Here is a 57,671-nt window from a genome sequence, read left to right as displayed (position 1 = left end):
GGGCTCTGCCGAGACCGGTGTGGTCTGGCTCGCCGGCGGCGAGGGCACAGCAGAAGAACGACCGGTCAAGCTGGGAATGAGCGATGGCACGAACGTGCAGATCGTCGAGGGTCTCGCCGAAGGCGACCTGATCAACCAGTTCGTGCCGGGAGCCGTTGCGCCAGACGCCAACGGGTGTATCCCACAGCCCGACGGCAGCATGATGTGCGGCGACGTCGTGAGTGCTCACTGATGCTTCTGCGACTCGAGGGCGTGACGCGAACGGTTCCGCTCATCGATGGTGCGCCGCTGACCATCCTCTCCGGGGTCGATCTTGAGGTGGCCGTCGGCGACCGCATCTCAATCGTTGGGCGATCCGGATCGGGCAAATCGACACTGCTTAACCTGCTCGGGCTGCTCGACAACCCCACCACCGGCGAGATGACTTTCGACGGGCGCGAGGTGCGGTCGTACTCCTCGGCAGTTCGCGACAGGGTGCGTGGCCGCGATGTCGGCTTCATTTTTCAGCAGTTCAACCTGCTGCAGGGCAGAACCGCGCTCGAGAATGTGATGACCCCCCTGCTCTACGCTGAAGGCCGCCAGTTTTGGCAGCGCGCCCGGATCGCGGCGGAGATGCTCGATCGTGTCGGCCTTGGACACCGTGCCTCGTCCATGCCCGACAAGCTGTCGGGAGGTGAACAGCAACGAGTCGCGATCGCGCGCTCGCTGGTTCGCGGTCCGCGGCTGATTCTCGCCGACGAGCCGACCGGTGCACTCGACCTGGAAACCGGGTCGAGCGTGATGGAACTGCTTGACGAGGTCGCCACGGCCTCGGGAGCAGCACTCGTCACGATCACTCACGACCCCGCGATCGCCGCGCTGTCGAAGACGCACTACCGACTCGATCTCGGTGTTCTCACCCCCGTCGCCGGCTACGGCGGCCCCGCGCTGACGCCGTCGGCGGCAGCACCAGACGCGACCGGTTCCACACGGCAGGATGAAGCAGCCGATAGCGTCGCTGACACCGAGCGAGTCTCCGCATGAAGCGCTTCACCACCGGCATCGTCGGTTCGTTCGCCGAGGCCTGGCAAGAAGTCCGCATCCACAAGACCCGCGTCATGCTCTCGCTCATCGGCGTGGCCGTCGCAGTCTGCGCTATCACCACGGTGGTCGGTCTCGGCGCCGTGGCGAAACAAGCGATGGTCGAACAGTACGAGCGAGGAAGCGGGCGACCGGCGCTGCTCTCGATCTATCCGTCTCTGGCCGACGGCTCCGCTCCGCCGACCGATCTCATGCAATCAACGTGGGAAACCACCCTCGATCGCTACGACATCAGCTTTGCCAGCCGCGTTGTGAACTCAAGCCAGACCGTTCAGTTCGTCGATGGGGCGACGGGCGTGCAGACGATGGGCGTTGACGTTCCCTATGGCGAGATGCATCGCATCCGTCTTTCTGAAGGCGCCTGGTTCACTGACGCGGATGTCGATCGGCTTGCGCCCGCGCTCATCGTGAACGAGGTCTTCTACAATCGGCTGGGGCGACCCGATCTGGCGACGCACCCCACCACGACGTTGGTCGGGCAGCAGAACACGACGGCCGTGATCGTCGGGGTCACACCGTCGTCGCAGTGGGATATGACGCCGACCATGTTCATGCTGACCGATGCGTTGCAGGGGCTCGTTCCCGTTGGAGCCGCATCTCAACAGCCGTCCGACCCGAACTCCTACATGATGGGCGGCCAGCCGCCCGGCTACGAGTTGTGGGTGCCCACCGAGATCTCGGATCAGCTCGTCACCGCCTTGCAGCGGGACATCGGCGCCTCACTTGGAAAGGGAGCCAATGCGAGCGTGAACCGGCAGGACTACCAGTCGTGGGGCGGTGGCGACCCGTTCCTCCCGATCCAGCTGATGATCGGGGGAGTGGCTGGTCTCGTGCTGCTGCTCGGGGCGCTCGGCCTGCTGAACATTGCGCTGGTCACGGTGAAACAGCGCATCAGGGAGATCGGAATCCGCCGCAGCTTCGGGGCAACCGCCGGGCGGGTGTTCTTCGCCGTGATGATGGAGAGTGTCGTCGCGACGGTCGTTGCCGGTGCCGTCGGCGTGGCATTCGCGGTGCTGATCGTGAAGAACCCGTGGATGGAGGGCCTGATCGGGCAGGGCCAGGTCACCGATTTCCCGCCGTTCCCGGTGGAGGCAGCGGTGCTCGGCCTGCTGGTCGCAACCTTTGTCGGCGCCCTCGCCGGCCTGCTTCCTGCCCTCGTGGCGGTGCGCGTGAAGGTGATCGACGCCATCCGCTACTAGATCGCTGCGTCGCTGAGGTGCCTGTCCGATTACTGAGTCGTGTTCTCCCATTCGACGGAGATTTGGGCGAAAAGGCCCGATTTTCGCGCGAAAGTCTGCATTCGCTGCCGAATCTCCGTCGAATGGCGGACTGCTCATGCGTGCGTTCAAAACGTCGCCCCACGCATCCGTCTGGCGACGATTTGAGCGCACGCACGAACAATTCGTGGCCGGCGGATGCCGACACTCGCGAAATCACGTGCGCCGAGATGGACTCCAGGCACGAGGCATACCCGACCTCACCCCGGCGCGCGCGCCACGCCGCCACGCCGGACGCCGCCACGCCGCCACGCCGCCACGCCGACACGCCGGACACCGCTCCAGCAGATGCGGCGCGTGGGCGTGGGAACCGGCCAATGTCGGCGGGCAGAGGTACCGTTGATTCCATGGCTACGAGCACTAAGTCGACCGGTCGTGCGCGCAGCACGCCTGCGTCAGGCGGCACCGCGCGCAAGCCGGCGAACAAAACAGCAACTGCGAAGACCGTCAAGTTTGCGGCGGCAGAGCCGAAACCGGCTCTGTTGGTGCGCATCTGGATGGCGCTGGCCCACCTCGCCGGTGGCGCTGCGCGCGCCCTCGGCCCCGAAAAGCTGCAGAAAGACGAGCGCCGCGACGGACTCCCGTTCTTTCTCGTGCTGCTGGCGATCTTCGGTGCGGTGATCGAATGGTTCCTGATCAACGACGAGGTCGCTCAGAACCTTGACGCCTACACCTTCGGCGGACTCTTCGGCCGGGTCGCGTTCGCGCTGCCCGTGATCATGCTGATCTTCGCGGTCTGGCTGTTTCGCAAACCCAGTTCCGTTCATGACAACGGCCGCATCGGCATCGGTCTCTCCCTGCTGCTCGTCTCGGTGTCTGGCCTCTGCCACATCTTCGGCGGTCAACCAGAACCCAGCGACGGCATGATCACGCTCGCCGGCGCCGGCGGTGTCATCGGGTGGATGATCGCCGCCCCGCTGATTTTGCTGACCACCTCGATCGGTGCCACGGCCATCGTCATCCTGCTGCTGGTGCTCAGCCTGTTCATCATCACCAAGACCCCGCCGAACAAGATCGGTGAGCGGGGCCGCGAGCTCTACGCCTGGCTGTTCGGCGCCCAACTGCCCGACGCCGACGAACGTCAGGCGGCCAAGGCGGCCAAGCTCGAGAAGACCGCGCAGATCGAACTCGACGGCATCGATGGCGACGGGAGCGACGGCGACGAAGACCCGAACGCCCTGCCGTGGTGGCGTCGCAACACCAGCAAGCGTGAGGAAGACCCCGATTTCGGGGGCGCCATGGTGACCGATCCGGATGCCGACAGTCACGACGACGACCCGATGAGCGTTTTGCTCGGCGGCGGCAACGGCGACGCCCGCGGCGGCTTCGACACCGCTCTGGAGCCAGAGACCCCGCGGGTTCCGCACACCCCGCACCCCATCGAACCCGACTACGCCGGCACAGAGGTGCTCAACGTTTTGGGCGACCTCACCAAGGCCGAAGCGGCCGTCAAGAGCCTCGTTCCTGACGCCGCGGTGCACAACCCGGCCATCGGCTTGCACGCCGACGACGAGTCAGAACTCACCGACGAGCTTCCCGGCTTCGAAAACCTCGACGACCCCGACGGCGAAGGGATGCGTCAGCTGGTGTCTGCGTCGCAGCCGACCGCGCCCTACCAACTGCCCAACGCCGCCACCCTCGTCGCCGGCCCGCCGGCCAAGGCCCGCTCCGAGGCCAACGACGACATCGTCAAGTCGATCACCGAGGTGCTGCGCCAGTTCAACGTCGACGCCAAGGTCACCGGCTTCTCCCGCGGCCCGACCGTCACCCAGTACGAGATCGAACTCGGCCCTGGCGTCAAGGTCGAGCGCGTCACCGCCCTGAGCAAGAACCTCTCCTACGCGGTGGCGTCGAACGAGGTGCGCATCCTCTCGCCGATCCCCGGCAAGAGCGCCATCGGCATTGAGATTCCGAACACCGACCGTGAGATCGTCACCCTCGGCGATGTGCTGCGCTCCGGTGCGGCCACCAACAGCACGCACCCGATGACCATCGGTGTCGGTAAAGACGTCGGTGGTGGCTACGTCGTGGCCAACCTCGCCAAAATGCCGCACCTTCTCGTCGCCGGTTCGACCGGTTCGGGCAAGTCGAGCTTCGTCAACTCGATGATCACCAGCCTGCTCATGCGCGCCCAGCCGAGCGAGGTGCGCATGGTGCTGATCGACCCCAAGCGGGTCGAGCTCGCACCCTACGCCGGCGTTCCGCACCTGATCACCCCCATCATCACCAACCCGAAGAAGGCAGCAGAAGCGCTCGCCTGGGTAGTCAAAGAGATGGACATGCGTTACGACGACCTGGCCAGCTTCGGCTTTCGCCACATCGACGACTTCAACAAGGCGGTCGTCGGCAATGAGATCGTGTTGCCGCAGGGGAGCGAGCGCACGCTCAAGCCCTACCCCTACCTTCTCGTCGTCGTCGACGAGCTTGCCGACCTGATGATGGTCGCCCCGCGTGACGTCGAAGACTCGATCGTGCGCATCACCCAGCTCGCCCGGGCATCCGGAATTCACCTCGTGCTCGCCACCCAGCGCCCGAGCGTCGACGTGGTGACCGGTCTGATCAAGGCCAATGTGCCGTCGCGCCTCGCCTTCGCCGTGACCAGCGTCACCGACTCCCGGGTCATTCTCGACCAGCCGGGCGCCGACAAGCTGATCGGGCAGGGCGACGCCCTCTTCCTGCCCATGGGGGCGTCGAAGGCCGTGCGTGTGCAGGGTGCTTGGGTCAACGAGGCCGAGATTGAGAAGGTCGTCGCCCACGTCACCCGCCAGGCTCGGCCAGAGTACCGGGCGGATGTCGCGGCGACCGCAGCGAAGAAAGAGATCGACTCCGACATCGGTGACGACCTCGACCTGCTGCTCGCCGCCGCCGAACTGGTGGTCTCGACCCAGTTCGGCTCGACCTCGATGCTGCAGCGCAAGCTGCGCGTCGGCTTCGCCAAGGCCGGCCGTCTGATGGACCTGATGGAGTCGCGCGAAATCGTCGGCCCGTCCGAGGGCTCAAAGGCCCGCGACGTGCTCGTCAACGCGGAGCAGTTGCCCGCTGTGCTCGCGCGTCTGCGTGGTTCCGATGCCGAGCAGGCCGCCCTCGCGACGCCGGCCGCTGCGCCGATGGAGGCACCGGATCCCCGGTACGCCGAAGACCCGGTCTCGCGAATGTCGGAGGGCTATCCTGAGGTAGAGGTCTCCGATGACGAGGATGCCTGGAACTTGACCGACAGGGACTGATTCGATGGCTTCACCCAACGTCCCGGTGGCGGTTCCCAGCAACTGGAACCTGCCCAACCTGATCACCGTTGTGCGCATTCTGCTCGCTCCACTCTTCATGTGGATGCTGCTGGCCGACAACGGCGAAGACGGCGCATTGCGCTGGTGGGCAGCGGGCCTGTTCATCGTCGCGATCGCCACCGACGGAATCGATGGCGCGATCGCCCGGCGTCAAGGACTCGTCACCGACCTCGGCAAACTGCTTGATCCGATCGCCGACAAGGTGCTCACCGGGGGAGCGCTCATCTGCCTGTCGATCCTCGGCGAGCTGTGGTGGTGGGTGACCATCGTCATTCTGGTGCGCGAGGTCGGCATCACCATCTTCCGCTTCGCCATGCTGCGTGACCGGGTCATTCCGGCCTCTCGTGGTGGAAAGCTCAAGACGATCCTGCAGTCGGTCGCCATCTCGCTCTACCTGGTTCCGCTCTGGCTCGTCTTCGGCGAGTGGGTGCACTATCTCAACGCGGTCGTGATGGCTGCGGCGTTGATCATGACGGTCGTCACCGGCATCGACTACTTGGTCGCCGCCCGTCGCGAGAATCGGTCACGGCGCGATGCCTAGGCACTCAGGGGGGAGCGCCGGCCCGTCCGCACGGGTCGCCGCTGCGACAGCGGTTGACCACACGGCGGAGTTGATCGCGACTCTCACCGCTCGTCGCCTCACCATCGGCGTCGCCGAGTCGCTGACCGGCGGACTCCTGATCGCCGAACTGATCCGCATCCCAGGGGCATCCGTTGTCGTCACCGGCGGAATCGTCGCCTACAACACCGAGCTCAAGCGCACGCTCTTGGGGGTCGATGGCGGCATGCTCGCCGTGCATGGCGCTGTGCACCCGGATGTCGCAATTCAGATGGCGGTCGGCGTGCGCACCGCGGTCGCAATCGGTGGGGTTCGCGCCGACATCGGAGTGTCAACCACCGGTGTTGCCGGGCCAGACGCGCAAGACGGACAGCCTCCGGGAACCGTCTTCATCGGGGTCTCGTCAGAAAATCGCACGGTGGCAATTCCGGTGCAGCTGACGGGTGATCGGGCTAGGATTCGAGCAGAAACCGTGACCGCGGCAATCGAAGCTGTGCGTCAGCTGATAGCTCCGGACGGCATGGAATAGTTCCCGCAACACCCCGGTTACAGACAGCACATTCACAAACAAAGCCCAGTCATCGTGAGTAGTGTCATAGTGTCGGATGTACGTAGTAATGTTGAACATCCGCCACATGAACCTCCGTGTTTGAGTGGCAAGAGAAGGAGGTTCCGATGATTCTTGTTCGTCAGGAAATCGGCGATGTGCTCAGGGACTTCCGCCTGCAAAAAGGTCGTACCCTGCGTCAGGTCGCGAGTAAAGCCAGCGTTGCGCTCGGCTACCTGAGCGAGGTCGAACGTGGTCAGAAAGAAGCCTCTTCGGAGATTCTGGCCTCAGTTGCAGATGCGCTCGACACCCCTATTTCGGTCATCATGCGTGAAGTTGGCGACCGTCTGGCCGTAATCGAGGGAATCGACAGATTTCCCGACACCGTGCCCGACGAGTTGGTTGCCCATTTCGATGCCGGCATGATGGTGCGCTAGGCCCTCGCACACGCAATGCGACTGTATTAATGCGTACGAGCGAGTTTCGCCGTGCCGTCAGCGATGAATTCGGTGACGGCTACGGTCGTGTAGTCACGAACGATCTGGTTTTGACCCCGCTCGGCGGGCGCACGGCCGAACAGGCCCTCGCCGGCGGGGTTCCCGCACGCGACGTGTGGCTGGCGCTCTGCGCCGAGACGGATGTCCCCGAGAGCCGTTGGTACGGCGTCGGGCGTCCGGTCGTCGCGAAGTAGCCGAGTCCGCCGCCGCCGCTGAGCGCGCCACCGACACCGCTGAGTCCGCCGCGCGGGTCGGGTGCCATTGCGCGGGTCGGCCCCGGTGCACGCACCGGCACCCGACCGGCGCAACGTCATTCCGCTCTGGGGTGGGAGTCTCTCGGACTCCGAGATGACTGGCGTGGTGCGGTTCGAACATGTCCAGCTTTTGTGTTCGACACGCCGGGTTCCTCTCGAATACGTGTTCGGGTTTTGATAGGCTCCTCCACAGCAGCTATCGGTGACGAACTGTCCACGGTGTGCGGTGCTTTCTGACCAGTGTCAGAGGCTCGGCGTACAGTCGATTTTGTCAACGACAGACTGCAATTGCCTTGTCGAGACAGCGAAGTGGGGCCTCCCCGCTCGCAGATCCGACAGCCTATAGGCGACCGACGCACGACAATAAGGAGCCCGACATGCCCTCAGCAGCAGACCGCGAAAAAGCACTCGAAACCGCACTCGCCCAGATCGACCGCCAGTTCGGCAAGGGCTCAGTCATGCGCCTCGGAAGCGACGAGCGTGCCCCCGTCGAGACGATCTCAACCGGCTCCATCGCATTGGATGTCGCGCTCGGCATTGGCGGGCTGCCGCGTGGCCGCATCGTCGAGATCTACGGCCCGGAATCCTCGGGTAAGACCACACTCACCCTGCACGCCATCGCCAACGCGCAAAAGAACGGCGGCATCGCCGCGTTCATCGACGCCGAGCACGCGCTCGACCCCGAATACGCCAAGAAGCTGGGCGTCGACATCGACGCGCTGCTCGTCTCTCAGCCCGACACCGGCGAGCAGGCGCTTGAAATCGCCGACATGCTCGTGCGAAGCGGCTCGATCGACCTGATCGTGATCGACTCCGTTGCAGCCCTCGTGCCGCGCGCTGAAATCGAGGGCGAGATGGGTGACACCCACGTCGGCCTCCAGGCCCGACTGATGTCACAGGCTCTGCGCAAGCTGACCGGTGGCCTCAGCCAGACCAACACCACCATGATCTTCATCAACCAGCTGCGCGAGAAGATCGGTGTCTTCTTCGGAAGCCCCGAGACCACCGCCGGTGGTAAGGCGCTCAAGTTCTACGCCTCTGTTCGCCTCGACATCCGTCGCATCGAGACCTTGAAAGACGGTACAGAAGCAGTCGGTAACCGCACGAGGGTCAAGGTCGTCAAGAACAAGATGGCGCCGCCGTTCAAGCAGGCAGAGTTCGACATCATCTATGGCATCGGAATCTCCCGCGAGGGCAGCTTGATCGACTTCGGTGTCGAGCACCTGATCGTCAAGAAGTCGGGCGCCTGGTACACCTACGAGGGCGACCAGCTGGGTCAGGGTAAAGAGAACTCCCGCAACTTCTTGCTGAAGAACCCTGACATCGCCAACGAGATCGAGACCAAGATCTTGACCAAGCTCGGCATCGGCCCGGAAGGCATCGCGGCGAAGGCTGCCGCGGCGAAGGAAGCGGCCGCCGCCGCAGCTGCGGCCAAGGCCGCCGGCGCTCCCGAGGCCGCACCGGCCAAGGCTCCGGCGCGCAAGAGCGCCTAGCGCCGGCGCTCTCACTCAGCCGAGAAGAAGTATCGAGAAGGAAGGTCACGGGCATGGTTCACTTCGAACCCGCAGATGACACGGCAAAGAAAACCACTCTGGCGCCCGTGACCTACCTCCCCGGGGTGTTTCCCGGTGATGGTCCGGTGCGCACCGCTACCCCGGTGCGCACCCCGCGCGCGACGCCGGGCTGGCATGTCGAGTCGGGCGAGGCCTCCGCGATCGAGGCCTCCGAGGTCGGTGCTGATTCATTCGATGCCGATTCCGTCGATGCCGATTTGGACGTTGCCGATTCGGTTCAGACCAACGCGGCCGGTACCGGTTCAGCTTTCGACGCGGCCGCTGGTGACGGTGATGCCGACGATTCTGCCGTCGAAGAGGAGATTGATCCCGCCGAAGAACGTGAGCGGGCCGAGCACCTCTTGATGCGGCGTCTACGCAGCCGATCGCTCTCGGTCAAAGAGGCGAGTGCAGTTCTGGCCGCCACCGACATTGACGCGGGGGAGGTCGAGGAGATCATCGAGCGGTTCCGTGAACTGCACTACATCGATGAAGACCGGTTGGCCGATCAGATCGTGCACAGCCACCACGAACGCAAGGGCCTCGGTCGTTCCGGCGTCGAAACCGAGATGCGCCGACGCGGGCTCGACCCGATCCTCATTCTCACGAAGCTGGAAGAGCTGCCCGACGACGAAGCGGAGCGGGCGGGTGAACTCGCGATCAAACGCATCCGCCAACTTGACCGGCTCGACGACCAGACCATCGATCGCCGACTCACCGGTTTTCTGCTGCGCAAGGGGTACAGTTCGGCGGCGGTTCGCGCGGCGGTGAAGGCCGCAATGGCCTCGCGCAGCGGCGGCGACAAGGCCTCGGGCGTTCGGTTCAGGTAGGGAACGTAAACTAGTTCACACTATGAGCAGTGAGACTTTGGCACGCCCCACCCTGATCGCCCCTTCGAGCGCGGCGGTCGACGCAGACGGCAAGGCCCGCACCTACGAGGTGCGCACCTTCGGCTGCCAGATGAACGTGCACGACTCCGAACGCCTGACCGGTTCGCTCGAAGCAGCCGGCTACGTCTCGGCCAACGGCGAAGAAGCCGACGTCGTCGTCATCAACACCTGTGCCGTGCGTGAGAATGCTGACAACAAGCTCTACGGCAACCTCGGCTACCTGGCCTCGGTGAAGCGCCGCCATCAGGGAATGCAGATCGCCGTCGGCGGCTGCCTCGCTCAAAAGGACAAGAACGTCATCCTCGAAAAGGCGCCCTGGGTCGACGTGGTGTTCGGAACCCACAACATGGGCTCGCTGCCGAGCCTGCTGGAGCGCGCCCGCCACAACGGCGAAGCCCAGCTAGAGATTCTCGACTCTCTCGAGACCTTCCCCTCGACGCTGCCCACCAAGCGCGACTCCAGCTACAGCGGTTGGGTGTCCATCTCGGTCGGCTGCAACAACACCTGCACCTTCTGCATCGTTCCCGCGCTCCGCGGCAAAGAGAAAGACCGCCGCCCGGGAGAGGTGCTGGCCGAGATTCAGGCGCTCGTCGACGACGGCGCCATCGAGGTCACTCTGCTCGGCCAGAACGTCAACTCCTACGGTGTCGAGTTCGGCGACCGTCTCGCCTTCGGCAAGCTGCTGCGAGCCGCCGGCAAGATACCCGGCCTCGAGCGCATCCGTTTCACCAGCCCGCACCCCGCCGCGTTCACCGACGACGTGATCGACGCGATGGCTGAAACTCCGGCCGTGATGCCGCAACTGCACATGCCGCTGCAGTCCGGTTCAGACGCCATCCTCAAGTCGATGCGTCGGTCCTACCGCTCGACCAAGTTCTTGGGCATCCTTGAGCGGGTGCGCGCCCAGATGCCGCACGCGGCGATCAGCACCGACATCATTGTCGGTTTTCCCGGCGAGACCGAAGAAGACTTTCAAGAGACCCTGCGGGTTGTCGAAGAAGCCCGCTTCGCCACGGCGTTCACGTTCCAGTACTCGATTCGCCCGGGCACCCCGGCCGCCACGATGCCTGATCAGATTCCCAAAGAGGTCGTGCAGGAGCGGTACGAACGCCTCGCCGAGCTGACGAACCGCATCTCTTGGGAAGAGAACCAGGCCGTCATCGGCCGTGAGGTCGAACTGCTCGTCGCCAACGGTGAGGGCCGCAAAGACGCCGACACGCACCGGATGAGCGGTCGCGCGCCAGACAGCCGCCTGGTGCACTTCGATGTTCCGGCCGGCTCAGAGGTTCCGCGCCCTGGCGACATGGTGACGGTCGTTGTGACCGGGGCTGCGCCGTTCCACCTCATCGCCGATTCCACCGATGGCGCACCGTTGCGGGTGCGTCGCACCATCTCCGGTGATGCCTGGGATCGCATGCAGGCCGAGTCCTGTGGGGTTCCGGCCCCGGCCGATGCGTCAGGTGCACCGCGCGCTGCCGGCCCGGTGTCGCTCGGATTCCCGTCGTTGCGACTGCAGGGCGGCGCCACCACCATCCCGATCTACACCGCCGACGATTCCGAACGCTGAGTTGATTGTCGCGATCGTCGGTCCCACCGGAACCGGCAAGTCCGAACTCTCCCTCGACCTGGCCGAACGGCTGATCCAACGCGGGCAGTCGGCCGAGATCGTCAACGCCGACGCCATGCAGCTCTATCGGGGCATGGACATCGGCACGGCGAAGCTGTCGGTCGACGAACGCCGCGGCATCCCGCACCACCTGCTTGATGTGCTCGACGTCACTGACGAGGCCACTGTCGCCAACTACCAAACGGATGCCCGCCGCGCGATCGACGAGATCCTCGCGCGCGGCGCCGTGCCGATTCTCGTCGGGGGCTCCGGCCTCTATGTCTCGTCGGTGGTCTTCGACTTCAAATTTCCGGGCACCGACCCCGAACTGCGCGCACAGCTCGAGGCGGAGTTGCTGGCCAATGGACCTGGCCTGCTCTCTGCGCGGCTCAAGGAAGTTGACCCGGTGGCCGCCTCTCGAATTGGGTCGAGCAACGGGCGCCGTATCGTGCGCGCACTCGAGGTGATTGCGATCACCGGCCAGCCTCACTCCGCGGCCCTGCCCGACGAACCCGTCTACTGGCGGCCGACCTGCACGCTCGGGCTGACCGTCGACCGCGCTGAATTGACACCGCGTCTCGACGAACGCGTGCTGCGGATGTGGGCGAGCGGACTTCTCGGTGAGGTAGAGCAGCTGATTCCGGCAGGCCTGGAACACGGCGTCACGGCCAGCAGGGCGATCGGCTACGCTCAGGCGCTCGGACAACTGCACGGCACGCTGACCGAGGCGGAGGCGATCGAACAAACGCAACAGCTCACCCGTCGCTATGCGCGCCGTCAGGTCAGCTGGTTCAAGCGCGGCGTCGACACCCGCTGGATCGAGTCGGCATCCGCCGACCGGGTCGAGCAGGCCCTGCACCTCGTCGACCAGAGTGCGGCCCTGGCCGCCACCTAAACTGAGTTCATGGGCATTGATCTACATTTCACCAAAGGCCAGGGAACCGGCAACGATTTCGTGCTGTTCGCCGATCCGGAGGGTGAGAACGAACTCAGCCCGACCCAGATTCGTGCCGTCTGCGACCGCAAGTTCGGGGTCGGCGGCGACGGCCTGATCCGTGCCGTGAAGTCGAACCGGCTCGACGCCGGGGCTGTTGCGCTGGCCGAGGACAGCGCCGCCGAGTGGTTCATGGACTACTGGAACGCCGACGGAACCATTTCTGAGATGTGCGGCAACGGCATCCGTGTGTACACCCGCTTTCTGATCGACCAGGGCCTCGTCACCTTGGAGCCCGGCGACACCCTCGCCATCGGCACCCGGGCCGGCGTGCGCGACGTGCAGCGCAACCGCACGGGCTTTCAGGTGGACCTGGGGCGCTGGATGCTTGATGGCGGCGAACCGCTCGTGCGTGCCCGCAATCTCTCGGTCGCACGCCCGGGTCTCGGCATCAATGTCGGAAACCCGCACGTGGTCGTCGCCCTCGCCGACGACGAGGAGCTCGACGCCGCAGACCTGAGCTACATTCCTCAGCTCGACCCAGAACCCGCGGCAGGCGCCAACGTGGAATTCGTGGTGCCCGGTGACCCGCTCGTCGTCGACGGGGTCGGTCACATTCGCATGCGCGTTCACGAGCGCGGCAGCGGCGAAACCCTGTCGTGTGGCACCGGCGCGGCCGCAGCGGCACTGGCCACCCGGCACTGGGCCGGAGCCGGTGCGCCGAACCAGTGGCGTGTCGAGGTGCCCGGTGGGGTGCTGGGCGTGCGGATGTTTCCGACAGAGGATGGCGAGCATGTCTCGCTCTCCGGCCCGGCTGAACTGGTCTTCGACGGGGTGCTCGGCCTGGGCTAGACCTCAGCGTCGACCCGTTCGTTGATCGAGGAGCAGCCGACGGAGGAGGCCGCGTCTCGAGATCTCGCGAGCCAATCCTTGAACTCGGGTTGCGTTTGAACGTCGGCTCGCGAGGTCTCGAGACGGCCGCGGGCGGCCTCCTCGACCAACGAAATGGTCAAATTCGTTCACCACAATGCCGCGCAGCGGCCCCATAGCTCGAGATCTCGCGAGCCAATCCTTGAACTCGGGTTGCGTTCGAACATCGACTCACGAGGTCTCGAGACGGCCGCGGGCGGCCTCCTCGACCAACGAAATGGTCAGGTCCGCCGACTTTGACCTGTGCGGTCGACTTTCCCCGGTCCGCCGGGGATGCTCGACCGCAAAGGTCAAGCTCGGCGCAGGAAGCTACTCGCCCCGATTCACCCTCAACACTCGAAAGCCCTTGCTCGTGGTCGTGCGCGACACCGTGTACTCGTCGCTGAGCTCGTCATCGAGCCAGCGGTGAAGCGAGTCGGAGCCGAGGTTCTTCTGCACGACGAGCCAGGCATCCGAGCCGGGCTGCAAGCGCGGCAGCCAAGTCGTCATCAAGTTGTGCAGTTCGTCTTTGCCGACCCGGATCGGCGGGTTCGACCAGATCGTGCGAAACAGGAGATCGGCCGGGACATCCGCCGGCAGAACAGCGGTCACATTGGTGAGCCCGAGCGCCGCGGCGTTGCGCCGAACCAGGTCGAGGGCCCGTTCGTTGACGTCGACGGCCCAGATGCGGGCGTCGGGGGAGGTCAACGCGAGGTGGAGACTGATCGGACCCCAGCCGCAGCCGATGTCGAGAAAATCGCCGTCATGCGGGGGCGGGGGAGCATTGTTCAACAGAACCTGAGTGCCAGTATCGATGTGATCGGGGCTGAAGACGGCGTTGGCCGTCGTCACCGTGTACTCCCGGCCGGCGAGTTGCACAGAGATCTGTCGCAATTTGAGTTCGCTATCGGATGCAGACGAGAAGTAGTGCTCTGGTGCCATAGTAGGAAACTATCGGAGTTCGAGGAACTAGGGTTAAAGCGATGACTGATTCCACTGCCCCACACGACGACGACGATGTAGTTGCGCGGGTGTTGGCCAGCGCTGACTCCCGGGCTTCCGGATACTCGCTTTTCACCAGCGGAACCGCACAGGCTCTGCAGGCTGACTCTGCCGACGGCGGATTCGACGGCGAACAGCTGGAACGAGCCGACCGCAACGCGCTGCGGCGTGTTCCCGGGCTCTCCACAGAGCTCGAAGACGTCACGGAGGTCGAGTACCGCCAGCTGCGGCTCGAGAACGTCATTCTGATCGGCGTGTACACGCAGGGCACGATCACCGACGCCGAGAATTCCATGCGCGAGCTCGCCGCCCTCGCCGAAACAGCAGGGGCCACCGTGCTCGACGGCCTGATGCAGCGACGCGCGAAGCCGGACCCCAGCACCTATTTCGGCAAGGGAAAGGTGCAGGAGCTCGCCGCCGTCGTTCAGGCGATGGGCGCCGACACCGTCATTGCCGACACCGAGCTGGCACCGAGCCAGCGGCGCGCGCTCGAAGACGCGGTCAAGGTCAAGGTCATCGACCGAACCGCCGTCATCCTCGACATCTTCAGCCAGCACGCCAAGAGCCGTGAGGGCAAGGCGCAGGTCGAACTTGCCCAGCTTCAGTACTTGATGCCGCGCCTGCGCGGCTGGGGCGATTCCATGTCGCGTCAGGCCGGTGGCCAGGTCGGCGGCACCGGAGCCGGCATGGGCTCTCGTGGTCCCGGTGAGACGAAGATCGAGCTCGACCGTCGTCGCATCCACACGCGCATGGCGAAGCTGCGCAAGCAGATGGTCGAGATGAAGCCGGCCCGCGAGGCCAAGCGGGCCAATCGCAAGCGCAACGCCGTGCCATCCGTCGCCATCGTCGGCTACACCAACGCCGGCAAATCGAGCCTGCTCAACCGCATCACCAATGCCGGCGTGCTCGTCGAGAACTCGCTGTTCGCAACGCTGGATGCGACGGTGCGCAAGTCGACGACGGCCGACGGGCGCCTGTACACGCTCACCGACACCGTCGGTTTCGTGCGCAACCTGCCGCACCAGTTGGTGGAGGCGTTCCGCTCGACCCTTGAAGAGGTCGCCGACTCGGATGTGATCGTGCACGTCGTCGACGGCTCACATCCTGACCCCGCGAGCCAGCTGGCCACCGTGCGCGACGTCATCGGCGAGGTGGGGGCCCGCGAGATTCCCGAGATCGTCGTGTTCAACAAGAGCGACCTGATCGGCGACGACGAGCGGCTGCTGTTGCGTGGCCTCGAACCCAGCGCCATCTTCGTCTCGGCCCGCAGCGGCGAGGGCATCGACGAGGTTCTCACCCGGATCGCCGAGTTGATTCCTAGCCCGCAGGTCGAGCTTGACCTGCTGATTCCCTACGAGCGGGGCGACCTCATCTCTGCGCTTCACCAGCACGGCCGGATTCTCTCGACCTCCTATGCCGAGACCGGCACAGAGGTGACCGCGATGGTCAACCCCGATATCGAGCCGCAGTTCGCTGAGTTCCGGGTGGTACGGGCCGTCACCGCCTAACGGCGCCGGGTCGTCACAGTCAGTCATAGTCGGTCGCCGCCCTGCCAATTGCCGAACTCGGTGATTAGAGTCGTCAGCACTCGCTCGCTCGGAGCGGGTGCATGGTGATCTCAGGGCGGTGGCGCGACGGTGACGACTGCTTTTCGCCCGCCTGTCTCATTTGAGCTCTATCCGCCGAGATCGGATGCCGCGGCATCCGCCCTCGCCGGCACGATCGATCGACTCGCAGAAGTCTCACCCGACTTCATCTCGGTCACCTACGGGGCAAGCGGATCGTCGCGCACCTCGTCGCTGGACGTGCTTCGGTACATCCTGCACCACACGAACGTCGACCCGATGGGCCATCTCACCTGTGTCGGCTCCTCGCATCGACAAGCGAGCAGCCTGATTCGGGAGTTTCTGGATGCCGGGGTGCTGAGCTTCTTGGCGCTCAGGGGTGACGCTCCCGCCGGTCTGGCCGAGGGCGAGGAGTTTCTCGGCGACCTCAAGAGCGCGGGAGAGCTCGTGCAGCTCATCCACCGGGTGCAGGCCGAGCGCGTGCCGTATCGCGAGACGCCGGTGCCCGGTGTGCCGGCGGCACGCCAGCTGAACACTCAACGCACCAAGGTGCGGATCGCCGTTGCGGCCTTTCCGAACGGACATCCCCGCTCACGGTCGACCAGCCAAGACATCGACACCTTGCTGGCGAAGCAGGCGGCCGGGGCGAACCTGGCGATCACCCAGTTGTTCTTTCACGCCGACCACTACCTCAGCTTCGTGCAGCAGGCACGCCAGGCCGGAGTGGAGTTTCCGATCCTCCCCGGCATCATGCCGGTGACCAGCCCGACCCGGTTGAGGCGCATCCTGGAGCTGACCGGTGAGGCTCTGCCCTCCGGGCTCGCCATTGAACTCGAAGTCGAGCCGACCGAGCAGGGGCAGCGTGAGATCGGAATCGACTATGCCGCCAACCTCGCAGCCGAACTGATCGCCGGCGGTGCCCACGGGCTTCATCTGTATGCGTTCAACGAGCACGACACCGTGTTGCAGGTGCTCGAGCGCTCCGGCCTGGCGACCACTGCACCCACCCGCAAGACCACCCGCGAGCCCGCCCCTGCCCGCGAGCCCGCCCGCGAGCCCGCCCCTGCCCGCACACCCGAGCCAAGGAACCGCACATGACCACTGAGCACGCATTCCCCACCGGCACCATCCTCGGGTACCCGCGGATCGGACGCCGCCGAGAACTGAAGAAGGCGGTCGAAGCGTTCTGGGCCGGAACGACGACGGCCGACGAGCTTGAAGCGACCGCGGCGAACCTGCGTGCAGACATCCGCTCTCGACTGGCCGGACTCGGCCTGGGGCGCACCGACTCGGCGATTCCCGAGAGCTTCTCCTTCTACGACCAGGTGCTCGACACCCTCTGTCTGGTGGGCGCCGTGCCGCCCCGCTTCCACCACCTGATCGGCGAGGACGGCAGCCTCGACCTGGCCGGCTACTTCACGCTTGCTCGCGGCGACGGCGAGAACTCGCCACTCGAGATGACCAAATGGTTCGACACCAACTACCACTACATGGTTCCGGAGATCGGCCCGGACACGGTCTTCTCCCTGGCCGGCGATCGCATCGTCAGAGAGTTTGAAGAGGCCGCGGCCGCCGGATTCCTCACTCGACCCGTGCTCGTCGGGCCGGTCACCTTTCTGCTGCTCTCCAAGCCCACCGACTCCGCCCCCGCCGGCTTCTCGCCGCTTGACCGTCTCAACGATCTGCTGCCGATCTACGCCGGTGTGCTCCGCCGGCTTGCCGACGCCGGTGCCGAGTGGGTGCAACTCGACGAGCCAGGAGCCGTCTCCGAGAGCCTCGGCGTGCCGCGCAGCCAGGTGCTCGGGGCACTCAGCCGCGCCACCGAGACCCTCGGGCGCCTCGCTGTGCGGCCGTCGCTCTTTGTGGCGGCGCCCTATGGCAGCCTCGACGACGCTCTGCCGGTGCTCGCCGCGGCTCCGATCGAGGCCATCGGTCTCGACCTCGTGCGCGGTTCGCGTCCCGAGGCCACCGCCGGGCTCGCCCAGAAGACCCTCGTCGCCGGAGTCATCGACGGGCACAACGTGTGGCGGGGCGATCTGGCCGCAGCATTCGCCACGGCCGCCGGGCTCTCCGGGCATGCCGCCCACGTCGCGGTCTCGACATCCACCTCGCTGCTGCACGTTCCGCACGACGTCACCGACGAACCAGAGCTTGCCGCCGAGCTCGCCGACTGGCTGGCCTTCGCCGACCAAAAGATCGGGCAGGTTGTGACTCTGGCCCGCGGGCTCACCGAGGGGAGCGACGCGATCCAGCACGAGCTCGCGGCGGCGCGCACGGCCCTCGCCGCACGCACCGCGGCGCCTGGCGTGGCTGACCCCGCGGTGCGGGCGCGCACGGCGGCCCTCGCCCCCGCGGATTTCAACCGTTCCGCCTATCCGGTTCGGGTCGCCGCTCAGGATGCCGCGCTCGGTCTTCCCGAGCTGCCGACGACGACCATCGGCTCGTTTCCCCAGACCGCAGACATCCGTCGCGCACGTGCGCAGCACCATCGTGGGGAGCTCTCCGCTGTGGACTACCAGGAGCGCATGCGCGCCGAGATCAAGCGGGTGATCGACCTGCAAGAACAGCTCGGGCTCGACGTGCTCGTGCACGGTGAACCCGAGCGCAACGACATGGTGCAGTACTTCGCCGAGAACCTCGACGGTTTCGCCACGACGGTGAACGGCTGGGTGCAGTCCTATGGCAGCCGATGTACGCGTCCGTCGATTCTGTGGGGCGATGTCTCACGGCCGGCCCCGATCACCGTCGGCTGGTCGACCTACGCGCAGAGCCTGACCAAGAAGCCGGTCAAGGGGATGCTGACCGGTCCGGTCACCATTCTCGCCTGGTCGTTCGTGCGCGACGATCAACCCCTTTCCGACACCGCCAGGCAGGTGGCGCTGGCCCTGCGCGACGAGATCGCCGACCTCGAGACGGCCGGCATCACGCTGGTTCAGGTTGACGAACCGGCGTTGCGCGAACTGCTTCCGCTCAAGAAGCGTGACCAGGAGGCCTACCTGGAGTGGTCGGTCGGAGCATTCAAACTGGCGACCGCCGGTGTCGCCGATGCGACCCAGATTCACACCCACCTCTGCTACTCGGAGTTCGGCGTGGTGATCGACGCGATCCGCAACCTCGACGCCGATGTCACGAGCATTGAGGCGGCGCGTTCCCGCATGGAGGTGGTGGCCGACCTCGGCGCGAGCGGATTCAGCCACGGCATTGGGCCAGGCGTCTACGACATCCACTCGCCACGCGTGCCGGACACCGACGAAGTGGTGGGGTTGCTCGAGCGGGCGCTGGCCACGATTCCGGCCCGTCAGCTCTGGGTGAACCCGGACTGCGGGCTCAAGACCCGTGGCTACGACGAGACGATCGCGTCACTGGCCAACATCGTCGAAGCGACGCAGCTGGTGCGGGCGCGCGTCGGGGCATCCGTCGGTTGGTAGACAATTCGGTGGTCGAGGAGCGCGCGACGAAGGAGCGCGCGTCGAGGGAGTGCGCGTTTATGAGGCACATGGCCATTGTCATCTCAGCTGGGCGCGGAGTATCCCCGCTGGCGCGCGGTAGAGCCCGCGCCGGCGGGGATACCCCGCGCCCAGACGGGGCGGGGGGCCGAATGGCCGATTACGTGTACCACTTTGCCGCGCAGTGGCCCCGTAGCCCATATGCCGAGATCAGGCGAGATGTCGAGATCAGGCGAGCCGATCTCCAGGCCTGGGCTGCGTCCGAGGAGTGGCGGGAGGCGGTTTCGACAGGCTCAACCAACGGAGCGGTGCGATGGAGAGGGCGGCCGCAGGTGGTCTTGACAGGCTCGGCCAACGGAACGCCGTTGCGCGGATCGAAAACCGTGACGCCCGTTGAGTTCAGTGGGCGTGGCAGCTTTCAACCCGCGTGGCGCAATCGGACCCGGCGTCCGACCCGCGTGGCGCAATCGGACCCGGCATCCGACCCGCATGGCGGATGTGCGGCAGGGACGTTGAGGGGCGAATTGTGCATTGCGCGCGTTGGGCGCCGCTGCGCGCGGTGGCGCCGACCCGCGTGACGGCACCGGACCCGCGCAGCGGATGCGGCCTGGCCGGCGGAGGTCCGCTACATCGCCCGGCACTCGTGAGAAGACTCGACGCCCACGCGGCTTGACCTTACCCAGAGAAGCGTCACCTTACCCAGAGAAGCGTCGACCCGGCCGCGGGCGGCCTCCCCGACCACCGAGACGTCGCTAGACCGAGCGGAGAACCGCCACGATCTTGCCGAGAATCTCGGCATGGTCGCCCATGATCGGCTCGAAGTTCGTGTTGCGCGGAAGCAACCAGGTGTGGCCGTCACGCTGACGGAACACCTTGACCGTCGCCTCGTTGTCGAGCATGGCGGCGACGATCTCACCGTTCTCCGCGGTCTTCTGCTGACGCACGACCACCCAGTCGCCGTCGCAGATCGCGGCGTCGATCATCGATTCGCCGACGACCTTGAGCATGAACAGGTCGCCCTTGCCCACGAGCTGGCGGGGGAGCGGAAAGATCTCATCGATCTGCTGGTCAGCGGTGATCGGGATGCCGGCGGCGATACGGCCGACAAGGGGAACCATTGCGGCGTCACCGATCTGCACGTTCGACGCCGAGGAGTCGGCGTCTCCGACCGAATTGTCGTCGGTGGACTGCGGCAGCTCGATCAGAATCTCGAGCGCGCGCGGACGGTTCGGGTCACGGCGCAGGTAGCCGCTCAGCTCCAACTGGTTGAGCTGGTGCGTCACGCTCGACAGCGAGGCGAGGCCCACGGCGTCGCCGATCTCGCGCATGCTCGGCGGATATCCGCGGCTGCTCACCGAACGTGAGATCACGTCGAGAATCGCCAGCTGCTTCTCGCTGAGGCTCTTTCGGCGACGTGTGCCGCCCCGTTCGCGGGGGCCGCTGGTCTCTTTCGTCATGTCACTCGCTCCTCGTGCCGATGTCGTTGGGTTCGAATGTCAGAGGTGTCTGGTTGTGTTCGATCCGTCAACAAAAACTGTATCCCCGCACTCCTGGAAAACAAACACTTCTTCGAGTGTGTTGCCCGATTGTTTTGAAGAACAACGTAAAGAGGCTTGATTCTTCGAACAATCGAATATATATTCGGAACATAGATTCGGATGCGGCTCCCTCGATGGGGATCCGGATACGTACTTACCAGGAGGTTCACCTTGAGCACAGCAGTCAGCACCGCAGCTCCGCACGGCTCCAATGGCACCACCCGCCTGCGTCTGACCCGACGCGGTCGCATCGTTTTCAGCACGATGGCGGCGCTCCCGCTCGTCGTCGGTGCGTTCGTCGTCACCCTCAACGGGGGAGCGGCCATCGCCTCCAACTCCGGCACCGCTGGTTCTGCGTCGTTCGACTACGTCACGGTGTCAGCCGGGCAGTCGCTCTGGCAGCTCGCCGAGACCCTCGCCCCCGAAGCCGACCCGCGCGATGTCATCGCTGAGATCGTCGCCCTCAATCAGTTGTCGACGGCCACCGTCGAGCCCGGCCAGCGCCTCGCCCTTCCGCTCACCGACTGAGCCTGGCGTCAACCGTCCGACCGGCAGTGTGCCAGGGAACAGGCAGCCGTCGTCGATCGAGTCGAGACCCGTGCCTATTCCTCACCGTGTTGCGAGTTGCTAGCGTTGACGCATGGCGACGCGCAGCGAGACGACGGCCGCGAGGTTTCAGCTTCCGTCGGGATCGTCCGGGTGGCTCACAGTGCGCGGCGCTCGAGAGCACAACCTGCAGAACGTTGACGTCGACATTCCGCGCGATGCCTTCGTGGTTTTCACCGGGGTATCAGGTTCAGGAAAGTCGTCGCTCGCTTTCGGCACAGTCTTCGCCGAGGCCCAGCGACGTTACTTCGAGTCCGTCGCCCCGTATGCCCGTCGACTGATCGACCAGGCTGGTGCGCCCGACATCGACTCGATCGGCGGCCTTCCTCCCGCAGTGGCCCTCAAGCAGGCCCGCGGAGGCGTAAGCTCGCGCTCCTCGCTCGGCACGATCAGCTCGCTCTCCGACGTGTTGCGCCTTCTGTTCAGCCGGGCCGGCACCTACCCAGATGGTGCGGAACATCTTCCGGCGGCTGCGTTTTCGCCCAATACTTCCGCCGGAGCCTGCCCGACCTGTCAGGGGTCCGGGGTGGCGAGGTCGACGACCGAAGACCTGCTCGTTCCCGACCCGTCATTGTCGATAGACGGGGGCGCCATCGCCGTGTGGCCGAACCGGGGCTGGCAGGGCCTCAACTTTCGTCGCATCGCCGACGAGCTCGGCTACGACATCCATTCGCCGTGGACGGACCTGGCGCCGAGCGACCGGAATCAGATCCTCTTCGGGGATGACGAACCCACCGTCGTCGTGCACGCCCGCGAAGGCGGGAACAAGAATCCGTACAACGGGTCCTGGCAGTCGGTCGAGAGATATCTCCTGCGCACCTACGCCAAAACCGAAGCGGAGTCCCAGCGCAATCGGCTCGAACCGTACCTCATCGTGGGCCCCTGTCCCACCTGTCGTGGCAAACGCCTGCGCGTCGAATCGCTCGCCGTCACCTTCGGCGGATACGATATCGCCGAGCTGGTCGCGCTTCCTCTGTCACGACTGGGCGATGTCCTCCAGGCGGGCCTTGAGGCGCAGGGTCGCGCACGGGGCCAGCACGGGGCACCGGCAGCATCCGCCGCCAGAGCACTGGTCAAGGATTTCGGCGGACGCGTGGACGCTATCATCCGGCTGGGACTCGGCTACCTCCCGATGGACCGCTCCAGCGTCAACCTTTCCCCGGGCGAGCTGCAACGGATTCGGCTCGCCAGCCAGCTCAGATCGGGTCTGTTCGGTGTGCTCTATGTCTTGGACGAGCCGTCCTCCGGATTGCATCCGGCGGACGCCAAGGCCCTGTACGAGGCCCTCCGGGAACTCATCAATGCAGGCAACTCCCTGCTCGTGGTCGAGCATGACCTCCGCATCGCCCGGCGTGCTGATTGGATCATCGACGTCGGACCGAGAGCCGGCAACCAGGGAGGGCGGGTGATCTTCAGCGGACCGCCAGACGGCCTGGAGCGTGCCACCGACTCCGTGACCGCGAAATTCATGTTTCCCGACGGGCCGCCGCCGACGCATCTGCTGCGCGTGCCCCCGGCATGGCGTGAATTCACTCACCTCAGCAGGAATAACCTTCAGAACATTTCCGTGAAAATTCCACTGGGGGTGATGACCACGATCACCGGCGTCTCTGGCTCGGGCAAATCGTCGCTGGTGACCGAAATCATCGACCGGGTGAACGCCGAGAATGAGGCAGGGGCGCCCCGGCAGCGAATCATCTCGATCGACCAGAAGCCGATCGGACGCTCGCCTCGATCCAACCTGGCGACGTACACCGGCCTCTTCGATACCGTGCGTCAGCTCTTTGCGGGCACTGCGGATGCGAAGGCCCGTCGTTTCACTGCCGGCCGCTTCTCGTTCAACGTTGAGGGCGGGCGCTGCCCGACCTGCCAGGGAGAGGGCTTCATCAGCATTGAGCTGATCTTCATGCCCGACGACTACTCGCCCTGCCCCACCTGCCACGGCGCCCGCTACAACCCCGAAACCCTGAAAGTTCTCTACCGCGGCGTCACCATTGCGGACGTGCTCGCCATGACCGTCACGGCAGCCCAGGATTTCTTTGCGGAGGTTCCCGCTGTCAATCGAGCGCTCGGTGTGCTGACCGACGTCGGGCTGGGCTACCTGACGCTCGGACAGCCGGCCACCGAGCTGTCCGGCGGCGAAGCGCAACGGATCAAGCTCGCCACTGAGCTTCAGCGGCCCGGCCGGGTCGGCACCATTTTCGTGCTGGACGAGCCAACGGGAGGACTGCACCCGGCCAACGTGCGTGCCCTCATCGAAGTGTTCGAAACGCTCACCGAGACAGGCAACACGGTGATCGCCGTTGAGCACAACATGGATGTCGTCGCCGCGTCAGACTGGATCATCGAACTCGGGCCCGCGGGCGGCGATCGAGGTGGCCACGTCATTGCCGCAGCAACGCCCCCCGATCTGCTGGCGGTGCCGGGCAGTGTGACCGCTCCATTCCTTGCGCAGGCGCTGCCGGTCTGACCAGGCAGCAGCACCAGGCTGGCCCGGTAACATTGCTCGGGTGACCAGCCTCAGCGACCTTCCCCTGCGCGACAATCTGCGCGGACTGATTCCCTACGGTGCCCCGCAACTTCACGTTCCGGTGGCCCTCAACGTGAACGAGAACACGCATCCCATTCCCGAGGCTGTTGCTCACGACATCGTGGCCTCCCTCGCCCGGGCGATCTTGACCGTCAACCGGTACCCCGATCGTGAGTTCACCGAACTGCGCACGAACCTGGCCGACTACCTCGGTCACGGTCTCACTGCCGAGAACATCTGGGCGGCCAACGGATCGAACGAAGTGCTCCAGCAGGTGCTGCAGGCATTCGGCGGCCCCGGTCGCAGCGTGCTCGGTTTCTCGCCGACCTATTCCATGTACGAGATTCTCGCCTCCGGCACCGGAACCGACTGGATCGCCGGCGAACGCGATGCCGACTACGAGCTGTCCCCGGAGACCGCTGTCGCCTGGGTGAAGAAGACCACCCCCTCGCTGGTGTTTCTCTGCTCGCCGAACAACCCCACCGGCACCCCGCTCTCCCTTGAGACGATCGCCGCGGTGTACGACGCGACCGACGGCATCGTTGTCGTCGACGAGGCCTACGCCGAGTTCGCCGCCGACGGCGAGGCATCCGCTCTGACCCTGCTGGCCGGGCGCCCGCGCCTGCTCGTCTCCCGCACTATGAGCAAGGCCTTCGCCTTCGCCGGTGCTCGGGTCGGCTACTTGGCCGCTGATCCGGCGGTGACGGATGCGATGCGTCTGGTTCGCCTGCCGTACCACCTGTCGGCGCTCACGCAGGCTGCGGCCAACGCGGCTCTTGCCCACACCCCCGAGATGCTGGCGATGGTCGACGACATTCGCGTGCAGCGCGATCGCCTCGTCGTCGAGCTGCGCGCTCTCGGCTACGCCCCGCACCGCAGCGGCAGCAACTTCGTGCTGTTCGGCGGGGTGGATGACCCGAAAGCCACGTTCCGCGCGCTTCTCGACCAGGGCGTGCTGATCCGTGACATCGGCATTCCGAACCACCTGCGCGTCAGCGCGGGAACCGCCGCGGAGACCACCGCTTTCCTCAGCGCGCTGGCCGGCCTGCGTGCCGCGCCCAGCTCAGCCGAATAGGCTAGCGGCATGACTTCTCTTGCCGTGTCCACCGCCCCCCGCGTCGCGCAGATCACCCGCGCCACGAGCGAGTCGAGCATCGAGCTCAGCATCAACCTCGACGGCACGGGCGTGAGCGACATTCAGACGTCCGTCCCGTTCTATGACCACCTGCTCACCGCGTTCGCCAAGCACTCGCTGACCGACCTCACGGTGCGCGCCACCGGCGACGTCGAGATCGACGTTCACCACACCGTCGAAGACATCGGCATCGCGCTCGGCCAGGCCATCAAGCAGGCGCTCGGCGACAAATCGGGCATCTCGCGCTACGGCGACGCCCTGGTGCCGCTCGATGAGGCGCTCGTTCAGGCCGTCGTCGACATTTCGGGTCGGCCCTACCTCGTGCACACCGGTGAGCCAGCCGGCTTCGAATTCCACTTGATCGGCGGGCACTTCACCGGCTCCATGGTGCGCCACGTCTTCGAAGCCATCAGCTACAACGCGGCGCTGACCGTGCACGTCACCGTGCTCGGTGGGCGCGATCCGCACCACATCGCCGAGGCCGAGTTCAAGGCGTTCGCTCGCGCGTTCCGCCAGGCCAAGGCCCTCGACCCGTTGGTCGTCGGAATCCCGTCGACGAAGGGCGCACTGTGACCTCGGTTGTTGTTCTCGACTACGGAACCGGCAACGTCCACTCCGCGGCGAAGGCCCTGGAGCAGGCCGGTGCCGATGTGACGTTGACGTCCGACCGCAAACAGGCTCTCGCTGCCGATGGTCTGGTGGTGCCCGGTGTCGGCGCGTTCAGCGCGGTGATGAGGGCGCTGAAGGATGTCTACGGAGACGAGATCATCGATCGGCGCCTTGCCGGCGGCCGGCCGGTACTCGGCATCTGCGTGGGCATGCAGGTGATGTTCGAGCACGGCGTCGAACGCGGCGTCGACACGGAAGGCCTCGGCGAGTGGCCGGGCACCGTGACGCAGTTGAAGGCGCCGGTGCTTCCGCACATGGGCTGGAACACCGTTGAAGCGCCCGAGGATTCGGTGCTGTTCCGCGGTCTTGCCGACGAGCGGTTCTACTTCGTGCACTCCTATGCCGCGCAGGAATGGACGCTGGAAGTGGAGCCGCCGTTCCCGGTACCGAAGCTGACCTGGGCCGACCACGGCGGAAAGTTCTTGGCAGCGATCGAGAACGGTCCGCTTACCGCCACACAATTTCACCCGGAGAAATCCGGAGAGGCCGGCATCCGACTGCTGGCGAACTGGCTCGAGTCACTGCGCCACTAGCCACGCAGCGACGAGCTGAGCGGCCGCCGGTTGTTCGGACACCGGTCGTTTGGCTGCCGGCTGTGGGGCTGTGCATCGCGTCTGATCGACACGATCACTCAGGTCGCGCGAGTAGAATCAAATGTTGATTTCGGCCGCCCAGCGGCCACCCCGATTGAGGACATCCCATGAGTGAGTTCAATACAACACCGCGTCTCGTGCTTCTGCCCGCTGTTGATGTGGCCGGTGGAAAGGCCGTGCGGCTCACGCAGGGCGAAGCGGGCACCGAGACCAACTACGGCGACCCGGTCGACGCCGCCGCCGATTGGGCCGACCAGGGCGCCGAGTGGATTCACCTCGTCGACCTCGACGCCGCCTTCGGCCGTGGCAACAACACGAGCGTGATCAAGAAGGTCATCAAGCAGGTTCGCGGCGTGAACGTCGAGCTGTCCGGCGGCATCCGTGACGACGAGTCGCTCGAGGCCGCTCTCGGTACCGGGGTCAAGCGCATCAACCTCGGCACGGCGGCGCTGGAGAACCCCGAGTGGGCGGCCAGCGTGATCGCCCGCTACGGCGAGGCCATCGCCGTCGGTCTCGACGTGCGCGGCACCACCCTTTCTGCCCGCGGCTGGACCAAAGACGGCGGAGACATCTGGCAGGTGCTCGACCGCCTCGAAGACGCCGGCTGCGCCCGCTACGTGGTCACCGACGTCACGAAGGACGGCACATTGCAGGGCCCGAACGTCGACCTGCTACGCCAGGTGATGGACCGCACCCACCGCCCGGTGATCGCATCCGGCGGCATTTCAAGCCTCGACGACCTGATCGAACTGCGCCAGCTCGTGCCCCAGGGGCTCGAGGGCGCCATCGTCGGCAAGGCACTCTACGCGGGTGCATTCACGCTGCCTGAGGCGCTGGATGTCTCCGGCTCATAACCTCGGATCCACCGGCCGCCCTGGCGGACCCTCCGACTCGGCGGGCCAGCCCTGGGCCGGGCGCGAGTTCGAACCCAACGAGCACGCCGAGGATGACGGCACAACGCCGCCGCTTCTCGCCGAAGCGCTGCGGGCCTTTCGCGCGCGCGAAGTCGGCGAAGAGAGCGTCATCGACGCCCTCAGGGGGTCGCGCCTGCTGATCCCGCTGATCGCCGAGCTCGGTGAGGCCGGAACCAGCGAACACGGTCTGACGATCGACAAGAGCCAAGAGCTCTCGATCATCACGGTGGCCGGACCAGACGGACGCAATGTGCTGCCGGTGTTTTCGTCGGCAGCCACCATGGCGGCCTGGAATTCCGACGCGCGCCCGGTGCCGGCGGATGCCGTGCGGGTCGCGCTGGCCGCGGCGCAGGAAGAGACAGATCTGGTGGTGCTCGACCCGATCGCACCGACCGAGTTCGTCGTGCGGCGCCCGGCGCTCTGGGCGATCGCACAGAGTCTGCCGTGGACGCCCAGTTATGCGAGTCGTACCGTGGCCGACGCCTTCGACGAGTCGATCGCGTCGGAACTCTCGGTGCTCAGCGTCACCCTGGTGTCGGGGGATCCGGACTCCCGCCTGGCCGGGCCGGAGCTGATCGTGCGGTTGGAACTGATTGACGGGCTGACCCAGGTCGATCTCGACGCTGTCATGGCTCGGCTTGCCGCGCGGTGGGCGGCGAACGATGTGATCGCGACGGCGGTTGATTCCCTGAAGGTGCAGCTGATCGCCTCCGTGTAGCCGGCTGCCCGGTGCAGGGCGAGCAACCGGATCGCCCGAATTGCCCTAGGGAATGTCGGGGGAGTCGTTCAGGATGGTGACATGGAACCGATCACTGGCCGATTCTCGCCTGCGACGCTGGCGTGGTTCGGCGAGGCGTTCGCCGCTCCCACCGAGGTCCAGCTCGGTGCCTGGGACGCGATCTCCCGCGGCTCGCACGCCCTGGTCGTTGCCCCCACGGGTTCGGGCAAGACCCTGGCGGCGTTTCTCTGGGCGATCGACCGGCTTGCCGGCCAGCCCAGCACGGCCGAACAGGCCGACGGCTCCCGTCCGGCCGGCTCCGGTCACGTCGCCGCGCTCCCGGCAACGCGCGGCACCCGCGTGCTGTACATCTCGCCGCTCAAGGCACTGGGCGTCGACGTCGAACGCAATCTGCGGGCACCGCTGATCGGAATCGGGCGGGCCGCACGCCGTTTAGGCGCCGAACCCCCACTCGTCACGGTTGGGCTGCGCTCTGGCGATACGCCGAGCACAGAGCGGCGACGGCTGATCAAGAACCCGCCAGACATCCTGATCACGACGCCGGAGTCGCTGTTCCTCATGCTCACCTCGGCGGCGCGCGACACCCTGCGCACCGTCGACACCGTGATCGTCGACGAGATCCACGCTGTCGCCGCGACGAAGCGGGGTGCACACCTGGCCGTGTCTCTGGAGCGCCTCGACGCCATGCTCGAGCGGCCTGCGCAGCGGATCGGCCTGTCTGCCACCGTGCGGCCACCGAGCGAGGTCGCCCGCTTCCTCTCCGCGAGTGCGCCGGTTGAGATCGTTGCGCCGCCCAGCGGGAAGCGCTTCGACCTCTCGGTCGTTGTGCCGGTCGAAGACATGAGCCAGATCGCCCCGCCGGCCGAGCGGGAGGGCAGCGCCGCAGCATCGGCTCCCCAGGCCGGTTCTATCTGGCCGCATGTTGAGGAGGCGATCGTCGACCAGATCCTGACGCATTCGTCGGCGATCGTGTTCGCGAATTCACGGCGGCTTGCCGAGCGTCTCACCGCCCGGTTCAACGAGATCTACGCAGAACGTCAGGAGCTGGTCACGGCTGACATGCCCCTCACCGCCCTGGTGTCTTCGGCCGCGGTGGCCGCGCCCACCCGCGCCCCGGCCGCGCTGATGGGGGCGGCCGGGCAAACTCTCGGCGCCGACCCGCTCCTCGCCCGCGCCCACCACGGTTCGGTGAGCAAGGAGCAACGGGCCCAGATCGAAGACGATCTGAAATCCGGCCAGCTACGATGCGTGGTGGCCACCTCGAGCCTGGAGCTCGGCATCGACATGGGCGCCGTTGACCTGGTTGTGCAGGTGGAGTCGCCTCCTTCCGTCGCCAGCGGCCTGCAGCGGGTCGGGCGGGCAGGTCACCAGGTGGGGGAGATCTCGCGCGGCATCATCTATCCGAAGCACAGGGCCGACCTCATTCACTCCGCTGTCGCCGCCGAGCGGATGACGGCCGGCATGATCGAGTCGATTGCGGTCCCAGCCAACCCACTCGACATCCTCGCCCAACACACGGTGGCGGCCTGCGCGCTCGAACCGATCGACGCCGAAGAATGGTTCGTCACGCTCCGGCGCAGCGCGCCGTTCCAATCGCTGCCCCGCTCCGCCTATGAGGCCACCCTCGACCTGCTCGCCGGGCGGTATCCCTCCGACCAATTCGCCGAGTTGCGCCCCCGCATCATCTGGGATCGCGACACCGGCACGCTGACCGGCCGCCCCGGTGCGCAACGGCTCGCGGTCACCAGCGGCGGCACGATCCCCGATCGCGGTTTGTTCGGCGTCTTCATGGTCGGCGCAACAGACTCGGCGACCAGTCAGGGCCGAAGGGTCGGCGAACTCGACGAAGAGATGGTCTACGAGTCTCGGGTCGGCGATGTCTTCGCGCTCGGCACGACGAGCTGGCGCATCCAGGAGATCACGCACGATCGAGTACACGTGGTTCCGGCCTTCGGTCAGCCAGGACGATTGCCGTTCTGGAAGGGCGATGGGCTGGGCCGCCCCGTGGAGCTGGGACGAGCCATCGGCGAGTATGTGCGGGAGCTGGCATCCGCTTCTCCCTCAGACGCGCAGGCGCGGTGTGCGGCCGGAGGGCTCGACGACCGCGCGGCCAACAACCTGCTCGCCTTTCTTCAGGAGCAACAAGCGGCCACCGGCCATCTGCCCACCGACCGCACGCTCGTGGTCGAGCGTTTCAGAGACGAACTCGGTGACTGGCGGGTCGTGCTGCACTCGCCGTTCGGCATGCAGGTTCACGCGCCGTGGGCGCTGGCTATCGGTGCGCGGGTGCGCGAGCGCTTCGGCATCGACGGCAGCTGCATGGCCAGCGACGACGGCATCGTGGTGCGCATCCCCGACACCGAGAAAGAGCCGCCCGGCGCCGAGCTCTTCGTCTTCGATCCCGATGAACTCGAACAGCTCGTGACAGACGAGGTGGGGGGCTCTGCCCTGTTCGCCTCCCGCTTCAGGGAGTGTGCCGCGCGCGCCCTGCTGTTGCCCCGCTACAACCCCGGTCGCCGATCGCCGCTCTGGCAGCAGCGCCAGAAGGCCTCGCAGCTGCTGGACGTCGCCCGCGAGTTTCCGACGTTCCCCATCATCCTGGAGACGGTGAGGGAGTGCCTGCAAGACGTCTACGACCTCCCGGCGCTCACCGAGCTCGCCCGGCAGATCGCCGCGCGTTCCGTGCGCCTCGTCGAAACCACAACGGATGTCGCCAGCCCGTTTGCGAGCACCCTGCTGTTCGGTTACGTGGCTGCTTTCATGTACGAAGGGGACTCCCCGCTGGCCGAACGCCGGGCGACGGCGCTGTCGATCGACTCCATGCTGCTGGCCGAACTCCTCGGCCGGGTTGAGTTGCGGGAGCTGCTCGACCCCGCGGTGACGGACGAGGTGGAGCTGGAACTTCAGAGGCTCGCGCCCGAGCGCAAGGCACGAGGACTCGAAGGCGCCATCGACCTGTTGCGCGGCCTGGGGCCGCTGACAAGTGCGGAGGTCGAAGAAAGGCTGGAGAACCCGGCGGAGACCGACCACCACCTGCACCAGCTCGTTGCAACGAAGCGGGCGATCCAGGTGCGGTTCGCCGGGGGCGACTGGTGGGCGGCGATTGAGGATGCGAGCCGGCTGCGGGATGCACTGGGTGTGCCGCTGCCGCTCGGTGTGCCGGAGGCCTTCACCGAACCGGTGTCCGATCCGCTCGGCGACCTCGTCAGCCGGTACGCCCGCACCCATGGCCCGTTCACGAGCACAGAAGTCGCTCTGCGGTTCGGCCTGGGCGCTGCCGTGGCCGATGTGGCGCTGCACCGTCTCGCCGGGGCGCGCCGCGTCATCGAGGGCGAGTTCCGTCCGACCGGCAGCGGTGCAGAGTGGTGCGACAGTGAGGTCTTGCGCAGGCTTCGCCGCCGCTCGCTTGCCGCGCTTCGACACGAGGTGGAACCCGTCGACCAGGTGGCGATCGGCCGGTTTCTGCCAGCCTGGCAACACGTCGGCGGCGCGCTGCGCGGAATCGATGGCGTGGCATCCGTCATCGAACAGCTCGAAGGCGTGCGCATTCCGGCGTCGGCGTGGGAATCCCTGGTGTTACCATCGCGCGTGTCCGACTATTCACCGACGATGCTCGACGAACTGACAGCCACCGGCGAAGTGCTGTGGGCAGGGGCAGGCACGCTGGCCGGCAATGACGGCTGGGTGAGCTTGCACCTGGCGGAGACTGCCCCGCTCAGCCTGCCGTTGCTGCCAGACGGGGAGACCACGCCACTGCAGCGGGAGGTGCTGACCACGCTCGGCGGTGGGGGCGCATTCTTCTTTCGCCAGCTCGCCGATGCGGTGGGGAGTCAGGACGACGCCGAACTGGTCACCGCGCTCTGGGATCTGGTGTGGGCCGGGCTCGTCAACAACGACACCTTCGCGCCCATTCGTGCCCTCATCGCAGGCGGACACACCGCTCACCGCCAGGCCAGATCAGCGCCGCGCTCACGCCTGCACCGAGGGAGAGCAATGCCGAGGCCGACCATGCCGAGCCGAACCGGTCCGCCGAGCGTCGCAGGGCGTTGGTCGATCGTGCCGCTGGCCGAGCAGTCGCCCACCGTCAGGGCTCACGCGCTGGGGGAGACGCTGCTCGAACGCTATGGAGTGGTGACCAGGGGCGCGGTGATGAGCGAGGGGATCACGGGTGGGTTCGCGCTCGTGTATCGCACGCTCTCCGGTTTCGAAGAACTCGGCCGCGCCCGCCGCGGCTACTTCGTCGACGGACTCGGCGCCGCCCAGTTCGCCACCGGCGGGTCGATCGACCGGCTGCGTGCGTCGCTACCCACGCCGTCAGAGCAGGAGCGCAGGCGGGAGGCCGGGCGGCAGGACGTGGTGGCCCTCGCCGCGACGGACCCGGCGAACCCGTACGGTGCGGCATTGGCCTGGCCGCCGCTGCCGGAGGGCACCAGTCACCGTCCAGGACGCAGGGCAGGTGCGCTCGTCGTCATCGTCGATGGTGAGCTGGTGCTCTATATCGAACGCGGAGGCAAGTCGATTCTGTCGTTCAGCGACGACGATCAGGTCGTGTCGGCCGCCGCAGCGGCAGTGGCCCAGTTGATCACCCGCAGGGGTGTCGCGCAGCTCGGTGTTGAGACGGTGAACGGCCGGTTCATCATCGGCACGCAGCTCGGCCACGCGTTGCAAGCCGTTGGCTTTGGAGCGATTCCACGCGGGCTGAAGATGAGGAGTTGATGTGCCGGAGGGCGACACAGTGTTCCGCACTGCCCGAAACCTCGATGCGGCCCTGCGTGGTGCAGTGCTCACCCGCAGCGACTTCCGTGTTCCCCGATTCGCGACGGTGAACCTGGCCGGCGAGACCGTGCACGAGGTGGCGAGCCGCGGAAAGCATCTGCTGATCAGAGTGGGGGAGACCAGCATCCATTCGCATTTGAAGATGGAGGGCTCCTGGCACCTCTACCGGCCGGGCAGCCACTGGAAAAGGCCAGCCTGGCAGGCGCGCGCCATTCTCGAAACGGATGACTGGGTGGCGGTCGGATTCGACCTCGGCATCCTGGAGATCCTCCCGCTCGCCGACGAGGCGCAGGCGCTGGACTACCTCGGTCCCGACCTGCTCGGCGAGGACTGGGACGCGGGTGAGGCGTTGCTGCGGATGGAGCAGCGTCCAGAGCGCCCCATTGCCGTCGCACTGGCCGACCAGCGCAATCTCGCGGGTCTCGGCAACGAATACGTCAATGAACTGTGCTTCTTGCGGGGCGTGCTCCCGACCAGGCGCGTCGGCGAAATGGCCGACGTGCCGGCGATGATCGCCCTGGCCAAACGGCTGATCGAGGCCAACCGCGACCGCGACCGGCGCACCACGACCGGCGACACAAGAACGGGCGCACACAGTTGGGTCTACTCCCGCGAAGGACTGCCGTGCCGTCGGTGCGGCACCCGGATCCTCCGAGGCGAACTCGGCCGCACCGACCTGGAGTTGCGCGTCACCTATTGGTGCCCACAGTGCCAGACATGACAGTGGCCAACCGCGACAGCGGCAACGCCACGCTCAACGATGAGCGGGCCGCCTGGGCGACCTGCTCATCGAGAACGTCTGGCTAGCGAACTAGTTGACCGGACCGGTGTACTTCTCGCCGGGGCCCTGGCCGATCGGGTCGGGAATCGCCGACGCCTCACGGAACGCCAGCTGCAGCGAACGCAAGCCGTCGCGCAGGCTGCGTGCGTGCATGTCTGAGATGTCGGGGGCGGATGCCGTCACCAGGCCGGCGAGGGCGGTGATGAGCTTGCGTGCCTCGTCCAGGTCGAGCTGGCTCTCTGGATCATCGGCCAGTCCGCACTTGACCGCGGCGGCACTCATCAAGTGCACTGCAGCGGTCGTGATGACCTCAATTGCGGCGACATCGGCGATGTCCCGCGTGGCCTGCGCTGCGTCATCCTGATCAAATGTGTTACTCACTGCCATCCTCTGCTAGACTCGACGCGGCTCCGGGGCAATAGCTCCGGTACGAAAGTGGATAATCTCCCACCCGCGCTTGACCGCTTCATCAAGGTTACCGGGTAGTTTGCACTCCGCCGGCTCGGCACTGGGTTCAGTTCTGAGGCGGTAGACAGGGTGTCGTGTGTAGTTTGGCGAAAGTAATTTCGTGCAAGTTATACGCGTGATTTCTCACTTCGTCACGGGCGACATCCGTCACCTGTTGTAGCCACGAAGATTGAGAAAGAGGAGCGACGCATCAGCGATCCCCGTACAAATGACCGTATCCGCGTCCCTGAAGTTCGTCTCGTCGGCCCCGCCGGTGAGCAGATCGGGGTCGTGGCCATTGATGTTGCCCTGCGCATGGCACAGGAAGCAGATCTCGACCTCGTCGAGGTAGCTCCCACGTCCAAGCCGCCGGTTGCCAAGATCATGGACTACGGCAAATTCAAGTACGAGGCTGCGCAGAAGGCCAAAGAGGCCAGGCGCAACCAGGCGAACACGATCCTGAAAGAGGTTCGTTTCCGCCTCAAGATTGACAAGCACGACTACGAAACCAAGCGCAAGCGCGCCGAGGGCTTCCTGAAGGCCGGCGACAAGGTCAAGGCAATGATTTTGTTCCGTGGACGTGAGCAGTCGCGTCCCGACCAGGGCGTACGTCTGCTTCAAAGATTTGCCGAGGATGTGGCGGAGTTCGGTTCGGTCGAATCGACCCCCACCATCGACGGTCGAAATATGGTCATGGTCATTGGCCCCCTGAAGAACAAATCAGAGGTCAAGGGCGAGGCCCTCGCACACCGTGCTGCTGATAAAGCAGCGAAACAGGAGGAAAAGAATGCCTAAGCAGAAGACCCACTCCGGGGCCAAGAAGCGATTCAAGATCACCGGTAGCGGCAAGGTCATGAAGCAGCAGGCTGGAATGCGTCACAACCTGGAGGTCAAGTCTGCCAAGCGCAAGGCTCGCCTGAACCAGGACCAGGTGCTGTCAAAGGCCGACAGCAAGACCGCCAAGAAGCTTCTCGGTCACTAAGACCCTCGTTATCTCGTTAGGAATATAGAAAAATGGCAAGAGTAAAGAGGGCCGTCAACGCCCACAAGAAGCGTCGCGTCATCCTTGAGCGCGCCTCGGGCTACCGCGGACAGCGTTCACGCCTGTACCGCAAGGCCAAGGAGCAGGTCACACACTCGCTGGTTTACAGCTACCGCGACCGTCGTGCCCGCAAGGGTGACTTCCGTCGCCTGTGGATCCAGCGCATCAACGCGGCATCGCGTGCCAACGGCCTGACCTACAACCGTCTGATCCAGGGCCTCGGTCTTGCAGACATCAAGGTTGACCGTCGCATGCTGGCCGAGCTGGCCGTCAACGAGCCCGCCACGTTCGCGGCTCTCGTTGAGTCCGCCAAGAAGGCTCTTCCGGCTGACACCTCGGCACCGAAGGTCGCCGCGTAGTCAGACGACTGTGCAGGTCAGACGACTGTGCAGATTGACTGCGCAGGCTCTACCTCGCTTTACCTCCGAACGGGAGCAGGCTTCACCGCCTGCTCCCGTTCTGCATTTCGGCCCGGTCCCGGCTCTGAGTCGGCGCTCTTCCAGCAGCGTTTCGACCTCGTTTTCGGCCTCGGGGCGAGAAAGCCTCAAGTAGGCTTGACCCATGCTTGATAACCCCCGTTCCCCGCGTGTTCGCGCCGTTGCCAAACTCGAAAAGCGTGCCGCTCGCTTAGAGACGGGAATGTTTCTTCTCGAAGGCCCCCAGGCTGTCTCTGAAGCGCTGACCTTCCGCCCCAACCTGGTCGTTGAGCTGTACGCCACCCCGACCGCGCTCGAGCGCTACGTCGAGATCGCTCAGCTGGCCACCGACGCCGGCGTCGACATCGAGTTCGTCAGCGAACAGGTCATCGACGCGATGGCCGACACCGTCACGCCGCAGGGTTTCGTCGCGGTCTGCCACCAGTTCCCGACCTCGGTCAAAGACATCTTCAACAACGAGCCCAAGCTCATTGCCATTCTCGAAGAGGTGCGCGATCCCGGCAACGCCGGCACGATCATCCGTGCAGCGGATGCCGCCGGTGCGGACGCCGTGATCTTCACGGGTCGCAGCGTTGACCTGTACAACCCCAAGGTTGTGCGTTCGTCGACCGGCTCGATCTTCCACCTCCCGGTCGCCGTCGGCGCCAACCTGATCGATGTGCGCGAGCGTGCGCGCTCGGCCGGCCTGCAGATCCTCGCCGCCGACGTCAAGGGCGGTGACCTCCTGGAGGCTCGCAACTCGGGGCTGCTCGCCAAGCCGACGGCCTGGCTGTTCGGCAACGAGGCACGTGGCCTCACCGACGACGATCTGCTGCTCGCCGACCAGTCGGTGTCTGTGCCGCTCTACGGCCACGCCGAGTCGATGAACCTCGCAACCGCCGCATCCGTCTGCCTCTACGAAAGCGCCTTCGCGCAGCGCAGCTAAGCCAGCAACTGGGTCGTGCATGTCGGCGTGCGACCGCACGCCGACGTGTTACAACTCGGTAACCGTCGGGCCACAGCCATAGGGAAGACGAACCCTCCTACCCTAGGTTGGGGGGCATGGAGAATTCTGAGTCTCTACCCCCGACGTCGAATATCACTGTGCGCCGCGGTGAGCCTCTCGTCGTCGTAACCGACGTCAACAAGCATTTCGGTGAACTTCACGTGCTGAAGAACATCAATGCCCAGGTCAATCGCGGCGAGGTCGTCGTGGTCATCGGCCCGAGCGGCTCTGGTAAGTCGACGCTGTGCCGGGCGATCAACCGACTCGAGACCATCGACGATGGTGTGATCAGCATCGACGGCCAGGTGCTTCCGGCTGAGGGCAAGGCTCTCGCACACCTGCGCGCCGATGTGGGCATGGTCTTTCAGTCGTTCAATCTGTTCGCGCACAAGACCGTGCTCGAGAACGTGACCCTCGGCCCGATCAAGGTGCGGGGCGTCTCCCGGCGCGAGGCCGAAGCCCGGGCGATGCAACTGCTCGAACGTGTCGGCGTCGCCAATCAGGCGAAAAAGATGCCGGCCCAGCTGTCGGGCGGCCAGCAGCAGCGCGTGGCCATTGCCCGCGCCCTGGCCATGGACCCGAAGGTGATTCTCCTCGACGAGCCGACCAGCGCGCTCGATCCGGAGATGATCAACGAGGTGCTCGAGGTGATGATCGATCTCGCCAACGACGGAATGACCATGATCGTGGTCACCCACGAGATGGGCTTCGCTCGCAAGGCCGCCGACCGGGTCATCTTCATGGCCGACGGCGAGATCGTCGAGGAAGCGACCCCCGAGGAGTTCTTCACCACGCCGCGCAGCACCCGGGCCAAGGATTTCTTGTCGAAACTGCTCTCGCATTGACTGCGAGTCACTGAGCCGGGGGCGGCCTGCCGCCCCGCACCAAGAAAGGGACGAAAAATGCGAAAGAGAATGACTCTCCTGGCCGTTGTGGCCGTTGCAGCGCTCGCCTTGGCGGGATGTTCGGGTTCCGACTCGGGAACCACCGGCTCGACGGATGCCGGATCCACACCGACCGCCCCCTTCGAGGTGGCGACCGACGTCGCCCTGACCGGCAGCCCCACCTTTGACGCCATGACCGAGCGTGGCTCGGTCAAGGTCGGGGTGAAGGAAGACCAGCCGGGCCTCGGCTACCTCGACGCGGCCACGGGCGAACGCACCGGGTTCGACATCGACATCGCGCGCTGGATCGCCGCCTCGCTCGGCTTCTCCGAGGACAAGATCGAGTTCGTCGCCATCCCCAGTGCAAACCGTGAAGCAGCGATCGTCAACGGCGATATCGACTACTACGTCGGCACCTATTCGATCACCGACAAGCGCAAGGAACAGATTGATTTTGCCGGACCCTACTTCGTGACCGGGCAGGGACTGCTGGTGGCCGCCGACAACTCCGACATCACGAGTGAAAAGGATCTTGCCGGAAAGACTGTCTGCTCTGCGACAGGTTCAACGCCGATCCAGAACATCAGGGACAACTTCCCCGACACCAAGACGGTGGAGTTTGACACCTACTCGCAGTGCGTTGACGCGCTGAAGGACGGCTCGGTCGACGCTGTCACAACGGATGCCGCGATCCTGATCGGGTATGCGGCGCAAGAACCGGATGTGCTCAAGGTGGTGGGCGAGCCGTTCACCGTCGAGAACTACGGTGTTGGCCTCCCGAAGGGCGACGACGCGCTGCGCACCTTCATCAATGAGATGTTCACCAATGGTGGCGAGACGTGGACTGCGATCTACGACGCCACCCTCGGCCAGTCCGGAACCAGCGTGGAACAGCCAGCGGTCGACCAGTACTAGTGGCGACAGCACGTGGTGGCCGTTCCCTCTCGGGGACTGCCACCGCGTGGATCGACGTGTGGTGGGCATCCGCCGCATGTGAACGTCACGAGCGGGAGTGAGAAGCATCCGGCATGGACACACTGATCAACAACCTCGACCTATTTGTGTCGGGGTTTCGAAACACACTGATTCTCTTCTTCTTCTCGGCGATCTTCGCCTTGATCCTCGGCACTGCCGTCGGCGCGATGCGCGTGTCGCCGGTACCGATCATGCGCGGCGTCGGCACCGTGTACGTCAACCTGGTTCGCAACACCCCGTTGACGCTGATCATGTTCTTCTTCGCCTTCGGCTACCCGAAACTCGGCCTCATCCCCTGGCCGTACGAAGTGCTCGCCATCATCGCGCTCAGCCTGTACACGGCGACGTATGTCGCAGAGGTGCTGCGCTCCGGCTTCAACACGGTGCCCGTCGGGCAGGCAGAGGCTGCGCGGGCGATCGGCTTGCCGTTTGCGCAGACCATGACGCTCGTCGTCATGCCGCAGGCCATGCGCGCGGTCATTCCGCCGATGATGAGTGTGTTCATCGCGCTTCTGAAGAACACGACAGTCGCCGCCGGCTTCTCGGTGGCCGAAGCCGGCTCGATCAGGGCCAACCTCTCTGAACGTGGTGAACCGGCCATCGTGGTGCTGCTCTGGGTTGCCGCCATCTTCGTGCTCCTGGTCGGGCTGCTCTCCCTCCTGCAGCGATATCTCGAGCGCCGATGGAAGGTGTTGCGATGAGCAGCGTTCTGTATGACGTGCCTGGCCCACGGGCCATCCGGCGCAATCGCATCTTGGGCATCGTCACGGTGCTCGTTGTGTTGGGCATTCTGGCCTTCATCCTCTACCGCTTCTCGGTAACGGGGCAGTTCACTGCCGCGAAGTGGCGGATCTTCACCTTTCCACTCGTGCAGCAAGCGATCGTGAAAGCCACCCTGTCCACGCTCACGGCGTTCGGTCTCGCTGCGGTGTTCAGCATGATCCTGGGGCTGCTGCTCTCGATCGGGCGCCTTTCGGCACACGCCTGGATTCGGGTTCCCGTGACTCTGTTCATCGAACTGTTCAGGGCAATACCCGTGCTGATCCTGATGATGATCATGTACTACGGGCTGCCGCCGCTCGGGGTGACGTTCGTCACCCCGCTGGTCGCGGTGGTAACGGCCCTGACCCTCTACAACGGTCCGGTTCTGGCCGAGGTGTTTCGTGCCGGCGTTGAGTCGCTGCCGAACGGACAGAAGGAGGCCGCGTATGCGATCGGCCTGCGCAAGAGCGGCGTGATGCGTCTCGTGCTCTATCCCCAGGCGATCAGGGCGATGATGCCCGTGATCATCTCGCAGCTGGTCGTCGTACTGAAGGACACGGCGCTCGGATTCATCGTCACGTTCAACGAACTGCTGTACCTCGCGAAGTTCTACGGATCGCAGGTGACGTACGGCTCACCCATCATTCCGGCGACTCTGGTCTTCGGCGCCATCTACGTCGCGCTCTGTCTGTTGCTCGCCGGGCTCGCGAAGTGGGTCGAGGTTCGCAGCCGCGGCAGCCAGCGAGAGTTGAAACCGGTTGACGTGGAAAAGATCGAACTCCGAGCCGGCGAGATCTAGCGATCGACGGCAGGTGGGTGACGCAGGTGGCCGACGCAGCCGCACGCACTAAACTTGGGTCTCGTGTCAGAGCCTATGAACAGCGACCCCGCTGAAATCACTGAATCAGGCGTGAGCGCGGCTGTCGATGCCGCCCTCGCCGCCATTTCCGCAGCCACCGATTCCGCTGCCCTCAAGACCGTGCGCACCGAGCACACCGGCGAGTTTTCCCCGCTCGCACAGTTCAACGCGCTGATGCGCAGCGTTCCCGGCGACCAGAAGGCCGCAGCCGGCAAGCTCGTCGGCGGCGCCCGCGGGCGGGTCAACCAGGCACTCGCCGCCAAGGAAGCCGAGATCGTCGAGGCCGAAGCGACGGCTCAGCTCGCGGCCGAAGCCGTTGACGTCACGGCCGCCGCCTCCACCTGGACGGCCGGTGCGCGGCATCCGCTGCCCCTGTTGCAGGAGCGCATCGCCGACGTCTTCGTCGGCATGGGCTGGGAAGTTGCAGAGGGCCCGGAGCTCGAGAGCGAATGGTTCAACTTCGACGCGCTCAACTTCGACGAGGACCACCCGGCCCGCGCGATGCAGGACACCTTCTTCATCGAGCCGACCAACGCGCACCTCGTGCTGCGCACCCACACCTCACCGGTACAGCTGCGCGCCCTGCTCAGCCGCGAACTGCCGGTCTACGTCGTCGCGCCCGGCCGGGTCTACCGCACCGACGAGCTCGACGCCACGCACACCCCGGTCTTCACCCAGATCGAGGGCATCGCCATCGACAAGGGCCTGACCATGGCTCACCTGCGCGGCACGCTTGACCACTTCGTCAAGGCCATGTTCGGCGACGAGGCCAAGGTGCGCCTGCGCCCCAACTACTTTCCGTTCACCGAGCCGAGCGCCGAGCTCGACCTCTGGCACCCGACCTTCTCGGGCGGCGCCCGCTGGATCGAGTGGGGCGGCTGCGGCATGGTCAACGCCAATGTGCTGCGCTCGGCCGGAATCGACCCGGAGGTCTACTCCGGATTCGCATTCGGCGTCGGCGTCGAACGGGCACTGATGTTCAGAAACGATGTAAAGGATATGCACGACATGGTCGAGGGCGATGTTCGGTTCAGCCAGCAGTACGGGATGAACGTCTGATGCGCGTCCCACTGAGCTGGCTCGGCGAGTACGTCGACCTGGAAGCCGGAACCACACCGGAAGACGTGCACGCCGCCCTGGTCAGCGTGGGTCTTGAGGAAGTAGAGATCCACCGTTTCGAGGTGACCGGTCCGGTCGTCGTCGGCGAGGTGCTCTCCTTCGACGAGGAGCCGCAGTCCAACGGCAAGACCATCCGCTGGTGTCAGGTGCGCGTCGCGCCCACGGGTGTCGAGCTCGCCGCCGACGGCGGTCCGGCCATCCACGGCATCGTCTGCGGTGCCCACAACTTCTTCGTCGGAGACAAGGTCGTCGTGACCCTGCCAGGCTCCGTGCTGCCCGGACCGTTCCCGATCGCCGCCCGCAAGACCTACGGTCACGTGTCAGACGGCATGATCGCCTCGGCTCGTGAGCTCGGTCTCGGCGACGAGCACGACGGCATCCTGCGCCTGGTCGAGCTCGGACTTGATGCAGAGGTCGGTGCGGATGCGTTGACTCTGCTGGGTCTGGACGACGCGGCCGTCGAGGTCAACGTCACCCCCGATCGTGGCTACGCCTTCTCGATTCGTGGCATTGCCCGTGAGTACTCGCATGCGACGGGTGCGGACTTCCGCGACCCGGCCCTGTCGGTTCCGCCGGTCACTGTCGCCTCGGAGTTCCCGGTCACCATCGACGACCAGGCTCCGATTCGCGGCCGCGTCGGTGCGAGCGTGTTCGTCACGCGCGTCGTGCGCGGCGTCGACCCGAGCACGCCGACCCCGGCCTGGATGATCGCCCGCCTCAAGCTGGCCGGCATGCGCTCGGTGTCGCTCGTCGTCGACGTCACCAACTACGTCATGCTCGAACTCGGCCAGCCGATCGGCGGCTACGACTTCGACAAGCTGGCCGGCGGCATGCTCGTGCGCCGCGCCCAGCCCGGCGAGAAGCTGGAGACGCTCGACGGCGTCAGCCGCACGCTCAGCCCAGAAGACCTGCTGATCGCCGACGACTCCGGCCCGATCGCCCTCGCCGGCGTCATGGGCGGAGCCTCGACCGAGGTCGGCGCAACCACCCGCAACGTGCTGATCGAATCGGCGAACTTCGACCCGGTGTCGATCGCACGTGCCGCGCGCCGGCACAAGCTGCCGAGCGAGGCATCCAAGCGTTTCGAGCGTGGCGTCGACCCGGCTGTCGCCGTTGTCGCTGCCGCGCGCGTCGTTCAGCTGCTCGTCGAGCTCGCCGGGGGAGTGGCCGATGACCTCGGCTCGCTGCACGACGCGACGCCGGACGCGGTCGCCATCGACTTGCCGAAGGGCTTCATCTCCGGCCTGATCGGACTGGAGTACACCGCGGCCGAGGTGCGCACCTCGCTGGCCGAGATCGGCGCATCCCTGGCCGAGACCGAGACCGGTTTGGCCGTCACACCGCCGAGCTGGCGCCCCGACCTGACCGATAAGTGGACGCTGGCCGAGGAAGTGGCCCGCATCGTCGGCTACGACCGCATCCCGTCGGTGCTGCCGATCGCGCCGCCCGGCCGCGGCCTGACCCGTGCACAGGTGTTGCGCCGTGCCGTCGCGACGACGTTGGCTGCCGCCGGTCACACCGAGGTGCTCGCCTACCCGTTCGTGTCGGAGAAGCAGAACGACCTCTTCGGTTCGCCCGACGCCGGCGGAGTTGCCCAGATCAAGATCGCCAACCCGCTCGACGGGGAGGTGCCGTTCCTGCGCACCTCGATCCTGCCTGGCCTGCTGCAGATCGCACACCGCAACCGCTCACGCGGCCTGGTGAACCTCTCGATCTTCGAGCAGGGCCTGGTCTTTCGCCCGGAACCCGGCGTGACGTATGGCGCGGCAACCCTGCCGCCCGGCGCCGTGCGCCCGAGCGATGCCCTCGAGGCAGAGCTGAACGCCGGCATCCCGCCGCAGCCGCACTTCGTCGCCGTCGTGCTCACCGGCAATGTGGTCACCCACCAGCCCGGTCAGACCCCGGTCGCCGCCAGCTGGCAAGATGCCCTCGCCGCCGTGCAGCAGGTCGCCCTCGCCACCGGTGCGCGCATCGGTGTGCGCCAGGGCAGCCACCAGGCGATGCACCCCGGTCGCACCGCCGAACTGTTCGTGACAGCGGATGGCGAAGAGGTCGTTGTCGGGTTCGCCGGCGAGCTGCTGCCCGCCGTCGCACGCGCGGCAGAACTTCCGAGCGTCGTCGGCGTTGCCGAGCTCGACCTCTCGCTGATCATTGAGCTGGCCGACCCGCAGATCGTGGCCAGCCCGATCGGAACGATGCCGGCGGCGACGCAGGATCTGTCGCTCGTCGTCGACGCGTCGGTTGCGGCCGGCGACGTTCTCGCTGCCGTGCAGGATGGCGCGGGATCATTGCTCGAGCACATCGAACTCGTCGACGACTACCGGGGTGCCGGCGTCGCATCCGGGCTCAAGTCGTTGACCTTCGCGCTGCGCTTCCGGGCGCCGGATCGCACGCTGACCGCGGCTGAGGCCAGCGCGGCCAAGCTCGACGGCGTGTCCGTCGCGGCGGCGCGGTTCAACGCGAGCTTGCGCGAGTAGCTCCGTCCCTGGTCGAGCGCGGCCACTCGCATCCGCCACCCGCAGCATCCGCTGTCTCCGCATCCGCCGAGTTTGACACTTGCGGTCGAGTTTCCCTGGCGCACCGGGGTATCTCGACCGGAACGGTCATGCTCGGCGAGAAGTGTCTGCCGAGAGTCGCCGTTTGTGCTGAGAGTCACCCGCTGAGCGGGTCATCTCGGGGCAACGGCGTTTCTCGCGTTAACGACCACGCGCATCCGCCGAGTTTGACACTTGCGGTCGAGTTCGCCTGGCACACCGGGGAGTCTCGACCGGAACGGTCAAGCTCGGTGAGAAGTGTCTGCCGAGAGTCGACGTTTGTGCTGAGAGTCACCCGCTGAGCGGGTCATCTCGGGGCAGCGGCGTTTCTCGCATTAACGACCACGCGCATCCGCCGAGTTTGACACTTGCGGTCGAGTTTCCCTGGCACACCGGGGTACTTCGACCGGAACGGTCAAGCTCGGCGAGAAGTGTCTGCCGAGAGTCGCCGTTTGTGCTGAGAGTCACCCGCTGAGCGGGTCATCTCGGGGCAACGGAGTTTCTCGCGTTAACGACCACGCGCATCCGCCGAGTTTGACACTTGCGGTCGAGTTTCCCTGGCACACCGGGGAGTCTCGACCGGAACGGTCAAGCTCGGCGAGAAGTGTCTGCCGAGGGTCGCCGTTTGTGCTGAGAGTCACCCGCTGAGCGGGTCATCTCGGGGCAACGGCGTTTCTCGCGTTAACGACCACGCGCATCCGCCGAGTTTGACACTTGCGGTCGAGTTTCCCTGGCACACCGGGGTACCTCGACCGGAACGGTCAAGCTCGGCGAGGTCTGGAGCACCAACGAAGCGGATGCGCACGCGGGCCGCGACCGCGGACACCAGGCACAGCGCGGGCCGGTAGGTTTGTTGTATGGCTTTTTCGGTGGCAGTAGCGGGCGCAAGCGGTTATGCGGGCGGTGAGCTGCTGCGGCTGCTCGCCGGACATCCGGACTTCGAGGTGCGAACCGTCACCGCGAACAGCAACGCCGGCGCGCGACTCGTCGACGTGCAACCGCACCTGCGCTCCCTGGCCCATCTGACCCTCGTCGAGACGACGCCGGAGACCCTGTCGGGGCACGACGTGGTCTTTCTCGCCCTGCCGCACGGCAAATCCGGCGAGCTGACCTCGCACCTCCCGGCCGACACCCTGGTCGTCGACTGCGGCGCCGACCACCGCCTCGAAAGCGAAAGCGACTGGGCGGCGTTCTACGGCGGCGACTACTACGGTGCCTGGGCCTATGGCGTGCCCGAACTTCCGTTGGCGCTGGCCGACACACCGGGCGACACGGCGACCGGCAAACAGCGCGACCACCTCGTCGGCGCCCGCCGCATCGCCGCCCCCGGCTGCAACGCGAGCACCGTCTCGCTCGCCCTTGCTCCCGGCATCCACGCCGGCGTGATCGAGGCGACCGACATCGTCGCCGTGCTCGCGGTCGGCCCCTCGGGTGCCGGCAAGGCGCTCAAGGTTGCGAACCTGGCCGGCGAGATCCTCGGCTCCGCCAACCCGTATGCGGTGGGCGGGGTGCACCGGCACATCCCCGAGATCCAGCAGAATCTGCGTTGGGCCGGCGCCGTGGACCCGACCATCTCGTTCACCCCGGTGATCGTGCCGATGTCGCGCGGCATCCTCGCCACCTCCACGGCTCGCATCGTGCCAGGCACCTCGGCCGCCGACGTGCGCGCCGCCTGGGAGAACGCCTACGCGAACGAGCCGTTCGTGCACCTGCTGCCGGCCGGCCAGTTTCCGCGCACCGCCGACGTGCTCGGCGCGAACACCGCTTTGATCGGTCTCGCCATCGACGAGGCCGCCGGCCGCGTCGTCACGGTGACCGCCGTCGACAATCTGGCCAAAGGCACCGCCGGTGCCGCCATCCAGTCGGCGAATATCGCCCTCGGACTCCCCGAAACCTCGGGACTTAGCGTGAATGGAGTTGCCCCGTGAGTGTGACCGCCCCCGCCGGATTCATCGCAGCCGGCGTCACTGCCGGCCTCAAGAAATCAGGCGGCCTCGACCTCGCCCTGGTGCAGAACCTCGGCCCGTTGCAGAACGCGGCGACGGTCTTCACCAGCAACCGCTGCAAGGCCAACCCCGTGCTCTGGAGCGAGCAGGTCATGCGCGACGGCCGCGTGAGCGCCATCGTGCTGAACTCCGGCGGCGCCAACTGTTACACCGGAAAGATCGGCTTTCAGACCACGCATGCGACAGCCGAAGCCGTCGCGGAAGCCCTCCAGGTGTCAGCCGGTGACGTGCTCGTCTGCTCGACCGGCCTGATCGGCGACCAGCTTCCGCTCGGCAAACTGACCGCCGGTGTGCAGGAGGCGGCTGCCGTGCTGGCGACGGATGCCGCCGCATCCGCCGACGCCGGATTGGCCGCCGCGCAGGCGATCATGACCACAGACACCCGCCCGAAACTGTCGAGCCACCGTTCGCCGACCGGCTGGTCGATCGGCGGAATGGCCAAGGGCGCCGGCATGCTCGCGCCGGGCCTGGCCACCATGCTCGTCGTTATCACGACCGACGCCGTTCTCAGCTCCCCGCAGCTCGACGTCGCCCTGCGCGCGGCGACCAGGGTCACCTTCGACCGCCTCGACTCCGACGGTTGCATGTCGACCAACGACACCGTGAGCCTGCTCGCTTCGGGCGCCAGCGGTCTCGACGCCGACCTGACCGAGTTCACCGACGCGCTCATCGCGCTTTGCACCGACCTCACCCTGCAGCTGCAGGAAGACGCCGAGGGGGCAGCCCACGACGTGGCGATCACCGTGCAGAACGCCGGCAGCGAAGACGAGGCAGTGCGCGTCGCTCGCGCGGTCTCGCGCAGCAACCTGTTCAAGGCCGCCATCTACGGCAACGACCCCAACTGGGGCCGGGTGCTCGCCGCTGTCGGCACCGTCGACGCGGCGGATGCCGCCTTCGACCCGTACGGCATCGACGTCGCGATCAACGGCGTGCAGGTGTGCACGGCGGGGGAGCCGGACCAGCCGCGTGAGCTCGTCGACCTCAAGCCCCGCGCGGTTTCGGTCGTCATCGACCTGCACGAGGGATCTGCAGCGGCGACACTGTGGACCAACGACCTCACCCACGACTACGTCGAAGAGAACAGCGCGTACTCCAGCTGATGGCCGACGAGACGAGCAAGCCGGCTTCCGCCGCGGCCGAAGTTGAAGCTGAAACCGTGACTGAAACCGAAGCTGAAACCGCGACTGAAACCGAAACGAACACCCCCGCCGAAGCCGCCGTCAAGGCCGCAACCCTGATCGAGTCGCTGCCGTGGCTCAAACGCTTCCACGACCAGATCGTAGTCGTGAAGTTCGGCGGCAACGCGATGGTCAGCGACGAGCTGCAGCGCGCGTTTGCCGAGGACATGGTCTACCTCCGCTACGCCGGCATCCGCCCGGTCGTCGTGCACGGCGGTGGCCCCCAGATCTCGGCCATGCTCGCGCGGCTCGGCATCGAAAGCGAGTTTCGCGGCGGCTACCGCGTCACCACGCCCGAAGCCATGGACGTGGTGCGCATGGTGCTCACCGGTCAGATCAACCGCGACCTCGTCAGCCACATCAACGAGCACGGCCCGTTGGCTGCCGGTCTCTCCGGTGAGGATGCCGGCCTGTTTCGCGGTCGCCGCCGCGGAGTCGTCATCGACGGCGAAGAGGTCGACCTCGGACTCGTCGGCGATGTCATCGGCGTCGATCCCGAGGCCGTGCACGCGCAGCTCAACGCCGGCCGCATCCCCGTGGTCTCGTCGATCGCTCCCGACGGTGATGTGCCGGGGCAATCGCTCAATATCAACGCGGATGCCGCCGCCGCGGCCCTCGCGGTGGCCCTCGGTGCCGCAAAACTCGTGATTCTCACCGACGTCGCCGGTCTCTACAGCGATTGGCCCAACCGGGATTCGTTGGTCACCGGCATCGACACGACGGCGCTGCGGGAGCTGCTGCCGAGCCTCGAATCGGGAATGATCCCCAAGATGACCGCCTGCCTCGATGCCGTCGACGGCGGAGTCGAGAAGGCCGCGATCATCGACGGACGCATCCCGCACTCGATCCTGCTCGAAATTTTCACACAAGACGGAATTGGTACAGAGGTGGTACCCGCATGAGCAACGCCGGCACGAACGACACCAACGCGAACGGCAACCTGAACGACGCCGGCACTCCCGCGTCGGTGACACCCACCTGGCAGCAGCGCTACAGCGACTCGATGCTCCCGGTCTTCGGCATGCCGCTCGCCCTGCTCGTGCGCGGTGAGGGCTGCTACGTCTGGGACGACGAGGGCACTGAATACCTCGACTTTCTCGCCGGTATCGCCGTGAACGCACTCGGCCACGCGCATCCAGCCCTCGTCGCCGCGGTCACTGAGCAGATCGGCACCCTCGCCCACGTCTCGAACTACTTCGCCTCGCCGCCGCAGATCGAACTGGCCGAACGCCTGCAGCGCCTGACCGGTGCCGGGCGGGCCGGCCGCGTCTTCTTCGCCAACTCGGGCACGGAAGCCAACGAAGCGGCGCTCAAACTCGCGCGCCTCAACACCGGAGACGGCGCAGACGGCAGCCGCACCCGCATTCTGACCCTGACCGACTCCTTTCACGGCCGCACGATGGGCGGCCTCGCACTCTCGGGCAAGCCCGCGATGCGCGCACCGTTCCTGCCGGTTCCGGCCGGAGTCGACCACATCGAACCCACCATCGCGGCGCTCGAAGCCGCCATCGACAGCACCGTCGCGGCGCTCGTCGTCGAGCCGGTGCAGGGCGAGGCCGGCGTCTTCGACCTGCCGGACGGCTACCTGGCCCGGGCCCGCGAACTCTGCACGGAGCACGGCGTGCTGCTGATTCTCGACGAGATCCAAACCGGGATCGCTCGCACCGGCGACTGGTTCGCCTTTCAGCACGAGGGCGTCCAGCCGGATGCCCTCACTCTGGCCAAGGGGCTGGGCGGCGGTGTGCCGATCGGTGCGCTGGTCACCTTCGGCGCGGCATCCGACCTGTTCAGCCGCGGCCAGCACGGCTCGACCTTCGGCGGAAACCCGCTCGCCACCGCGGCAGCGAACGCGGTACTGACCGTGATCGAGACCGACGATCTGGTCGCAAACGCAACGGCGCGCGGCCGGCAGCTGCGCGACATCATCGCGCGCATGGACTCACCGCTCATCACCGAGGTGCGCGGCCGCGGTCTGCTGCTCGGCCTCGGGCTGTCGCAGCCCGTCGCGGTCGAACTCGCGGCTGCCGCGCTGAACGCTGGGCTCATCGTCAATGCCCCCAACGCCTCGACGATTCGGCTCGCACCCCCGCTGATCGTCGGCGATGCCGAACTCGTCGAGTTTGAGCGACGATTCCGGTCTGCCCTCGCCAGCCTTTAGAGTTGTCCAATCCCCAGTCTGAAATCATCTGCTTCAGACACAATCGAAAGTGATCCCGTGACCCGCCATTTCCTGCGCGACGATGACCTCTCTCCGGCCGAACAAGCCGAGATCCTCGACCTTGCACTGGAACTGAAGCGAGACCGATTCGCGGTCAAGCCGCTCGCCGGCCCGCAGACGGTCGCCGTGATCTTCGACAAGTCATCGACCCGCACCCGGGTTTCGTTCGCGGTGGGCATCGCCGATCTCGGCGGCAGCCCGCTGATCATTAGCACCGCGAACAGCCAGCTCGGCGGCAAAGAGACCGCGTCAGACACGGCCCGTGTGCTCGAACGTCAGGTCGCAGCCATCGTCTGGCGCACATACGGCCAGGCGGGCCTTGAAGAAATGGCGAACGGAACCACCGTTCCCGTCGTCAACGCGCTCTCCGACGAGTTCCATCCCTGCCAGCTGCTTGCCGACCTGCTCACGATTCGTGAACACCGCGGCGACCTGGCCGGCCAGACCCTCGTCTTCTTGGGGGACGGCGCCTGCAACATGGCTCAGTCCTACCTGCTCGCCGGCGCGACCGCCGGCATGCACGTGCGCATCGCCTCGCCGGCCGGCTACTCGCCCGACGGCCAGGTTGTCGCCGATGCCGAGGCGATCGCCGCCACGACCGGCGGTTCGATCACCCTGTTCACCGACCCGGCCGCGGCCGTCGCCGGTGTCGACATCGTGATCACCGACACCTGGGTGTCGATGGGCAAAGAAGAAGAGAAGGCTGAGCGCCTGGCTGACCTCGGCGAGTACCGGGTCGATGCCACGCTGATGTCGCTGGCGAAAGCCGACGCGCACTTCATGCACTGCCTCCCGGCCGACCGCGGCTACGAGGTCACCGCGGATGTCATCGACGGCGCGCAGAGCATCATTTGGGATGAGGCAGAGAACCGTCTGCACGCCCAGAAGGCTTTGCTCGTCTGGCTGCTCGCCCAGAACGCGGCCTGATCGTGCAGCACGCCGAAGCCCGCGAGCTGCTCGTTGCCGCAGTCGGTCACCTCGACCAGCTCGATCGACACCTGCATGACTCGGATGCCGACGATCTGAGTTTGTTTGTCGCGGCTGAAACTGAACTCACGGCCGCCTTGTCGCTCGTCGGCAGCGTCGATGCCGAACTGCGCCGTGGCGTCATCAGCGACGGCGATCTCGAGACCGTTGAGATTCTGCGCCGCCGACTCGCGGAAACCCTGGGCGATGCCCCGGCGACCGCAACCGACAACGCGCTCGACCTCCCGGCGCTCCGTGCCCGTCTGGTGAGTGTCGCCGGCGAATTCGAAGCCGACGTGTTCGACCTCATCGCCGACATCGACGACGAAAACGAATAGCCCTCGCACGCACCGGCATCCGCCGATATCCCGGGCACGGCACCAGCCGTAACCTGCGTAAACTCGAAGTGATCAATTTCTGAAGGAGAACCATGGCTGAACGCATCGTCCTCGCCTATTCGGGCGGACTCGACACCTCGGTCGGCATCGGCTGGCTGAAAGACGCAACCGGCAAAGAGGTCGTCGCCCTCGCCGTTGACGTGGGACAGGGCGGCGAGAACATGGATGACATCCGTCAGCGTGCTCTCGACTGTGGCGCTGTCGAATCGATCGTCGTCGATGCCAAAGACGAATTCGCCGACGACTACATCGTTCCGGCGCTCAAGGCCAACGCGCTGTACCAGAAGCGCTACCCGCTGGTTTCGGCGCTCAGCCGCCCGCTGATCGCCAAGTACCTCGCCTCCACCGCCAAGGAGCTCGGCGCTGATTCTGTCGCGCACGGTTGCACCGGCAAGGGCAACGATCAGGTGCGTTTCGAGGCGGCCGTTGCCGCTCTCGCGCCCGACCTGACCAGCATCGCCCCCGTGCGTGACCTCGCGTTGACCCGCGACAAGGCGATCATCTACGCCGAGCAGCACAACCTGCCGATCCTGCAGTCGAAGAAGAACCCGTACTCCATCGACAAGAACGTCTGGGGCCGCGCGGTCGAGACCGGCTTCCTGGAAGACCCGTGGAACGCGCCGATCGAAGACCTCTACGAGTACACCCAGGATCCCAGCGTCTACCGTGAGGCCGACGAGGTCGTCATCACGTTCGACCAGGGTGTTCCGGTCGCCATCGACGGTGTGCCGCACACCCCGCTCGAAATGGTTGTCGCGATGAACGCCCTCGCCGGCAAGCACGGCGTTGGCCGCATCGACATGGTCGAAGACCGCCTCATCGGCATCAAGAGCCGTGAGGTCTACGAAGCTCCCGCCGGCATCGCCCTGATTGCCGCACACGAAGAACTCGAAAACGTCACGCTCGAGCGCGACCAGAACCGCTACAAGCGTTCGATCGAAGCCAAATGGTCTGAGCTCGTCTACGACGGCCTCTGGTTCTCGGGTCTCAAGCGCTCGCTCGACGCGTTCATCGACCACACCCAGAAGTATGTGTCCGGCGACATCCGCCTCAAGTTGCAGGGCGGCACCGCCGTGGTGACCGGCCGCAAGTCGGAGCAGAGCCTCTACGACTTCAGCCTCGCCACCTACGACACCGGTGACACCTTCGACCAGTCGCTGGCCAAGGGCTTCATCGACCTCTGGTCGCTGCCGAGCAAGATCTCCGCACGCCGCGACCTCGCCGGCAAGTAGGCATCCGTATGTCTGGCGACGACGTCGCAAACCGTGCCGGTGAGGCGGGCGCCCTCTGGGGTGGCCGCTTCGCCGGCGGGCCTTCGCCCGAACTGGCGCGGCTGAGCAAGTCGACGCATTTCGACTGGCAGCTGGCCGAGTACGACATTCGTGGTTCGCGTGCGCACGCTCGGGCACTGGCTGCGGCCGGCTACCTGAACGATGAGGAGCTGGCCGACATGGTCAGCGCCCTCAACACGTTGGAAGAGGCCGTCATCGACGGCCGTTTCCAGCCCGCACCGACCGACGAAGACGTGCACTCCGCCCTGGAGCGCGGCCTGATCGATCTGACCGGAGTCGAGCTCGGCGGCAAGCTGCGCGCCGGCCGGAGCCGCAACGACCAGATCGCCACGCTCATCCGGATGCTGCTGCGCGACCACGCCGCCAAGCTCGCGACCCTGCTGATCGAGCTCATCGACGCACTGGCCTCGCAGGCCGAAGCGCACGCCGACGCAATCATGCCCGGCCGCACCCACCTGCAGCACGCTCAGCCGGTGCTGCTCGCACACCACCTGCTCGCGCACTGCTGGCCGATCGTTCGTGACCTCGAGCGCTTCGCCGATTGGAGTCGCCGCGCCGACTTCTCGCCCTACGGTTCCGGTGCCCTCGCCGGCAACACCCTCGGGCTGGATGCGCGCCTGGTCGCGACCGACCTCGGCTTCGGTGCCGTCGTCGAGAACTCGATCGACGGAACCGCGAGCCGCGACCTGGTCGCCGAGTTCGCCTACATCACCGCTCAGATCGGTATCGATCTGTCGCGCCTGGCCGAAGAGATCATTCTCTGGAACACCAAAGAGTTCGGCTTCGTCACGCTCGACGACGCCTACTCGACCGGTTCGTCGATCATGCCGCAGAAGAAGAACCCCGACATCGCCGAGCTCGCGCGCGGCAAGTCGGGGCGCTTGATCGGCAACCTGACGGGTCTGCTGACCACGCTCAAAGGCCTGCCGCTTGCGTACAACCGCGACCTGCAAGAAGACAAAGAGCCGGTCTTCGACTCGATCGAGACGCTCGAAGTGTTGCTGCCTGCCTTCACCGGCATGGTTGCGACCCTGCGTTTTCACACCGATCGCATGGCCGAGCTCGCTCCGCAGGGCTTCTCGCTGGCCACGGATGTCGCCGAATGGCTGGTCAAACGTCACGTCACGTTCCGCGACGCTCACGAGATCACCGGTTCGCTGGTCAAGTTCGCCGAAGACCACGCGCTCGAGCTGCACGAGGTCGACGATGCAGACCTGCAGTCGATCTCGGTGCACCTCGTTCCCGAGGTGCGTGAGGTGTTGACCATTCGTGGATCGGTGGAAAGCCGCGACGGACAGGGCGGCACCGCTCCCGTTCGTGTTGCCGAGCAGCGCGCCCACCTGGTGGAACGCGTGCGCACACTGGCGGCTGCTCTCACCGAATAGAACTTCACCGCTCATGGGCCTCGACCGCACGCTGTTTGATCAGCCTGCGGTCGAGGTCGCTCCGTTTCTGCTCGGGGCAGTGCTTCGCCATGCGGGAGTCGCAGTGCGTCTGACCGAGGTCGAGGCGTATCTGGGCGGGGGAGTCGATCCCGGTTCCCATGCTTTTCGGGGCCAGACCGCTCGCAACGCGAGCATGTACGGCCCATCGGGCCATCTCTACGCCTACTTCACCTACGGCATGCACGTCTGCGCGAATGTCGTCTGCTCACCGGCGGGACAGGCGTCAGGCCTGCTGCTGCGCGCGGGCGAGGTGATCGAGGGTCTCGAACTGGCGCGGGCGCGGCGAACGACGGCGCGTTCCGACCGGGATCTGGCCCGTGGTCCGGCACGCTTGACCGTTGCGCTCGGAATCGGGCTCGATGATGACGGGGCCGATCTGTTCGCCGCGCCGTTCGGGCTGACGCTGCCGGGGCATCCGCTGCCATATCTGACCGGCCCGCGCACGGGGGTCGGCGGTGACGGCGGCGGGGAGCTGTTTCCCTGGCGGTTCTGGATGCCGGGGGAGGCGTCGGTCTCGCCGTATAAGCGGCATCCGCACTCTCGTTGATCGAGGAGCAGCCGACGCAGGAGGCCGCGTCTCGAGATCAGGCGAGCCGATCTCTGAACGCTGGTCGCGTCTGAAGATCGGCTAACGGGGTCTCGAGCTTCCGGGCCGCTGCGCGGCATGGTGGTGAACGAATCTGACCATTTCGGTGGTCGAGGAGGCCGCCCGCGATCGGGTCGAGACCTCGCGAGCCACTGTTTGAACGCAACTCGAGTTCAAGGATTGGCTCGCGAGATCTCGAGACGCGTGCTCGCAAGCTCGCGCGCTCCTCGATCAACGAAATGGTCCATATGCCTAATAGACACGGGCTCGCTGCGCTCGCTCGTTCCTCGACCAACGAGGCCGGTGGATTACGCGATCGCGAGCCGCACCAGCGCGGCGCAGGCGCACGCCCAGGTCAAGCTGGCGAGGGTGCCGATGATGAATCGCTCGCGCGCCTCGGATGCCGCCAGCTCGGTGAACCGACCAACACCCTTGATCGCGACCACGACGGCGATCGCTTCCGGAAACCCCGCGAGAATCGCGCCGGTCACCGCAAGGCGTTCGAGGATGCCGATGGCCAGGCCGCCGCGCAAGACCTCGTGAACGGCTCCGCCCTCGTTCGTGCCGTCGGCCTGCACGGCAGTGTTGGCGCCGGGCGAGTCTTCAACCAGAATTCCGCCGTAGGCGCCGGGGGCGACTGAATCGCGCGTCGCGAGCCGGAGTGCGTACGCGGCGATCGGACCGCCGCCGATAACCGAGAGGGCGAGGGCGATGATTCCGAGCAGGGTGCCGAATGAGCTCTGGCCATCGGGGTTCGGGAGTGCCGCCAGAAGCAACGCTGCAGCAAGTGTTCCGCCCGACACGATGGCGTAGAGAGGTCTTGCGAACTTGAACGCAAACGCCGCAGCGACCAACGAGGCGACGGTGACGAGAATCAGCAACAACCAATAGAAGTAGCCGAAGAGGTCGATGGCGGGGTAGAAGTTCATGCGGCTGGGTCCGTCTCGGTTGTTCGGCGGTGCAGGTCGGTTAAGAGCTTAACGAGTGCGGGGCCCGCGGCCTGCTCGGCCCGCCAGGACGCGGTCTTGAGACGCTGGCTGATTGCAGCGGTCGAAATTCCGAGGCGCGATGCGGCGTCGGCTTGGCTGAGCCCCGTCTGCACAAGGTCGATGGCTTGCCACCCCTCGGGGGAGCGACGCTGCCGCAGAAGCAGCAGCATCCCGATCAGCGACTCGAGGTCCGCTGCGTCAAGAGCGGATGCCTCGAGGTCGGCAGCCTCACGGTCATGTGTCACACCGTCGTGTGGCTCACGGGTTCGCGCTTCAAGGCCGCTCGGTTCGGCCTCAGGGCTGATCGCGGCCAGAGCGAACCGGGTGTCGGTGCGTTTTGCGCGGGTGACGGCATCCCGTGCCGCAATGAATGCACTGCCGGCGGCCGTGCGGGTCGAGGCCGGAAGCGGCGTGCGCACCGCACCGAGGCCGAGGCCGATGCTCCAGTGGTCGGTGCGATGCACCAGCAGGATCGCGTCGAGAGTGGTCGCGGCATCCTCGATCATGACCTGGATCTCGTCACCCGCTGTTTGATCGGGGGGCAGAACGAATGCGGCTCGAAAATTGGAGTTCAGGGCGCGCATCAGGTCGCCGGCGCGGTCACGGTCGGTGCGGCTGTCTCTCTGATCGGCAGTGATGACATACATAGCGTTAAGCCTCCATCCCGAACTGAGCCTAATCAAGTTGCAAGGCTTAATCAAATCAAATTAAGTCTCAATCCTTAGCAAGCAGGAGGACGGTTGAGCTGGAGTTCGAAATCGAGACCGGGAGTGAACGCGACCGGCGGGCGTCGCGCTGGTAATCTGGCAGCGTGTCAGACCCCAGCATCCTCACCCAGCAGACCAACGATCCCTCCTTCGACAACGTCTGGGAGGAGATCACCTGGCGCGGCCTCGTTCACGTCTCTACCGACGCGACCGAACTGCGCGATCTTCTCGCCGGTGAGCCGATCACGTATTACTGCGGATTTGACCCGACTGCGCCGAGCCTGCACCTCGGAAACCTGGTGCAGCTGCTGCTGATGCGCCGTCTGCAGCTCGCCGGCCACCGTCCGCTCGGCCTCGTCGGCGGTTCGACCGGTCTCGTGGGCGACCCGCGACCGACCGCGGAGCGCACCCTGAACACGCGCGACACCGTCGCCGAGTGGGTGGGCTACCTGCAGTCGCAGGTGTCGCGCTTCCTCAGCGGCGAAGGCAGCAATGCCGTCACGCTGGTGAACAACCTCGATTGGACCGAGCCACTGTCGGCAATCGACTTTCTGCGCGAAATCGGCAAGTACTTTCGCGTCGGCACCATGCTCAAGAAGGATGCCGTCAGCGCGCGCCTGAACAGCGACGAAGGCATCAGCTACACCGAGTTCAGCTACCAGGTGCTGCAGGGCCTCGATTACCTCGAGCTCTACCGCACCTACAACTGCGTGTTGCAGACCGGGGGCAGCGACCAGTGGGGCAACCTCACCAGCGGCACCGACCTCATCCGCAAGGCTGAGGGCGCGAGCGTGCACGCCATCGGCACTCCGCTGATCACCAATAGTGACGGAACCAAGTTCGGCAAGAGCGAGGGCAATGCCGTGTGGCTCGACCCGTCGCTCACGAGCCCTTACGCCTTCTACCAGTTCTGGTTGAACACCGACGATTCCGACGTGATCGGCCGACTCAAGGTGTTCACATTCCTGGACCGTGCCGAGATCGAGCGCCTCGAGCAGGCTGTCGCGTTGGAGCCGTTCAAACGTGAGGCGCAGCGCGCGCTGGCGTTCCAGGTGACCAGCCTGGTTCACGGAGTGCCGGCGACGGATGCGGCGATCCAGGCCGCGCAGGCTCTCTTCGGCCAGGGCGACCTGGCCGAGCTCGACCCGGCAACGTTGGAGGCGGCACTGCGTTTGCTGCCGAACACGACAACCGCGCCGAATGCTCTGGTTGTTCAGTTGCTCGTCGACACCGAGCTCACGTCGAGCCTCGGCGAAGCGCGGCGTGCTGTCGCCCAAGGTGGGGTGTACCTGAACAACGTGAAGGTGACCGACGAAGCAGAGACAGTGGCGGGATCGGTTCTTCCTGGGGGAGTGGCTGTGCTGCGTCGGGGCAAGAAGACGCTCGCCGGAATCTTCGTCGAATAGCTCTCGCGCTCTCTCGAGGTTCATCCTCATCGTCCGAACGGGCCTCAGCATTCTGCTGGGGCCCGTTCGTCGTTGAGCGGATGTCGGTGGGTCGAGCCCATCTCGGCGGTCGAGCCTGTCGAGGCCCGGTCCCGTCTCCGCATCCGTGCGTCGAGCCGTGAGAAGTGATGCGTGTGAAACGTTTCGCACGCGTCATTTCTCACGGTTCGGCGGCCTACGGGCGGCTGGGGGCGTGTGGAGGGCGAGTGACGGGCGGGAGCCGACACGCCCGGGATGATTCGCGGTTTGCGGGGTGCTCGAAAACCCACGTATAGTCATCTCTTGTCACCCCAAAGGTTCGGTCAGCGGCAAGCTGAGCGGCCTCAAGCGGGGCCAATCCCAAACAAAACACAAACGGACTTGTTCGTTCATTCTTTGTTTGATGAGTTTGTGTGCTTCTTCGGGAGTGGATGAACGACAGTGTTTCAATCGAGTTGCCCCAGAGCGAAAGCCGTTTGTCGGCCTGAAGTTGGGTGCGTCCGATCCTTGAGAACTCAACAGCGTGCACAATGTCAAATGCCAAAAACCTCGTACCGGTTCTGCCGGTAGGAGATTCCTTTGGAAAACATTTATAACAACAAAGCAAGTCAGTAATGATTTGTTCTGTCAGTTTCAAACTTGTGTCTTTCCCGCCCATTCCGGCGGTGAGGCACACTAGATGTGACGCCGAGCTTGCTTGGTTAGTCAATCAAACATTTACGGAGAGTTTGATC

The 57,671-nt window shown here is 65.8% G+C and carries 50 protein-coding genes (1 of these 50 running past the window's edge); 45 read left to right on the top strand and 5 right to left on the bottom strand.

Going from position 1 to position 57,671, the window contains the following annotated elements:
- The 13 genes from ABD791_RS17750 to dapF all read left to right on the top strand — a co-directional run.
- Positions 1–232, top strand: the 3' end of a protein-coding gene (locus ABD791_RS17750) for an efflux RND transporter periplasmic adaptor subunit (protein ID WP_345069154.1). The gene continues 824 nt to the left of window position 1, outside the view; the window shows 232 of its 1,056 coding nt (coding positions 825–1,056); its start codon lies off the left edge, out of view; the stop codon is at positions 230–232.
- Entirely contained in the window at positions 229–1,023 is a 795-nt protein-coding gene (locus ABD791_RS17745; protein ID WP_345069205.1) for an ABC transporter ATP-binding protein, read from the top strand. Before ABD791_RS17750 ends, ABD791_RS17745 begins: the two co-directional genes overlap by 4 nt.
- Positions 1,020–2,279 (top strand): ABC transporter permease, encoded by a 1,260-nt coding sequence (locus ABD791_RS17740; protein WP_345069152.1) that lies wholly within the window; start codon positions 1,020–1,022, stop codon positions 2,277–2,279. Before ABD791_RS17745 ends, ABD791_RS17740 begins: the two co-directional genes overlap by 4 nt.
- Positions 2,280–2,704: 425 nt before the next feature.
- Positions 2,705–5,581, top strand: a complete 2,877-nt coding sequence (locus ABD791_RS17735; RefSeq protein WP_345069150.1) for an FtsK/SpoIIIE family DNA translocase — start codon at positions 2,705–2,707, stop codon at positions 5,579–5,581.
- A gap of 4 nt (positions 5,582–5,585) precedes the next feature.
- Positions 5,586–6,182, top strand: coding sequence for a CDP-diacylglycerol--glycerol-3-phosphate 3-phosphatidyltransferase (pgsA, locus tag ABD791_RS17730; protein WP_345069148.1), 597 nt, complete (start codon positions 5,586–5,588; stop codon positions 6,180–6,182).
- Positions 6,175–6,729 carry a CinA family protein gene (locus ABD791_RS17725; RefSeq protein ID WP_345069146.1) on the top strand — a complete coding sequence of 185 codons (555 nt, stop codon included), beginning with the start codon at positions 6,175–6,177 and terminating at the stop codon, positions 6,727–6,729. The genes pgsA and ABD791_RS17725 overlap by 8 nt, the downstream gene beginning before the upstream one ends.
- A 146-nt stretch (positions 6,730–6,875) precedes the next feature.
- Positions 6,876–7,184 carry a helix-turn-helix domain-containing protein gene (locus ABD791_RS17720; RefSeq protein WP_345069144.1) on the top strand — a complete coding sequence of 103 codons (309 nt, stop codon included), beginning with the start codon at positions 6,876–6,878 and terminating at the stop codon, positions 7,182–7,184.
- A gap of 29 nt (positions 7,185–7,213) precedes the next feature.
- Positions 7,214–7,438, top strand: a complete 225-nt coding sequence (locus tag ABD791_RS17715; protein ID WP_345069142.1) for a DUF3046 domain-containing protein — start codon at positions 7,214–7,216, stop codon at positions 7,436–7,438.
- 437 nt (positions 7,439–7,875) lie between these two features.
- On the top strand, positions 7,876–8,991 hold the full coding sequence (recA, locus tag ABD791_RS17710) for a recombinase RecA (protein WP_345069140.1): 1,116 nt from the start codon (positions 7,876–7,878) through the stop codon (positions 8,989–8,991).
- Positions 8,992–9,044: 53 nt separating this feature from the next.
- The gene (locus ABD791_RS17705) at positions 9,045–9,881 is read left to right on the top strand and encodes a regulatory protein RecX (protein ID WP_345069138.1); all 837 of its coding nucleotides are present in this window, start codon (positions 9,045–9,047) and stop codon (positions 9,879–9,881) included.
- Between the two features lie 22 nt (positions 9,882–9,903).
- The gene (gene miaB, locus ABD791_RS17700) at positions 9,904–11,508 is read left to right on the top strand and encodes a tRNA (N6-isopentenyl adenosine(37)-C2)-methylthiotransferase MiaB (RefSeq protein WP_345069136.1); all 1,605 of its coding nucleotides are present in this window, start codon (positions 9,904–9,906) and stop codon (positions 11,506–11,508) included.
- A gap of 4 nt (positions 11,509–11,512) precedes the next feature.
- Positions 11,513–12,442 carry a tRNA (adenosine(37)-N6)-dimethylallyltransferase MiaA gene (gene miaA, locus ABD791_RS17695; protein WP_345069203.1) on the top strand — a complete coding sequence of 310 codons (930 nt, stop codon included), beginning with the start codon at positions 11,513–11,515 and terminating at the stop codon, positions 12,440–12,442.
- Positions 12,443–12,451: 9 nt separating this feature from the next.
- Positions 12,452–13,333 carry a diaminopimelate epimerase gene (gene dapF / locus ABD791_RS17690; RefSeq protein ID WP_345069134.1) on the top strand — a complete coding sequence of 294 codons (882 nt, stop codon included), beginning with the start codon at positions 12,452–12,454 and terminating at the stop codon, positions 13,331–13,333.
- A gap of 387 nt (positions 13,334–13,720) precedes the next feature.
- Here the strand turns inward: dapF and ABD791_RS17685 are convergent, their stop codons facing one another.
- Positions 13,721–14,332 carry a class I SAM-dependent methyltransferase gene (locus tag ABD791_RS17685; RefSeq protein WP_345069132.1) on the bottom strand — a complete coding sequence of 204 codons (612 nt, stop codon included), beginning with the start codon at positions 14,330–14,332 and terminating at the stop codon, positions 13,721–13,723.
- 41 nt (positions 14,333–14,373) lie between these two features.
- On the opposite strand from ABD791_RS17685, the gene hflX reads away from it, so the two are divergent.
- The 3 genes from hflX to metE all read left to right on the top strand — a co-directional run bounded on the left by hflX (position 14,374) and on the right by metE (position 19,385).
- Entirely contained in the window at positions 14,374–15,900 is a 1,527-nt protein-coding gene (hflX, locus tag ABD791_RS17680; RefSeq protein WP_345069130.1) for a GTPase HflX, read from the top strand.
- Between the two features lie 129 nt (positions 15,901–16,029).
- Entirely contained in the window at positions 16,030–17,055 is a 1,026-nt protein-coding gene (locus tag ABD791_RS17675; RefSeq protein WP_345069128.1) for a methylenetetrahydrofolate reductase, read from the top strand.
- Complete coding sequence (gene metE / locus ABD791_RS17670) at positions 17,052–19,385, top strand: 5-methyltetrahydropteroyltriglutamate--homocysteine S-methyltransferase (RefSeq protein ID WP_345069126.1); 2,334 nt, start codon at positions 17,052–17,054, stop codon at positions 19,383–19,385. Before ABD791_RS17675 ends, metE begins: the two co-directional genes overlap by 4 nt.
- A gap of 770 nt (positions 19,386–20,155) precedes the next feature.
- On the opposite strand, the gene lexA is transcribed toward metE, so the two are convergent.
- Positions 20,156–20,860, bottom strand: coding sequence for a transcriptional repressor LexA (gene lexA, locus ABD791_RS17665; RefSeq protein WP_345069124.1), 705 nt, complete (start codon positions 20,858–20,860; stop codon positions 20,156–20,158).
- 252 nt (positions 20,861–21,112) lie between these two features.
- Between lexA and ABD791_RS17660 the strand changes: the two genes are divergently transcribed.
- The 9 genes from ABD791_RS17660 to ABD791_RS17620 all read left to right on the top strand — a co-directional run bounded on the left by ABD791_RS17660 (position 21,113) and on the right by ABD791_RS17620 (position 33,624).
- Positions 21,113–21,469, top strand: a complete 357-nt coding sequence (locus ABD791_RS17660) for a LysM peptidoglycan-binding domain-containing protein (RefSeq protein ID WP_345069122.1) — start codon at positions 21,113–21,115, stop codon at positions 21,467–21,469.
- A 112-nt stretch (positions 21,470–21,581) separates the two neighbouring features.
- Positions 21,582–24,017 (top strand): ATP-binding cassette domain-containing protein, encoded by a 2,436-nt coding sequence (locus tag ABD791_RS17655; protein WP_345069120.1) that lies wholly within the window; start codon positions 21,582–21,584, stop codon positions 24,015–24,017.
- A gap of 40 nt (positions 24,018–24,057) precedes the next feature.
- Positions 24,058–25,152, top strand: coding sequence for a histidinol-phosphate transaminase (locus tag ABD791_RS17650; protein ID WP_345069118.1), 1,095 nt, complete (start codon positions 24,058–24,060; stop codon positions 25,150–25,152).
- Positions 25,153–25,161: 9 nt separating this feature from the next.
- A complete protein-coding gene (gene hisB, locus ABD791_RS17645; RefSeq protein ID WP_425562269.1) occupies positions 25,162–25,785 on the top strand; it encodes an imidazoleglycerol-phosphate dehydratase HisB in 624 nt (207 codons plus the stop codon).
- Entirely contained in the window at positions 25,782–26,414 is a 633-nt protein-coding gene (gene hisH / locus ABD791_RS17640) for an imidazole glycerol phosphate synthase subunit HisH (protein WP_345069116.1), read from the top strand. Before hisB ends, hisH begins: the two co-directional genes overlap by 4 nt.
- Before the next feature lie 167 nt (positions 26,415–26,581).
- The gene (priA, locus tag ABD791_RS17635) at positions 26,582–27,328 is read left to right on the top strand and encodes a bifunctional 1-(5-phosphoribosyl)-5-((5-phosphoribosylamino)methylideneamino)imidazole-4-carboxamide isomerase/phosphoribosylanthranilate isomerase PriA (protein ID WP_345069114.1); all 747 of its coding nucleotides are present in this window, start codon (positions 26,582–26,584) and stop codon (positions 27,326–27,328) included.
- Positions 27,312–28,106, top strand: coding sequence for an SseB family protein (locus ABD791_RS17630; RefSeq protein WP_345069112.1), 795 nt, complete (start codon positions 27,312–27,314; stop codon positions 28,104–28,106). The genes priA and ABD791_RS17630 overlap by 17 nt, the downstream gene beginning before the upstream one ends.
- A gap of 81 nt (positions 28,107–28,187) precedes the next feature.
- Positions 28,188–32,843 carry an ATP-dependent helicase gene (locus ABD791_RS17625; RefSeq protein ID WP_345069109.1) on the top strand — a complete coding sequence of 1,552 codons (4,656 nt, stop codon included), beginning with the start codon at positions 28,188–28,190 and terminating at the stop codon, positions 32,841–32,843.
- 1 nt (position 32,844) lies between these two features.
- Positions 32,845–33,624 (top strand): DNA-formamidopyrimidine glycosylase family protein, encoded by a 780-nt coding sequence (locus ABD791_RS17620; protein ID WP_345069107.1) that lies wholly within the window; start codon positions 32,845–32,847, stop codon positions 33,622–33,624.
- A gap of 90 nt (positions 33,625–33,714) precedes the next feature.
- Here ABD791_RS17620 and ABD791_RS17615 read toward each other — a convergent pair whose 3' ends face one another.
- The gene (locus ABD791_RS17615) at positions 33,715–34,065 is read right to left on the bottom strand and encodes a DUF1844 domain-containing protein (RefSeq protein WP_345069105.1); all 351 of its coding nucleotides are present in this window, start codon (positions 34,063–34,065) and stop codon (positions 33,715–33,717) included.
- Between the two features lie 276 nt (positions 34,066–34,341).
- Between ABD791_RS17615 and infC the strand changes: the two genes are divergently transcribed.
- The 19 genes from infC (at position 34,342) to ABD791_RS17520 (ending at position 53,778) form a co-directional block, all read left to right on the top strand.
- Positions 34,342–34,926 (top strand): translation initiation factor IF-3, encoded by a 585-nt coding sequence (gene infC, locus ABD791_RS17610; protein ID WP_345069200.1) that lies wholly within the window; start codon positions 34,342–34,344, stop codon positions 34,924–34,926.
- Positions 34,919–35,113 carry a 50S ribosomal protein L35 gene (gene rpmI, locus ABD791_RS17605; protein WP_179577345.1) on the top strand — a complete coding sequence of 65 codons (195 nt, stop codon included), beginning with the start codon at positions 34,919–34,921 and terminating at the stop codon, positions 35,111–35,113. The genes infC and rpmI overlap by 8 nt, the downstream gene beginning before the upstream one ends.
- Before the next feature lie 32 nt (positions 35,114–35,145).
- A complete protein-coding gene (rplT, locus tag ABD791_RS17600) occupies positions 35,146–35,532 on the top strand; it encodes a 50S ribosomal protein L20 (protein WP_345069103.1) in 387 nt (128 codons plus the stop codon).
- 202 nt (positions 35,533–35,734) lie between these two features.
- Positions 35,735–36,535: a TrmH family RNA methyltransferase gene (locus ABD791_RS17595; protein ID WP_345069102.1), complete on the top strand. Its 801-nt coding sequence runs from the start codon at positions 35,735–35,737 to the stop codon at positions 36,533–36,535.
- A gap of 116 nt (positions 36,536–36,651) precedes the next feature.
- On the top strand, positions 36,652–37,440 hold the full coding sequence (locus ABD791_RS17590; protein WP_345069100.1) for an amino acid ABC transporter ATP-binding protein: 789 nt from the start codon (positions 36,652–36,654) through the stop codon (positions 37,438–37,440).
- A 57-nt stretch (positions 37,441–37,497) separates the two neighbouring features.
- Positions 37,498–38,394 carry a glutamate ABC transporter substrate-binding protein gene (locus ABD791_RS17585; protein WP_345069099.1) on the top strand — a complete coding sequence of 299 codons (897 nt, stop codon included), beginning with the start codon at positions 37,498–37,500 and terminating at the stop codon, positions 38,392–38,394.
- A 113-nt stretch (positions 38,395–38,507) separates the two neighbouring features.
- Positions 38,508–39,155, top strand: a complete 648-nt coding sequence (locus ABD791_RS17580; protein WP_345069097.1) for an amino acid ABC transporter permease — start codon at positions 38,508–38,510, stop codon at positions 39,153–39,155.
- Positions 39,152–40,015, top strand: coding sequence for an amino acid ABC transporter permease (locus ABD791_RS17575; protein ID WP_345069095.1), 864 nt, complete (start codon positions 39,152–39,154; stop codon positions 40,013–40,015). The genes ABD791_RS17580 and ABD791_RS17575 overlap by 4 nt, the downstream gene beginning before the upstream one ends.
- Before the next feature lie 75 nt (positions 40,016–40,090).
- Positions 40,091–41,134, top strand: coding sequence for a phenylalanine--tRNA ligase subunit alpha (gene pheS, locus ABD791_RS17570; protein ID WP_345069199.1), 1,044 nt, complete (start codon positions 40,091–40,093; stop codon positions 41,132–41,134).
- A complete protein-coding gene (gene pheT, locus ABD791_RS17565) occupies positions 41,134–43,671 on the top strand; it encodes a phenylalanine--tRNA ligase subunit beta (protein WP_345069094.1) in 2,538 nt (845 codons plus the stop codon). Before pheS ends, pheT begins: the two co-directional genes overlap by 1 nt.
- Positions 43,672–44,585: 914 nt before the next feature.
- On the top strand, positions 44,586–45,656 hold the full coding sequence (argC, locus tag ABD791_RS17560) for an N-acetyl-gamma-glutamyl-phosphate reductase (protein WP_345069092.1): 1,071 nt from the start codon (positions 44,586–44,588) through the stop codon (positions 45,654–45,656).
- Positions 45,653–46,834 carry a bifunctional glutamate N-acetyltransferase/amino-acid acetyltransferase ArgJ gene (gene argJ, locus ABD791_RS17555; RefSeq protein ID WP_345069090.1) on the top strand — a complete coding sequence of 394 codons (1,182 nt, stop codon included), beginning with the start codon at positions 45,653–45,655 and terminating at the stop codon, positions 46,832–46,834. The genes argC and argJ overlap by 4 nt, the downstream gene beginning before the upstream one ends.
- A 56-nt stretch (positions 46,835–46,890) precedes the next feature.
- Positions 46,891–47,814 carry an acetylglutamate kinase gene (argB, locus tag ABD791_RS17550; protein ID WP_345069089.1) on the top strand — a complete coding sequence of 308 codons (924 nt, stop codon included), beginning with the start codon at positions 46,891–46,893 and terminating at the stop codon, positions 47,812–47,814.
- Complete coding sequence (locus ABD791_RS17545; RefSeq protein WP_345069086.1) at positions 47,811–49,070, top strand: acetylornithine transaminase; 1,260 nt, start codon at positions 47,811–47,813, stop codon at positions 49,068–49,070. Before argB ends, ABD791_RS17545 begins: the two co-directional genes overlap by 4 nt.
- Positions 49,071–49,127: 57 nt before the next feature.
- Positions 49,128–50,057 carry an ornithine carbamoyltransferase gene (gene argF / locus ABD791_RS17540; protein ID WP_345069084.1) on the top strand — a complete coding sequence of 310 codons (930 nt, stop codon included), beginning with the start codon at positions 49,128–49,130 and terminating at the stop codon, positions 50,055–50,057.
- 2 nt (positions 50,058–50,059) lie between these two features.
- A complete protein-coding gene (locus ABD791_RS17535; protein ID WP_345069082.1) occupies positions 50,060–50,434 on the top strand; it encodes a hypothetical protein in 375 nt (124 codons plus the stop codon).
- A 92-nt stretch (positions 50,435–50,526) separates the two neighbouring features.
- The gene (locus ABD791_RS17530; RefSeq protein WP_345069080.1) at positions 50,527–51,726 is read left to right on the top strand and encodes an argininosuccinate synthase; all 1,200 of its coding nucleotides are present in this window, start codon (positions 50,527–50,529) and stop codon (positions 51,724–51,726) included.
- A gap of 8 nt (positions 51,727–51,734) precedes the next feature.
- The gene (argH, locus tag ABD791_RS17525; RefSeq protein WP_345069077.1) at positions 51,735–53,171 is read left to right on the top strand and encodes an argininosuccinate lyase; all 1,437 of its coding nucleotides are present in this window, start codon (positions 51,735–51,737) and stop codon (positions 53,169–53,171) included.
- Positions 53,172–53,184: 13 nt separating this feature from the next.
- Positions 53,185–53,778 carry a DNA-3-methyladenine glycosylase gene (locus ABD791_RS17520; protein WP_345069075.1) on the top strand — a complete coding sequence of 198 codons (594 nt, stop codon included), beginning with the start codon at positions 53,185–53,187 and terminating at the stop codon, positions 53,776–53,778.
- 347 nt (positions 53,779–54,125) lie between these two features.
- Here ABD791_RS17520 and ABD791_RS17515 read toward each other — a convergent pair whose 3' ends face one another.
- Together ABD791_RS17515 and ABD791_RS17510 are read right to left on the bottom strand one after the other, a co-directional pair.
- Positions 54,126–54,746: a hypothetical protein gene (locus ABD791_RS17515; protein ID WP_345069073.1), complete on the bottom strand. Its 621-nt coding sequence runs from the start codon at positions 54,744–54,746 to the stop codon at positions 54,126–54,128.
- Complete coding sequence (locus ABD791_RS17510; protein WP_345069071.1) at positions 54,743–55,453, bottom strand: DNA-binding protein; 711 nt, start codon at positions 55,451–55,453, stop codon at positions 54,743–54,745. The genes ABD791_RS17515 and ABD791_RS17510 overlap by 4 nt, the downstream gene beginning before the upstream one ends.
- Positions 55,454–55,617: 164 nt before the next feature.
- Here ABD791_RS17510 and tyrS point away from each other — a divergent pair, with 164 nt between their 5' ends.
- Positions 55,618–56,919: a tyrosine--tRNA ligase gene (gene tyrS, locus ABD791_RS17505; protein WP_345069069.1), complete on the top strand. Its 1,302-nt coding sequence runs from the start codon at positions 55,618–55,620 to the stop codon at positions 56,917–56,919.
- Positions 56,920–57,671: the final 752 nt, after the last annotated feature.

Source organism: Glaciibacter kafniensis (genome assembly GCF_039538945.1).
In the GTDB taxonomy this organism is placed as follows: domain Bacteria; phylum Actinomycetota; class Actinomycetes; order Actinomycetales; family Microbacteriaceae; genus Cryobacterium; species Cryobacterium kafniensis.
This window is presented reverse-complemented; position numbering and strand designations above follow the sequence as displayed.

What these genes read in the sequence shown, in the direction of transcription:
- ABD791_RS17740 (WP_345069152.1), top strand. Translation starts at nt 1,020, where the DNA reads ATGAAGCGCTTCACCACCGGCATCGTCGGTTCGTTCGCCGAGGCCTGG.
- ABD791_RS17735 (WP_345069150.1), top strand. Translation starts at nt 2,705, where the DNA reads ATGGCTACGAGCACTAAGTCGACCGGTCGTGCGCGCAGCACGCCTGCG.
- pgsA (WP_345069148.1), top strand. Translation starts at nt 5,586, where the DNA reads ATGGCTTCACCCAACGTCCCGGTGGCGGTTCCCAGCAACTGGAACCTG.
- ABD791_RS17725 (WP_345069146.1), top strand. Translation starts at nt 6,175, where the DNA reads ATGCCTAGGCACTCAGGGGGGAGCGCCGGCCCGTCCGCACGGGTCGCC.
- ABD791_RS17720 (WP_345069144.1), top strand. Translation starts at nt 6,876, where the DNA reads ATGATTCTTGTTCGTCAGGAAATCGGCGATGTGCTCAGGGACTTCCGC.
- ABD791_RS17715 (WP_345069142.1), top strand. Translation starts at nt 7,214, where the DNA reads ATGCGTACGAGCGAGTTTCGCCGTGCCGTCAGCGATGAATTCGGTGAC.
- recA (WP_345069140.1), top strand. Translation starts at nt 7,876, where the DNA reads ATGCCCTCAGCAGCAGACCGCGAAAAAGCACTCGAAACCGCACTCGCC.
- ABD791_RS17705 (WP_345069138.1), top strand. Translation starts at nt 9,045, where the DNA reads ATGGTTCACTTCGAACCCGCAGATGACACGGCAAAGAAAACCACTCTG.
- miaB (WP_345069136.1), top strand. Translation starts at nt 9,904, where the DNA reads ATGAGCAGTGAGACTTTGGCACGCCCCACCCTGATCGCCCCTTCGAGC.
- dapF (WP_345069134.1), top strand. Translation starts at nt 12,452, where the DNA reads ATGGGCATTGATCTACATTTCACCAAAGGCCAGGGAACCGGCAACGAT.
- ABD791_RS17685 (WP_345069132.1), bottom strand. Translation starts at nt 14,332, where the DNA reads ATGGCACCAGAGCACTACTTCTCGTCTGCATCCGATAGCGAACTCAAA.
- hflX (WP_345069130.1), top strand. Translation starts at nt 14,374, where the DNA reads ATGACTGATTCCACTGCCCCACACGACGACGACGATGTAGTTGCGCGG.
- metE (WP_345069126.1), top strand. Translation starts at nt 17,052, where the DNA reads ATGACCACTGAGCACGCATTCCCCACCGGCACCATCCTCGGGTACCCG.
- lexA (WP_345069124.1), bottom strand. Translation starts at nt 20,860, where the DNA reads ATGACGAAAGAGACCAGCGGCCCCCGCGAACGGGGCGGCACACGTCGC.
- ABD791_RS17655 (WP_345069120.1), top strand. Translation starts at nt 21,582, where the DNA reads ATGGCGACGCGCAGCGAGACGACGGCCGCGAGGTTTCAGCTTCCGTCG.
- hisB (WP_425562269.1), top strand. Translation starts at nt 25,162, where the DNA reads ATGACTTCTCTTGCCGTGTCCACCGCCCCCCGCGTCGCGCAGATCACC.
- priA (WP_345069114.1), top strand. Translation starts at nt 26,582, where the DNA reads ATGAGTGAGTTCAATACAACACCGCGTCTCGTGCTTCTGCCCGCTGTT.
- ABD791_RS17630 (WP_345069112.1), top strand. Translation starts at nt 27,312, where the DNA reads ATGTCTCCGGCTCATAACCTCGGATCCACCGGCCGCCCTGGCGGACCC.
- ABD791_RS17625 (WP_345069109.1), top strand. Translation starts at nt 28,188, where the DNA reads ATGGAACCGATCACTGGCCGATTCTCGCCTGCGACGCTGGCGTGGTTC.
- rpmI (WP_179577345.1), top strand. Translation starts at nt 34,919, where the DNA reads ATGCCTAAGCAGAAGACCCACTCCGGGGCCAAGAAGCGATTCAAGATC.
- rplT (WP_345069103.1), top strand. Translation starts at nt 35,146, where the DNA reads ATGGCAAGAGTAAAGAGGGCCGTCAACGCCCACAAGAAGCGTCGCGTC.
- ABD791_RS17595 (WP_345069102.1), top strand. Translation starts at nt 35,735, where the DNA reads ATGCTTGATAACCCCCGTTCCCCGCGTGTTCGCGCCGTTGCCAAACTC.
- ABD791_RS17590 (WP_345069100.1), top strand. Translation starts at nt 36,652, where the DNA reads ATGGAGAATTCTGAGTCTCTACCCCCGACGTCGAATATCACTGTGCGC.
- ABD791_RS17585 (WP_345069099.1), top strand. Translation starts at nt 37,498, where the DNA reads ATGCGAAAGAGAATGACTCTCCTGGCCGTTGTGGCCGTTGCAGCGCTC.
- ABD791_RS17580 (WP_345069097.1), top strand. Translation starts at nt 38,508, where the DNA reads ATGGACACACTGATCAACAACCTCGACCTATTTGTGTCGGGGTTTCGA.
- ABD791_RS17575 (WP_345069095.1), top strand. Translation starts at nt 39,152, where the DNA reads ATGAGCAGCGTTCTGTATGACGTGCCTGGCCCACGGGCCATCCGGCGC.
- pheS (WP_345069199.1), top strand. Translation starts at nt 40,091, where the DNA reads ATGAACAGCGACCCCGCTGAAATCACTGAATCAGGCGTGAGCGCGGCT.
- pheT (WP_345069094.1), top strand. Translation starts at nt 41,134, where the DNA reads ATGCGCGTCCCACTGAGCTGGCTCGGCGAGTACGTCGACCTGGAAGCC.
- argC (WP_345069092.1), top strand. Translation starts at nt 44,586, where the DNA reads ATGGCTTTTTCGGTGGCAGTAGCGGGCGCAAGCGGTTATGCGGGCGGT.
- ABD791_RS17545 (WP_345069086.1), top strand. Translation starts at nt 47,811, where the DNA reads ATGAGCAACGCCGGCACGAACGACACCAACGCGAACGGCAACCTGAAC.
- ABD791_RS17530 (WP_345069080.1), top strand. Translation starts at nt 50,527, where the DNA reads ATGGCTGAACGCATCGTCCTCGCCTATTCGGGCGGACTCGACACCTCG.
- argH (WP_345069077.1), top strand. Translation starts at nt 51,735, where the DNA reads ATGTCTGGCGACGACGTCGCAAACCGTGCCGGTGAGGCGGGCGCCCTC.
- ABD791_RS17520 (WP_345069075.1), top strand. Translation starts at nt 53,185, where the DNA reads ATGGGCCTCGACCGCACGCTGTTTGATCAGCCTGCGGTCGAGGTCGCT.
- ABD791_RS17515 (WP_345069073.1), bottom strand. Translation starts at nt 54,746, where the DNA reads ATGAACTTCTACCCCGCCATCGACCTCTTCGGCTACTTCTATTGGTTG.
- ABD791_RS17510 (WP_345069071.1), bottom strand. Translation starts at nt 55,453, where the DNA reads ATGTATGTCATCACTGCCGATCAGAGAGACAGCCGCACCGACCGTGAC.